Source organism: Arthrobacter sp. 10T425, from assembly GCF_056393985.1.
Map to the genome: position 1 here is coordinate 228630 of NZ_JBFTGZ010000004.1, position 56060 is coordinate 284689.

The following is a 56060-nucleotide window of genomic DNA, read 5'->3' on the forward strand; positions in this document are numbered from 1 at the left end:
CATCAGGAAGGCGGCCGCCAGGCCCAGCAGGGCAATCAGCAGCCAGGACGCCAGCGCGGCCAGCAGCGCGCGTGCGCCGGTGTGCAGCAGCTGGCCCACCCGGACGGCGGAGCCCAGCCCGAACAGCGCCATGCCGAGCAGCACGTCCTGGACGGCGGCGGCCGCTTCCAGGGCCGCGGGGGAGAGCCATCCGGTGGTGCGCAGGCCCGCCAGGGCCACGAATCCGATGACGAACAGCGGGACCACCGGGGGGCGCTTGGCGCCGTCGGCTGCGGTGCCCAGCCGGTGATGGAAGCCCGCGGCGGCGACCATCGGTGCCAGCAGGATCACCCGGGTGAGTTTAACGACGACGGCGACGGCCAGCGCCGCGGTGCCGGCGGTCTGGGCGGTGGCGACCACCTGCCCGACGTCGTGGACGGAGGCGCCGGTCCACGCCCCGAAGATCTCCGGACCCAGGCCCAGCAGCCGCGCGAGCAGCGGCAGCACACCGATCGCCAGCGTGCCGCACAGGGTCACGAGCGCCACCGGCAGCACGGTTTCCTCCTGCCGGATTCGGCGCACGGCGGCCATCGCCCCGATCGCGGACGCCCCGCAGATGGCGAATCCCGTGGCCACCAGCAGCGCCACGCGGGGCGGCAGCCGGAAGAGTCTGCTGATTCCGTACGTCCCGGCGAAAGCGGCCAGCACGACGGCGGTCACGAGCAGGAGCGCAGCCCAGCCCAGGCCCAGCACGTCGCCGAGGCTGACTTTCAGCCCCAGCAGCACGATCCCGGCCCGCATGAGGTGCTTGCCGGCGAAGTCCAGCCCGGGCCGCGCCGGCCCGGCGGTCCAGCCAGACACGCCCGGCAGGTTGGCCGCCAGCAGCCCGAGGAGCACGGCCATTGTCATCGCCGGCAGCGCGGGAAGAAGCAGGTGGGCGGCGACGGCGACGGCGACGGCCGCCGCGGCGCCGGCCAGGCCTGGCGCGGCCTCTCTCAGGCCTGAGGCGGTGGCGGATCTCTTAGGGGGCACGCCCCTACATTGCCGTACCCGGCCGGAAAAGCCGTAACCGCGGCCGTCCCGGCAGGCGGCCCGGACTGCGCGGCCAGCACTGAGCGCCGCGCCGCGGGCCGCCGAAATGATTTCGCAACAAAAAAGTGGTTGGCTAGTGACCATGTCTGACCTATTCCAGGAATACTCCGAGGCCGCCGGCCGCACCGGCGCCTACGACGAGATGTTTGCCCCCGGCCAGCAGGCCCGGAGATCTTACGGGCAGGTGGCCCTGGCCCTGCGCGAACTCTCGTTGGCTGACGTCAGCGCCCGCGCCGATTCCATGGCCCGGACCTTCCTGGACCGCGGCGTGACCTTCGACTTCGCGGGTGAGGAACGGCCCTTCCCCCTGGACATCGTCCCCCGCGTGATCCCCGCCGATGAGTGGAGCGTCCTGGAACGCGGTGTGGCCCAGCGCGTCCGCGCCCTTGAAGCCTTCCTCAATGACGTCTACGACAAGATGACCGTGGTGTCCGACGGCGTCATCCCGCGCCAGCTCGTCACGACGAGCGCGCACTTCCACCGCCAGGTGCACGGCTTTGAGCCGGCCGGCGGCGTCCGGGTCCACATTTCCGGAATCGACGTCGTCCGCGACGCCGAGGGCACGTTCCGGGTCCTGGAGGACAATGTGCGCGTACCCTCGGGCGTCAGCTACGTCCTCGAGAACCGCCGGGCCATGGCCAAGGGCCTGCCCGAGGCTTTCGGCCAGCAGCTCATCCGCCCGGTCGAGGAGTACCCCCGCCGGCTCCTGTCCGCCCTGCGGAAGACGGCGCCCTCCGGCGTCGACGATCCCACCGTGGTGGTCCTGACCCCCGGCGTGTTCAACAGCGCCTACTTCGAGCACACCCTGCTCGCCGGACTCATGGGTGTCGAACTCGTCGAGGGCCGCGACCTCATCTGCCGCGGCAACCGGGTCTACATGCGCACCACCGCGGGCGAGCAGCGCGTGGACGTCATCTACAAACGCATCGACGACGAATTCCTGGACCCGCTGCAGTTCCGTGCCGACTCCATGCTCGGCTGCCCCGGCCTGGTCAACGCCGCCCGCGCCGGCGGCGTCACGATCGCCAACGCCGTGGGCAACGGCGTCGCCGATGACAAGCTGGTCTACAGCTACGTGCCCGACCTCATCCGGTACTACCTCAACGAGGAGCCCGTGATCGCCAACGTGGACACGTTCCGGCTCGAAGAGAAGGAGGCCCGGGAACACGTCCTGGACCGCCTGGACGAGCTCGTGGTCAAACCGGTGGACGGCTCGGGCGGCAAGGGCCTCGTGATCGGCCCGGACGCGTCCAGGGACGAACTCGACGCCCTGCGCAAGCGGATCATCGCCGACCCCCGCGGATGGATCGCCCAGCCGGTCCTGCAGCTGTCCACGGTGCCGACGCTCAGCGGCGACAAGTTCGGCCCCCGGCACGTGGACCTGCGCCCCTTCGCCGTCAACGACGGTGAGGACGTCTGGGTTCTCCCCGGCGGACTGACCCGGGTGGCGCTCAAGGAGGGATCGCTGATCGTCAATTCCAGCCAGGGCGGCGGTTCCAAGGACACGTGGGTCCTGGCCGATTCCCCGCAGGTCCCCGTCGAAGTGATCCCGCGGCCCACCATCGCAGTCCGCGAGCGGGTTTCGGTCTGGCCGGTGGAGAGCAACTGGCGCGACAGCCAGAAAGAGCAGCAACAGCAGCAGCAGCAGATTTCTGACGCGCAGGAGGTAACCGCGAATGCTTAGCCGTATTGCCGAGTCACTGTTTTGGATCGGCCGCTACGTGGAACGGGCCGACGGCACCGCCCGGATCCTCGACGTCCACCTCGAACGGCTCAACCATCTGCCCATGGAGGAACAGCGCAGCGTGGCGCAGGAACTCCTCGCCGTCATGGGTGCCCGCGCACAAAGCGACGATTTCGGCCTGCCCGAACTGCTCAACGCCCTCGCCTACGACAAGCAGAGTGCCACCTCCATTGCCGGTTCCCTCGGTGCCGCACGGGAAAACGCCCGCCGAGCCCGCGAGACCGTCTCCTCCGGGCTCTGGGAAAGCCTCAACACGACCTACTACGGGCTCAACCAGCACCGCAAGGACGTGGTGGGCACCTACCGGTTCTGCAACTGGGTCCTGGAGCGCACCGCCATGGTCAGCGGCCTCGCCGACACCACCGTCAGCCACGACGAGAGCTGGCAGTTCCTGGTCCTGGGCCGGTCGCTGGAGCGTGCGGACATGACCGCGCGCATGCTCTCCACCCGCGATGTCCTCTCGGCCGGCATGTCCTGGGTGAACATGCTCCGCTGCGCCGGGGCCTACGAATCCTTCCTGCGGACCCGCCGGGCTGCGTTCGGGGACCAGCACGCGGCCGAATTCCTGCTGCTGGACCGGCTGTTCCCGCGGTCCATCGTCTACGCGCTGCGCGACGCCGACGAGTGCCTGGCAAAGCTCGACCCCTCGGCCCAGCGCGTCGGCTTCATCAACGACGCCCGCCGGATCGTCGGGCAGGCCCGCACCTTCCTGGAGTTCCACCGCACCGATGACCTCATGTCGGAGCTGCCGGAGCACATGGAGCGTGTGCAAAAGGCCGTGTCGCAGGCCTCGGACGCCATTTCCCGTAAGTACTTCAATCAGGCAGACGAACTGGCCTGGGTGGGAGAAGTTTCATGACCCGGCTGAACATCGTCCACAAGACAGCCTACAAGTACAACAAACGCGTGACCCTGTCCTACAACGAGGCCCGGATGACCCCGCTGACGGACCCGCAGCAGGTGGTACTTGAGTCCTCCATGAAGGTTTCGCCCTCACAGGCGGCCCTGAGCAGCTACCGCGACTACTGGGGCACCCGGGTGACCGCCTTCGACATGCAGATGCCGCACGAGCACCTCGAGGTGCTGTCCACCACCACCGTCGAGGTGCACCGGGTCGAGAAGATCGCAACCGAGGCCGACATCGTCGGCTGGGACGTCCTGGCCGCACCGGAAACCCTGAACCAGTTCAGCGACTGGATTCCCCAGTCCCAGCTGACAGGCCCCGGCTCCGAGGTGCTCGCCATCATTCCCGGCGTCGTCGACGGGAAATCGCCGCACGAGGCCGCCATGGCGGTCTTTGCCTGGATGCGCGGTGAAATGACCTACATGAAGGGCTCCACCGGCGTCACCACCAACGCCGAACAGGCGTGGAACCAGCGGCAGGGCGTCTGCCAGGACCTGGCGCACCTCGCCATCGGGTCACTGCGCAGCTGCGGTATCCCGGCCCGCTACGTGTCCGGTTACCTTCACCCGCGTTCGACGGCGGAGCTCGGCGAGACAGTCGCCGGCCAGTCGCATGCGTGGCTCGAGTGGTGGGACGGCGAATGGCGCAGCTGGGACCCGACCAACCACAAACCCGCGGGGGACTTCCACGTCACCGTGGCCCGGGGCCGCGACTACCGCGACGTGCCGCCGCTCAAAGGCATCCTGTCCGGCGGCGGGGGATCGGCCCTCAGCGTCAGCGTGGAGATCACCCGCGTCGCCTGACCGCACACCGCGCCCCACGTTGCGCTATCAGATCGGGTTGCCCTGAAGCCCTCAGGGCAGCCCGATCTGACAGCGCAAGATGTGTTTTTTTGGGGGGGGGTGCGGATTATTCGAGGCCGGAGCGCGTGGCGTCGTCCAACGGCGTCCACCACGTCTGGGGCGGCACCACCTTGAACCGCCGGCCTGTGACGGTGTCCGGCGCAATCCGGACGAAATGTTCCTTCTTTCCGGCCTGCCACGGGAACAGCAACAGACCCACCGTGTCCATGACCTCCTGGGGGTTCTGCACTGGCGCGGCCTGGCCCTTGATGACGACGCTCCAGGCGACTCCGGTGTCCGCATTGATGCCGTCGGCCTCCAGCGCCACCGGCGTGCCGCCGGTGGCCGCCTGCAGCTTGGTGCCCTCCGCGGTCCGGAACACCAGCGTGCCGTGGTCCACTTTGTAGTTGATCGGGAAGATATCGGGGTGGTCGTCCACCCAGACCGCCAGCCTGCCGACGGAGACGCTGCGCAACAGCCGCCAGCATTCGTGGTGGTCGAGGTCTTCGACGGCGTGGGTCTGGTCCTTTGGCTCGTGACGGCCCGGGCTCGATTCAGTGCTCATGCCGGCGAGCGTACGCGGCCGGGCTGACGGCGGCTAGGGCAAATGGACCCAGCCGCCGGGTTAATCTGCGAATTCTGAGGCTTTCCTGAGTTGTTCGCGCTATTCTGGCAGAGGGCCGTCAGCGTCTACATTGGCCGGAGCGAACTGGGGGCAATGACATGCAGTCAACGGGTGAGGGCTCAGGCCATACCGTGTCCGAGCCGAATCCCGTAGTTGAGGAACTACTAAAGGGGTTCGGCGCCCGGGCGGAAGAGCTGCTTCAATCCAAGGAACGCATCGCCGGCCTGCTGGAGGCCGTCGTCGCCTTGGCGGAGGACCTGAGCCTGGATGCGGTCCTGGAGCGCGTGGTCGAATCAGCCTGCCGGTTGTTGCACGCCCGGTTCGGCGCCCTGGGCGTGATCGGTGATGACCACGCGCTCAGCCACTTCATCACTGTCGGCATCGATGGCACACTGGCGCGGCAGATCGGTCCGCTGCCGACCGGCCACGGCGTCCTTGGCCTCCTCATTACGGACCCGCGGCCGCTCCGGCTGCATGAACTGAGCAAGCACCCCGAGGCCTACGGATTCCCCGCGCACCACCCTCCCATGCAGTCCTTCCTGGGGGTCCCGGTCCGCGTCCGGGACGTGGTGTTCGGCAACCTCTACCTCACGGAAAAAGAAGGCGGGGACGACTTTTCCGCCGAAGACGAGGCCCTGGCCGTCGCCTTGGCGGCGGCGGCCGGCGTCGCCATCGAAAATGCCCGGCTCTACGACGACGCCCGCCGCCGGGCACGCTGGCTGGAGGCCTGCATGGACGTCTCCGGGCTGATGCTGAGCACGGACCGCGACTACACCTCGGGCGGCCTGGACCCGATCGCCGGCCGGGCGCTCCAGGAGTCAGCGTCCTCACTGGCCCTGCTGGTGGCACCCGCCGCCAACGGCGTGGCCCACGTGGTGATCGGCGTTGCCGGTGAGCACGGCACGGCGTTTTCGGGACGGTCACTGCATTTGGAGTCAAAGCTTCTGGAAGGTGTCCTCGAAGGTGGCGAGCCGGTGCTGTTCGACGACGCATCCGAAGTGTTGGGGGAGGTCGACGGCGCAGTGACCGGCCCGCTGCTGGCAGTGGCGCTGAGTACCCAGGGCGCCCACCATGGCCTCCTGCTGCTGGCACGGGACAAGGAGTCGGTGCGCTACGCCCGGACCGACATCGAAATGGGGGCCGTCTTCGGCTCCCACGTGGCCCTCGCCTTGGAACTGGCCCGGGTGCACCGGCTGCGCGAGGAGCTTCTGGTCTTCACCGACCGCGACAGGATCGCCCGGGACCTGCATGACCTCGTCATCCAACGGCTGTTCGCCGCCGGCCTGAGCGTGCAGAGCCTGACCCGTTTCACCAAGGAGGATCTGGCGCTGGAGCGCATCCGCAACATCACCGGCGAACTCGACGAGGCGATCCGCAGCCTGCGCGACACCATCTACTCGCTCAAGAGCAACACAGGCGAGATCGAACTGCTGAGCGGCCGGATCCGTCGGGTCACGCGCAGTTCGTCGAAGTCCATGCCGTTCCCGCCGCGCCTGACGATTACGGGACCCGTGGATGCCGTGACACCGGACAAGGCCGACAACGTCGTGGCCGTGGTTTCCGAGGGGCTCAGCAACGCCATCCGGCACTCCGGGGCGGATACAATCTCGGTCTCGGTTGCGGTCGTCAGGGGCCGGGTGACGGTGGTGATAAGCGACAACGGCGCCGGATTCGCCCAACCCGAAAAACGCAACGGGCTAAGCAACCTCGAGGACCGGGCGCGCATGCTTGACGGCGAATGCACCATCACGAGCGTGCCCGACTCCGGTACCAGCCTGGAATGGTCGGTGCCCCTGTAACCGGCACGCCCGAAGGTCCGGTTTCAGCGGAGCCTATCCGACGCTGCGGGGCCGGATTACTTCGCCGGTCCTCCCGACGGCGGCCGCCGGAAATGCCGGGCTGGCGATGAAGACGGCGGCCTGCGTGCGGCGTTCGAATCCGAGCTTGGCCAGCAGGGACGACACGTAGTTCTTGACGGTCTTTTCCGCCAGGAACATTTCGGCGGCAATCTGCCGGTTGGTCAGTCCGCCGCCCACCAGCTCCAGGACCTTGCGTTCCTGGGGCGTGAGGGAGGACGTGCGCGGGTCGACCTCTTCGGCCTCCACCAGGCTGTCCACGACGCCGGCGGCGACGCCTTCCTCGAAGAGGGACTCGCCCGCTGCTGCCCGCCGCAGGGCGCCGATCAGGTCCGTGCCGCCGATCTCCTTCAGCACGTATCCGCGTGCCCCGGCCAGGACGGCGCCGCGCAGGGCCTGTTCGTCGTCGAAGCTCGTCAGGATGATGCAGTTCAGGGACGGGTCCACCGACCTCACGTCACGGCAGACCTCGATGCCGGTCCCGTCCGGCAGGCGGGCGTCCAACACACAGACATCAGGATGCAGTGCGGGAATCCGCCGTGTCGCCTCCACCGCGGATCCGGAACTGCCGACGACGGCAAACCCCTCGCCTTCGAGAAGTTCCTGCAGCCCGCGCCTGACGAGTTCGTGGTCATCAAGGATAAAGACTCGGATCACCGCCTGCCCGCCATCAGGTGCAGTGAGACCTGCGTCTGCCCAGGCAATCATGATTCTCCCGTCCGGCCGCTCGCGCGACCGCTCGATACTGTTAGTGACACCATGCTCGTTGTCACGAGATGCTGTCCTTCATCTGCTGACCCCAGCCTCTGCCATTCTTGTGCACCGGGGCGGCGCGGACAAGGGTCATAGTGCCCAACAGGCCGCCTCCGGCCAGTTGCCCGGAGCGTTGTCGGGTGGCCCGCCGGCCGGGCTGCGTGCATGCCCTTTGGCCCTAGGCGTCATGCCGGCCGAAGGAAATCATGGGAGCGTCGCCATCTGGCGCGGGAAGCTCGGCCGGTACGAGGGCAAAGGATTGCGATGAACGAAGTCAGGGACGTCCGGATGATCGTGGTAGGCGTTGACGGCTCGGACGCTTCGGTGTCCGCGTTGCGGCATGCGCAGGCCCTCGCGGTGCCCCTGGCCGCCAAGGTCGTCGCAGTGGCATGCTGGGACTACCCGCCGGTGTACGACGGCTATGTCGCCGTCGGCATCGAGGACTTCGACGTCCGGGCCGGGGAAATCCTGGCCGAGGCGGTGGCGAAGGCCTTCGGCCCGGACACTCCGGACAACGTCGAGGCCCGCCTCATCCAGGGGCACCCCCGCCGCGTGCTGATCGAGGAGAGCAAAGCCGCGGACATGCTCGTGCTGGGCCGCCGCGGCCACGGCGGATTCGGTGGACTGTTGCTGGGATCTGTGAGTTCCGCCTGTGTGGCACATGCGCATTGCCCGGTGCTGGTGGTCCACTCGCCAGAACACGGCTGACGCCGCAATCCTGCCGGGAGGGTGCCCGAGGGTTCTATTCGAAGGTGGCCCGGCGCGGATCCGCGAGCCGGGTGGTCCACACATCGGGCCGGTTGACCTTGAAGCGTCGTCCGGTCAGGGCTTTGGGAGCCACCCGCACGTAGTAGGCCTTCTCGCCGGGCTGCCAGGGCTCCAGGAGCAGGGAGTCAATTTCGTCCTTCTCCTCCTGGCTCTCGATGACCTCGGCTTCCCCGCGCGCCATTACGCTCCAGGCCGTCTCGTCGCGGGCGTCGTAGCCGTCGATCTCGAATGCAACCGGCTTGCCTGTGATCGCGCCCCACAGCTTCGTGCCGCCGGCGGTGCGGAAGGCAATCGCCCGCCGTTCGAGGACGAAATTCACCGGGAAGATCTCCGGATGGTTGTCTACGATCAGCGCTACGCGCCCCACAACTTCGGTGTCGAGCAGCGCCCAGCACTGGTCCATGGTCAGCGAGTATTCCGGCGAGGGCGTGGTTGAGTCCATGTCGAGCCACACTACGGGCCGGCCCGGACCCCGATTAGGGCCATAGGTCCCGCAGCGGACACGTAAGTGACGGATGCCGCGGCCCGCCGGCGCCGGTCACCAGGGACTGGGCTTGTAGTCCTTGAGGAACACGCCGTACTGGTCCTCGCCGGATTCGCCCATCACGATGGGGTCGTACACGCGGGCGGCGCCGTCAACGAGGTCCAGGGGTGCGTGGAAGCCCTCTTCCATGAGGCGGACTTTGGTGTAGTGCGGCCGTTCGTCCGTGATCCAGCCGGTGTCCACGGCCGTCATGAGGATGCCGTCGGCGTCGAGCATTTCCTGGGCGCTGGTTCGCGTCATCATGTTCAGCGCCGCCTTGGCCATGTTCGTGTGCGGGTGCCCGGGGCCCTTGTAGGCGCGGGAGAACTGGCCTTCCATGGCGCTGACATTGACGATGTATTTCCGCCGCGCGGTGGAGCGCTTCATGGCCCCCCGCAGCCGGCTGACCAGAAGGAACGGAGCCGTCACGTTGCACAACTGCACTTCGAGCATCTCCAGCGGGTCCACTTCGTCCAGCACCTGGGTCCAGCTGTTGATGGTGGCGAGGTCCGGGACCAGTCCGCCCGCGTCGATCGCGGTGCCGGAGGCAATCCGCTCCAGCGACGCCGACCCGGTGGACAGGGCCAGGGACGTGATCGCGTCCCCGGCCAGCACGGGATGGTCGAGCACGCTGCTGGCGAGGGCAAGCGGGTGCTTGTCGTGGGCGTGGCCGAACGTGACGAGCTCCGGGCCCCCGTTGGCAGCCTGGAGGGCGGCGGGCAGCGGCTCGTCCTCGGCGTCGACGAGCGGCTTGTAGGCGTTGCCGGAGCGCCGCACGGTCTGGGCCGCGTTGTTGATGATGATGTCCAGCGGTCCGGCGGCATCCAGGGAATCCGTCAGGGCCATCACCTGGGACGGGTCACGGAGGTCGATGCCCACGATCCGGAGCCGGTGCAGCCAGTCGGCGCTGTCCTCCATCGCAGCGAAGCGGCGGGCGGCGTCCTTCGGGAACCGGGTGGTGATGGTGGTGTGCGCACCGTCCCGGAGGAGCCGGAGCGCGATGTACATGCCGATCTTCGCCCGGCCGCCGGTCAGGAGGGCCCTGCGGCCGGTGAGATCGGTGCGGGCGTCGCGCTTGCTGTGGCTGAACAGGGCGCACTCGGGGCACAGCTGGTGGTAGAAGGCATCCACCTGGGTGTAGTGCTGCTTGCAGATGTAGCAGGGCCGGGACCTGATCAGGTGGCCGGCGATTTCCCCGGTGGCGGACGTGGCGAGCTTGTTGCCGCGCGTCTCGTCGTCGATCCTGTCGGGGGCGGCCGTCGCCGTCTGTGCGATCACGGCGCGGTCCGCCTCGGCGATCTCATCGCGCTTGCTGACCCGCCGGTGGCGCTTGACGGCCTTGAACATCTTCCCGGTGGCGCGGCGCACTGAGACGTAGTCCGGGTGCTCCTCGTCATAGGCGTGGATCGTGTTCAGGACCTTCAGGCAGGCCTGGATTTCCTCCGGGGTCAGTCCGGCGAGATCAGACCCGGCAAGACCAGATTCGGCAGAGGGAAAGTCGGAGGACAGATCGGGGGAGCTCATTGCCCTAATTTTACAGGGTACGGGGAGCCCGGCCGGACGTGCCTGCCGGGCCCCCGCCTGCCTATGCCGTGGGTGACTGCTTGACCGGTGCGTCTGTGCCCACAGCGGCGGCCTGCACGTCGGCAACCTTGTCCACGGACTCCCGCAGCTCGGGCCAGTTCTCGGTGGCGGTCCGGACGGCGTCGGGCACCAGGCGCAGGTTGGCCGCGGAGAGCGCCCTTTCCGCGTCGCTGGGGTCCGGGACGTGCTGGCCCTTGGACAGGACCGTGATTCCGGAGTCGGTGACCTTGAACCCGCGGGCTCGGTCCAGTTCGGGGTCGAGCCCGATCGTGGCCCCGGCCGGAATCTTGACGTTCTTGTCGATGATGGCGCGTTTGATCACGGCGCCTTCGCCGACATTGACCTTGTCCATCAAGACCGAGTCCAGGACCCGGCTCGAGGTGCCCACGTAGACGTCGTTGGAGAGCACGGAGCCCTCCACGATGCCGCCGGAGACGACGACGCCGCTGGCCACGATGGAATCCAGTGCCGTGCCCACGGTGTTGGACTTGCCGCGGACAAACTTGGCCGGCGGGGAGATGGTCTGGCGGGTGTAGATCGGCCACTCGGAGTTGTAGAGGTTAAACACCGGGACGGGGGAGATCAGGTCCATGTGGGCGTCGTAGAACGAATCGATGGTGCCGACGTCGCGCCAGTAGGTGCGGTCCCGTTCGGTGGACCCGGGAATGTCGTTGAGGGTGAAGTCGTAGACACCGGCCTCGCCTTGGTTCACGAAGTAGGGAATGATGTCCCCGCCCATGTCGTGCTTGGTATCGAGGCGCTCGGCGTCCACGTGGAGGGCTTCGATCAGGGCATCGGCGTCGAACACGTAATTGCCCATGGAGGCCAGGAACTGGCTGGGGTCGGCCGCGAGGCCGGGAGTCGACGACGGCTTCTCCACGAACGCGGCAATTTTGTCCGGGTTGTCCGCATCGGTTTCGATCACGCCGAACTGGTCCGCCATGTGCAGCGGCTGGCGGACCGCGGCGACCGTGGCCTTGGCCCCGCTCGCGACGTGCTGCGCCACCATCTGGGAGAAGTCCATCCGGTAGACGTGGTCTGCCCCGACCACGACCACGATGTCGGGGTTGGCGTCGTGAATGAGGTTCAGCGACTGATAAATGGCGTTGGCGCTGCCGAGGAACCAGCTCTTGCCGACGCGCTGCTGGGCCGGAACCGAGGCCACATAGTTGCCGAGTTGGGTGGACATCCGCCACGTTTCGGAAATGTGCCGGTCAAGGCTGTGGGACTTGTATTGCGTCAACACCACAATTTGCAGATAGCGGGAATTCACAAGATTTGAAAGGGCAAAGTCAATGAGCCGGTAGCTTCCGGCAAACGGGACACCAGGCTTGGCCCGGTCCGCCGTCAACGGCATGAGCCGGTTTCCCTCGCCACCTGCGAGGACAATTGCCAAAACTCTCTTTTGATGCGGCATGGTGATAGCTCCTGAACGCCTTCGTTACTCCCCAATACAGTCCGGCATGCCCGAACGTCTTCACACTAGATCAGTTCCACCGTAACGACTACCTTGGTGCATGTGCGAATAGATATTGTGACCAAAGAATTCCCGCCGGAAATTTACGGCGGCGCCGGGGTCCACGTGGCCGAGCTCAGCCGAGTGCTGGCCCAACGCGTGGACCTTCAGGTGCGTGCCTTCGGCGCGCCCCGCGAGCCCGGGTATCACGGAGCGACCGTCACGTCGTATCCCGTGCCCGAAGACCTGGGCTCTGCAAACGCCGCCATCCAGACCCTCGGGGTGGACCTGAGGATCGTTCCGGACATCGCCGGCGCGGACCTGGTCCACTCCCACACTTGGTATGCCAACATGGCCGGACACATCGCGTCGCTGCTCCACGGCATCCCGCATGTCCTCAGCGCGCACAGCCTGGAGCCGCTGCGCCCGTGGAAGGCCGAGCAGCTCGGTGGCGGCTACGCGGTGTCCTCCTGGGTGGAAAAGACCGCCTACGAGGCCGCGGCCGCCATCATCGCGGTCTCGGAAGGGATGCGCCAGGACATCCTGCGCAGCTATCCGGACGTTGACCCGGCCAAGGTCAAGGTGGTCCACAACGGCATCGATGTCAGCCAGTGGAACCGGGACGAGGCTGATGACATCATCCGTCCGCTCGGAATCGATCCGGAGCGCCCCAGCGTTGTTTTTGTGGGCCGGAACACCCGGCAGAAGGGCGTGCCGTACCTGTTGCGGGCCGCCGCCAAGCTCCCGGCCGACGTCCAGCTGGTGTTGTGCCTCGGTGCCGCGGACACCCCGGAACTGGCGGCCGAGACGGCACGCCTGATCGAGGAGCTGCAGAGCCAGCGCAGCGGCGTGATCCTGATCGAGCGGATGCTGCCCCGCAACGAGGTCATCCAGGTGCTCAGCCACGCGACCGCGTTCGCGTGCCCGTCCATCTACGAACCGCTGGGCATCGTCAACCTTGAGGCGATGGCGTGCGGTGCCGCTGTGGTGGCCAGCGCCACCGGCGGTATCCCGGAGGTCGTCGAGCACGGCAAGACCGGACTGCTTGTTCCGATCGAGCAGGTCACGGACGGCACCGGAATCCCTCTGGACCCGGAGAAGTTCGTCACCGACTTTGCCGAGGCCCTCATCGAAGTGGTGTCCGATCCTGCCCGGGCCCGCGCCATGGGCGAAGCCGGCCGGCGCCGGGCCGAGGAGCACTTCTCCTGGGAATCCATCACGGAGACCACGCTCGAGGTCTACCGCTCGGTGCTCCAGCAGGGCTCCTGACCCCGCGACGGAACAGCACCACAGCGTCACCGCAGCGCGGAGTCACTGCACTACAGAGTCACAGCACTACGACGACGACGCCGCCCCGGCTGAGGGGGCGGCGCCGCCGTCGCATTTCGACTGGGTCAGCCGCGGGTCTTGGTGCCCTGGGCCTTGGTGCCGTGAGCTTTTGTGCCGTGAACGGCGCGGGCAAGCAGGATCTTTTCGTCCAGTGGCGCCTGGCCGCTGGCCCGCTGCTTGCGGAAGTAGTCCCGGGCCTCGTCCTGGCGGACCTTCTCCGCGCCGGTGGAGATCTCAGCGCGGAGGTGCTCCGGGCCGTACCCGAACGCGTCCACCAGGTCCAAGGCGTGCGGACGGATCTTCACGAGCAGGCGGTTGATGTATTCGCCCACAGTGCGTCCGCGCTGCATCGACAGCCTGCCGTTCATGAGGTACCAGGACAGGTTCTTCTCGATCAGGGACAGGCCGAAGAGATCGCGCAGCCACGTCAGGACTTTGTGCGTGCCCGGGTCTGTCACCTTGCCGAGGGCCTCGGTAAAGGCTTCCCACTGCAGCAGCTCCGCATGGGCCTGGGCGGCCTCGATGAGTTCGTGCTGGTGGGCGTTGAACAAGGCGGCGCCCTGCTGCTGCGGGAGCTTGTTCGCGCCCTTGAGGGCCGTGGCCACCTCCGCGACCATGGTCTGGACGCGGTCCGTAAGCAGGGTCCGCTGGCTTGCTTCGTCCTTGATCGCCAGCGCCGCCTTCTGCACTGATCCGGTGTCGGCCACGAACTGGGCGACGCCGCGTAGTCCGGTGCGGTGGATCGCCGCACCGGTGGCCTGGCCCACGACGTAGCGGGCCAGCACGCCGACGTTGACGGTGCGGAATTCCTTGGCGTAGTCCGCCAGCAGGCGCTTGGCGACCAGCTGCAGCAGGACGGTGTTGTCGCCTTCGAACGTGGCGTAGACGTCGAGGTCGGCGCGGAGCGAGGCGAACCGGTTCTCAATCAGGAATCCGGCACCACCGCAGGCCTCGCGGCATTCCTGCAGCGTATCCAGGGCGTGCCAGGTGCTCAGCGGCTTCAGGGCCGCGGCCAGGGTTTCGAGGTCCTGGCGGTCCTGGTCGGTGTCGTGGCGGCCGGAGAAGACATCGTCGAATTTCTGCAGCAGTTGCTCGCTGGCGAAGCTGGCGGCGTACGTGGTGGCCAGCCGGGTGAAGAGCCGGCGCTGGTGCCGCTGGTAGTCCAGCAGCACTTCCTCGTCGGTCTGGGAGGAGGCATTGAACTGCCGGCGTTCGGTGGCGTACTGGATGGCGGTTTTCAGGGCCAGCTTCGACGCCGTCACGGCGGCGCCGTCGAGGGAGACCCGGCCCTGGACCAGCGTGCCGAGCATGGTGAAGAAGCGGCGGCCCGGGCTGGCGATGGGGGACGTGTAGTTGCCCTCGGGGTCGACGTCGCCGTAGCGGTTCAGGAGGTTGGTGCGGGGGATCCGGACGTTGGTGAAGTGAAGCCGGCCGTTGTCGATGCCGTTCAGGCCGCCCTTGACCCCATCGTCCTCGCCCCCGATGCCCGGCAGGAACTCCTTGGTCCCGGGGTCCCGGAGGTCCATGTAGAACGCGTGCACGCCGTGGTTGACGCCCTTTGTCACCAGTTGGGCGAACACGACGGCGGCCAGGCCATCGGTGGCGGCGTTGCCGATGTAGTCCTTCCACGCTGCCCGGAACGGCGTGTGGACCACGAACTCCCCGGCTGCGGGGTCGTAGGTGGCGGTGGTGGCAATGCTGGCCACGTCGGAGCCGTGCCCGGTCTCGGTCATGGCGAAGCAACCCGGGATCTCCAGGCTCATGATGCCGGGCAGCCATTTCTCGTGGTGTTCCGCGGTGCCGAGGTGGTTCACTGCGGAGCCGAACAGGCCCCACTGCACGCCGGCCTTGATCTGCAGCGACGGGTCGGCGATGACCAGTTCCTGGAAGCCGGCCACGTTGCCGCCGTGGTCATCGGAGCCGCCCACGGACTCCGGGAAGGCGCGGTGGACGGCCCCGTTGTCCACCAGGATCCTGAGCTGCCCGAAGACGCGCCGGCGGTGTTCTGTGTGGGTCTGGCCCTCGATCTTGTGCAGTTCCGGGCGGCCGGCGAGGCCCCTGGACTTCAGCCGGATGTCGGCCCACTTGCCGAGCAGCTGTTCGCCAAGGGCCGCGACGTCGACGGCGGGCGCCTCAGGGGTACCGGGCTGGCCGGAACGGCCGGTTGCCGTGGTTGCCGCCGGCTGTTGTGGTTGCGGCCGGCGCCGGGGTGCGTTGCCGGTGGTGCGGTCGGCTAGTTCAGTCATGTCGCTTCCTTCTGTGGTTCTGACAATCTTTAGTGCTGACAGTTCAGGTCGCGGGCGGGGACCGGTGTGCCGCTGCTACGGCGCGCCCTGGCCTGCCGGGTCTGTTCGTTCCGTTTGTGCTGCTTCTGCGGGAGGAGGTGCCTGCAGCTCGGGGGCGATGCCGAAGCAGAGCCAATCCGTGATCTGCCGCGCCATGGCCTCCTGGCCGGGCTTGGCCGGCCCGGGCGGGCTGGCGAGCCACTGTTCGCCGGCATTCCGGACCAGGCCGATCGCGGCGTTGGGCCAATAGCCGATCACGGCTTCCTTGTCCTGGCCGCCGCCCAGATGGCTGCGCATCGGCCGGGCAATCATGTCGCTGATGGCGGCGAAGAAGTGGCTCAAGGCTCCCGCCGTGGACATGGACGGGCCGGCCGTTTCGGCCTCGCCGGAAGCATGGCGCGTCACGAACGTGTAGACATTCGGGCTGGTCTCGGCCATTTGCAGGTACGCGGACACCATTGCGAACAGGCCTTCGCGGGGCGTCTGGGCGCTCTGGGCCGCCTCCTGGATGCGCCGCTGCATCTGGCTCAGGACCACCTCGCCCACGGCCTGCTGGAGTCCGGCTTTGTCGCCGAAATAGCGGTAGAACACGGACTTCGACGTTCCCGCGGCTGCGGCAATGTCCTCCATGGATGCGTCGCTGCCGAGGGCATGCACCGCCTTCCGGGCGGACTTGATCAGCTCCCGCCGCCGTTCCTCGCGGTGGGACTGCCAGCGGGAAGCGCGGCCGTCGACGGCGGCCTGCCCGGCGGGCACGGCGGCTTTGGGGATGTTCACGATACCCAGCGTATCAGGTACGCTGGGTATCGGTAATCGCTTTGATCGAAGGAGACAGCCCATGTCCGTCAACGGACAGTCAGTGCCCCGCCCCCAGCCAGCCGCCGCACCCGCCGCCGGGAAGACACAGCACGCCAGCGCGGGCCCGGCGCAACTCCGCAAGGCCGTGGTCGTGGGTGGCAACCGCATCCCGTTCGCCCGGACCGGAGGCGCGTACACGAAGTCCTCCAACCAGGACATGCTCACGGCCGCCCTGGATGGCCTGATCGCCCGCTTCGGCCTGCAGGACGAGCGGATCGGGGAAGTGGCTGCGGGGGCGGTCCTCAAGCACTCGCGGGATTTCAACCTCACCCGGGAAGCGGTGCTCGGCTCGGCACTCTCCGCCGAGACCCCGGCCTATGACCTCCAGCAGGCCTGCGCCACCGGCCTGGAAACGGTGCTTGGCCTGGCGAACAAGATCAAGCTGGGCCAGATCGATTCCGCGATCGCCGGCGGCGTCGACTCGGCCTCTGACGCCCCCATCGCCGTCAGCGAGGGACTCCGCGAGGTGCTCCTTGACCTCAACCGCGCCAAGACGATGTCCCGGAAACTGCAGGTCCTCAGCCGGCTCCGTCCCAAGGATCTGGCGCCCGATGCCCCGAACACGGGGGAGCCGCGCACCGGCCTGTCGATGGGCGAGCACCAGGCGCTGACCACGGCGCAGTGGAAGATCACCCGCGAGGCCCAGGACGAGCTGGCCTTCAACAGCCACCGGAACCTGGCCGCGGCCTACGACGCCGGCTTCTTCGATGACCTCCTGACCCCCTACCGGGGACTGAGCCGCGACTCCAACCTGCGCGCCGACACGAGCCCGGAGAAACTGGCCACCCTCAAGCCCGTTTTCGGCAAGAACCTGGGCGCCGAGGCGACCATGACGGCCGGCAATTCCACCCCGCTGACAGATGGCGCCTCCACCGTTCTGCTGGCGTCCGAGGAATGGGCCGACGCCCACGACCTCCCCAAGCTCGCCGCGGTGATCGACGGCGAGGCTGCCGCCGTCGACTTTGTCCACGGCAAAGACGGGCTGCTCATGGCCCCGGCCTTCGCGGTGCCCCGGCTCCTCGCACGCCACAATCTCAGCCTCGCGGACATCGATTTCTTTGAGATCCACGAGGCTTTCGCCGGCACGGTGCTGAGCACCCTCGCTGCGTGGGAGGACGACGAATTCGGCCGCACCCGCCTGGGCCTGGACGGCGCCTTCGGCAGCATCGACCGGGCCAAGTTGAACGTCAATGGCTCCTCGCTGGCCGCCGGACACCCGTTTGCGGCCACGGGTGGCAGGATCGTGGCCTCGCTGGCGAAAATGCTGCACGAAAAGGGCGACGTCAACGGGCGTCCGGCCCGCGGCCTCGTGTCCATTTGCGCCGCCGGCGGCCAGGGCGTCGTCGCAATCCTCGAAGCACTCTAGGGAGAACCGGATGAGCGACAAGTACACCCGGCTGGTCAGCCACGGACTCGGCAAAGACCTCGCCAAGCGTCTCGGCCTCCCGCAGCCAGTGGTCCTCCGGCGGCACGAGCCCGGCCGCCGCCTCATCGACGGACCGGTCCTGGTCCAGGGATCAACCGGCGGCGCCGACGAGCTCGCCGCCACCCTGCTGGACTGGAACCTCGATGTCCGTCGCCACGCGATACCCAAGGAGAAGCTCGGCGCCATCATCCTGGTGCTGGACGAGCTGGCCCACCCCGGCGACTTTGAGAAACCGGTCCTCACCGCCGCCGCGTCGCTGCGTGACCTCGCCCCGAACGCCCGCATCATCACCGTGTCCCGCACGGCGGGCTCGGCCACGGAACCGGCAACGGCGGCTGCCAGGCAGGGCGTGGACGGTCTCCTGCGGTCTTTGGCGAAGGAACTCCGTGCCGGCGCCACCGGCAACGGCATCCTGCTCGCCGACGGCGCCCGGACCACGAGCCCGGCAACACTGGGGGCTGTAAGGTTCTTCCTCTCGGGCCGCTCGGCGTTCGTGGACGGGCAGTTCCTGACCGTCAGCTCCGGCGCCGGCCAGCTGCCCGACGACGTCGAGAAGCCGCTGGCCGGCAAGGTGGCCGTCGTGACCGGCGCCGCGCGCGGCATTGGGGCCGCGATTGCCCGCACCCTCTACCGCGACGGCGCCACACTCATCCTCGTCGACATTCCGGCTGCGGGAGAGCATCTGGCGGCAGTGGCCAACGAGGTCCATGGGACGGCCCTGCAGCTGGACATCAGCCGCGACGACGCCGGCCAGCGGATCATCGGCCACGCCGCGGCACGGCACGGCCGGCTGGACATCATGATCCACAACGCAGGGATCACCCGGGACAAGCTCCTGGCCAACATGGACGCTGGCCGCTGGAACTCCGTGCTCGCCGTCAACATCGCCGCGCAGCTGCGGATCAATGAGGCCCTCCTGGCCTCGGAGCACTTCCAGGACTCGCCCCGGATCGTGTCCGTGGCCTCCACCAGCGGGATCGCCGGAAACCGCGGCCAGACCAACTATGCCGCGTCCAAGGCCGGCGTGATCGGCATGGTCCGCGCCACGGCGCCTCTCATCGGCGAGCGCGGCGGCTCCATCAACGCCGTGGCTCCGGGGTTCATTGAAACCGAGATGACTGCCAAGATCCCGTTCGCCACTCGCGAAGTGGCGCGCCGGCTCAACTCCCTGCAGCAGGGCGGCCGGCCGGGCGACGTCGCCGAGGCCATCGCGTTCCTGGCCAGCGACGCCGCGGGCGGGATTTCCGGGGAGGTGCTGCGCGTCTGCGGGCAGAACCTGGTCGGCGCATGAACGGTTTCCAGACCGTCATCCTGGGCGAGATGCCCGCCCTGTCCAAGCTCTACGTGAACGCGGCCGCCGCCGCGGCACGGCGCCGGGTCCTGGGCACCCACGGCGGCACCGAACTGCCCGCCTACATCCACGAGGTCCGTGGCATGCGGGCCGACGTCGCCAATCTGACGGCGTATCAGCACCTGATCGGCGAGACCGCGAGCGATATCCTGCCTGCGGGCTTCATTCATGCCCTGGCCTTTCCGCTGGCCATGAGAGTGATGAACCGGGACGATTTCCCGCTGCCCCTGCTGGGCATGATCCACCTGACGAACAGGGTGGTGCAGTCCGGGCCGGTCCTGTTCACGGAGGCCCTGGACATCCGGACCCGCGTGGAGAACCTGCGGGGGCACCGCGCCGGTACGCAGCTCGATGTCGTCGCGGAGGTGCGCGCCGCCGGGCAGGAAGAGGTCCTCTGGCGCGGGGTTTCGACCTACCTGGCCAAGGGGGTGTTCCTCCCGGGGATCGACAAGGCCTCGGTGGCCGTGCCGCCGTCGCCGTTCTCCGTGCCGGATCCCACGGCCCTGTGGCAGCTGGGCGTCGATACCGGGCGTGCCTACGCGGCTGTCTCCGGAGACTTCAACCCCATCCACCTGAGCGTCCTGACCGCCAAGGCCCTCGGGCAGCGGCGGTCCCTTGCCCACGGCATGTACCTCGCGTCGCGGGCACTGGCCGACGTCGGTGCCGTCAAAGGCGACGCGTTCAGCTGGGAGGTGGCCTTCGAGGCGCCCGTGTTCCTGCCCGCCCGGGTGGCGCTGGACATCAGCACCGTCCAGACCGAGGGCGGCGGCTGGCGGCGTTCGGACTACGTGGCGTGGAACCCGCTGTCCGGTCGCCGGCACTTCAGCGGATCGGTCGCCGCCCTGGACTAACCGGTACTGCCATAGCCGGGCAGGACAGACAGTCCGACGGCGGCATCCGCTGTGGGGTTACCCCGGCGGGAGCCGCCGTCGTTGTGCCTGCCGGTTGCTTAGGTTGCGGACGGGGTTTCGGACGGGTCCGCCGGTTGCTCTTCCGGCCGGCCGGGCTTCGCCACCCGCAGCATGCGGTGCATGCTCAAGAGAATGGATTCCACCGCGCTGGGGGCGTCGTGGGTGTGCGGCACCGAGCCAAGCCTGGCGGTGAGCTCGTTGATCGCCGCGTCGGCGGTGCGGGCCAGCTCGGCCTGGCGATCCGGGTTGTCCTCCTCCGTGGCTCGCAGCACGTCGCCGACGGCGGACATGGCGTCACCGAGGGGTGCCGCGTATTCGTCCGGAATCACGAACGGGGTGTCCTCGGCCCAGATGACGTCGGAGAGCACCTGGGTGACGTCCTGGACGTGGAATGTGAGCCGCTCCAGATCCCGCAGGTTGCGGTAGTCGAGGGTGATGTCGCGCGGATGCAGCCGGCGGCGGGGATTGGCCCGGCGGCTGGCGTCAGCTTTCTCGACGGCGAGCCGCACTGAGCGGGCGTGCGCCGCGAGCGCTTCCGAGCGGCGGGACCAGTCAACATGCTCCGGCGGCCAGCTCTCCTTGAGCGCCTTGCCCATGTCCCAGAGCTGCTGGGCGAGCGCCTGGCGCAATTCCACGATGCTCAGGGCCGCCGCCCGGAAATGCAGCGGCGGGAAGACCAACAGATTCACGACGATGCCCACCGTGACGCCGACCGCCATCTGGAAAAGGTACCCGAACGAGAACGAGTCCGGGTTGTGGCCGCCCACCAGCAGTACCAGCAGGGCCGCCGTCGGGATCCAGTCCCGGCCCGAACCGATCTTGGGCAGGCCGGCGAGGATAACGCCCAGTCCCATGACCACCGCGACCGTCCACGGCGACGGCGAGCCGAGGCTGAAAAGCATGAACGCCAGTCCCACCCCGATCGCCAGACCGACCAGCGCCTGCAGGCCCTGGCGCATGGAACCGGCAACGTTCTCGTACATGGCCACCAGGGCGCCGAGCGGGGCGTAGTAGGGGTAGTCAGCGGCGGAGCCCGGCATGAAGGGCGCGATCGCGAAAGCAATGCCCGCTGCCAGCGCCGCCTTCAGAGCCAGCTGGAGCCGCGGCCACACGAGCGCCGCCGCGACGCCGCTGGCCGCGCCATGGGCCCGTATGCGCAGCCAGGAGGGCGGCTTGTCTGTTGTCTTTTCTGGAGTGACCATCCCGGCTCACCCTAGGGCCGCGTGGTTGCTGCTACAAATGGACGAACCTGCTGCGGCGCCGCAGGAGCCTGCAGGGGGCCGGTCAGGACGCGGCGCGGGCGGCCCGCCGCACTGCCGCGGACAACCGCTGGGCCCGGCCGCTGGTCCGGCCTTCTTCGCTGCGGCGCGGCACGTACCCGAATCCGAGCCCGTAACCGGGATCCGCGAAGCCGAGGGCCGCGTTGGCGCCCTCGTGTCCGAAGGCCAGGTGGCTGCCGAAGTTCCGCCCCGGCTGGGGTTTCATGAACACGACGGCAAAGGCGTTGTCCTGCCCGGAGCACCGGTCCAGTCCCCACACCTGCTCAGCGGCCATGAGTTCGATGGTGGCCGGGCTCAGGAACGCGGGACCGCCGTCCACCCCGGTCGTGGCGGCGGCGTAGAGTCTGGCCAGTCCGTCGGCCGAGCCCACGCCGCCGGCGCTGCTCATTCCCGCGGCACGGACGACGCGGTGGTTGGGCAGTTCCATGATGGTGCTGACCGGCGCGTTGCTGTTCAGGCCGTCGAGGCTGAGCGGGTCCAGCCACGGCTGGGCCGGGTCAGGGTCGTAGAGCACCTCGCGGTACCGCGGTTCCTGGTCCTCGGGCAGGCCCAGGAAGAAGTCGATGCCCCGCGGGCGGCGGATACGCTCGTCGTAGAGCCGCTGGAGCGGCACTCCGGCGGTGCGGCGGCAGAGTTCCTCCATGAGGATCCCGATGGTCAGGGCGTGATAGCCGAAAGCCGTGCCCGGCGGCCACAGCGGCGCTGAGGCCGCGAGACAGCGGGCCGCCTCGGGTTCGGTGAAGTCGGCCAGGGCGAACCCGCCGGCGACGCCGGGCAGCCCGGCCTGGTGGGACAGCGCCTGCCGGACGGTGAGCAGATCCTTGCCGTGGACGCCGAACTCCGGCCAATAGGACGCGACGGTCCGGTCCAGATCGAGAAGGTTGTCCTGGACGAGGACGGCGATGACCATGGCGGCGGCGCCCTTGGAACACGAGTACGTGCCCGTGATGTCGCCGGCAGCGAACCCCGGGCCGCCGCGGAGGTCCACCACCTTCGTTCCCAAACGGTAGACGGCCAATTGCGCGCTGTAGTCCTGGTCCTCGGAAAGGAAGGAGTCGAAGAGCTCACGCACCTCGGCGAACTCCCGGGTGGCAAAGCCGGCCGAGAGGGACTGCGCTGCGTGTTCCATGGACCCCATATTCATGACCAACACCCTAACGGCCGTCCCGGGCGCCGGCGGCTTCAGGCTGCGCCGTGTCCCGGGGCAACCTCTTCGCCGGCCCGGACCGGTCCCGGGGGTGTGCCGTCGCCGAACGGCCGGCCGCCGAGTTCTTCGCGGCCGTGCCCGGTGAGCCAGCTGCCCAGTTCCGGCCCGCGCGGGACGATTCCGGTGGGGTTGATGTCCTCATGCACGATGTAGTAGTGCTGCTTGATCTGCACAAAGTCGGTGGTGTCGCCGAAGCCGGGGGTCTGGAAGAGGTCCCGTGCATAGGCCCACAGCACCGGCATTTCGCTGAGCTTTTGCCGGTTGCACTTGAAGTGCCCGTGGTAGACGGCGTCGAAGCGGGCCAGTGTGGTGAAGAGCCGGACGTCGGCCTCCGTGATCGTGTCGCCGACCAGGTACCGCTGGCCCGCCAGGCGTTCCTCGAGCCAGTCCAGGGCCGTCCAGAGCCGATCGTAGGCGGCGTTGTAGGCCTCCTGGGAACCGGCAAAGCCGCAGCGGTAGACGCCGTTGTTCACCTCGGTGAAGACACGCTTGTTGACGGCGTCTATTTCTTCCCTCAGGTGCTCCGGGTACAGCTCCGGCGCGCCGGCGCGGTGGTACTGGGTCCACTCCGTGGAAAAGTCGAGCGTGATCTGGGGGAAATTGTTGGTGACTACCTGCCCGCTGGGGACGTCCACGATCGCCGGGACGGTGATCCCGCGGGGGTAGTCGGGGAAGCGGCGGAAGTAGGCGTCCTGGATGCGTTCGATTCCGAGGACGGGATCCCTGCCGTCCGGGTCGAGGTCGAAGGTCCAGGACCGGGCGTCGTGGGTGGGGCCGGGTTGGCCGAGCGAGATGACCGCCTCCAGGCCGAGGAGCCGGCGCACGATCACCGTGCGGTTGGCCCAGGGGCAGGCGCGCGCTGCGATGAGGCGGTAGCGGCCAGGTTCCACGGGCCAGCCGGGTTCGCCGTGGGCGCCCGTGGCACCGTCCCGGGTGATCCGGTCCTCAATGTAGTTGGTATCCCGGGTGAATTCCTCGCCGCCGGTCACATACGCGCCCTTGGTGCTGAATCCCGGATCGTCGGTGTGGGTACTCAGGCTCATGGTCCCAGCCTAAGGCCGGGAAGGGAACGGCCCGAACGCGGCCGTGAACACGGGCGCCATCGGCTGCCAGGCAAACCACCATGCCCCGGCCACAACCACGGCGAAGAGGGCAATCCACACCGCGGCGGGGATGGAGGTGGCCCGGGCCAGCAGATAGGCGTCCGACGTCGGGAGCCTGTCCCGGTGCCGCAAATGGACGTTGGCCAGTTTGCCGAGGTCCCTGACGGCAGCGACCAGTAGCGCCAGGCCCAGCACGATCATCACGTGGCCGTTGAATACCGGCGGCACGAACAGCACCAGGAGCGCCGAGGCCAGTACGGCGGCGGCGGTGATGAGGAGGCCCACGCCGTTGCGGAGGAACAGGAAGGATGCCAGGAGGATGAGCGTGCCCACCGACATCGCGGCCGGCCCCCAGCCGTTGAAACCGCACCAGACCATCGCCGCCCCGACGACGGCCGGCACGGGGTAGCCCCAGAACGTCGACCAGGCGGCGGAGAGGCGGCTCCTGCTGTACGTCGTGGTGGTGCCGGAGTGGTCCAGGCCCAGCCGGATGCCTCCGAGCCGCTGGCCGGTGGTAAGGGCGGCAAACGCGTGGCCGAGTTCGTGGGTCACGGTGGCGAGCAGGCCAAAGTAGCGCCAGGACAGGCGGGGCAGGGAGACGGCCACTGCCAGCAGGACCACCGCAACGAGCTCAATACTGCTCACATGCGGGCTGGGGGCGTGGGTGAATCCGGCAACGATCCGCTCCCACCATGTCAGGGCCAGGTTCGGTTCCCCCAGCAGGCCGGGCGGGGTCATGCCCTGCCCGAGGCATGCGCGATGCAGTACGCGGTCCAGGGCCTGGCCTCCAGCCGGTCCTCGGGGATCGGGGTGGCGCATACAGCGCAGATTCCGTAGGTGCCCTCGTCCATCCGCGCGAGAGCGGCATCGATCTGCAGCAGGGAAGCCCTGCTCTGTTCCAGGAGCGCGGAGGCCTGGGATAGTTCGAAGGCGATCGTTGTGCCCTCGGGGTCGTGTTCGTCGTCGACGTTGGAGTCGAGGCGGGCGGCATTGACCGAGGTGATGTCCCGGCGGAGGGCGGGCAGGAGGGCAAGCTTCCGGTCACGTTCCTCGCGCAGGAGGATCCGGAACCGTTCGACGTCAACCATAGGCTTCAAGGCTAGCGCGGCCGCTGCGGGGGCGCCTAAACGGGCCGAAGGAGCCGTCCGCGCCGGGAGCCGGCCAAGGACTCAACGAACTGGTAGATGATTCCCACATCCACGGAAAGAGCGCGGGCGGTGGGGGCAGCGTCTAGAGTGGGCGCATGGTGGACCAGACGCACCCCGAGACCCCCGCAAACCCCGAGGACCGTCCAAACCCCGATCATCCTGCAGACGCCGGCAACGCCGCGGCCCCCGGGAGTCCCGGGCAGACCGGGGACGCTGATACGGCCGACGCGCTCCTGCGCGAACTCGCCGCAGCCTATGGCGTCGACACCAGCTACTGGGGCTGGGACGGAGTGCAGCGTTCCGTGGCCGCCGGGACCCTGCAGGACGTGCTGGCGGCCCTCGGAGTCCCCGCCAACGGGCCCCAGGAACAGCAACGCTCCCTGGCCGAGTCCCGGCTGGCACCCTGGCGGCGCATCCTGCCCCCGGTCCTTGTAGTGAGGGAGGGACAGGAGTCCCACGTCGAGGTCCACGTCCCGCACGGAAGCGAGGTCCGCGTCTGGATCGACGCCGAGGACGGAAGCAGCTATGAGGCCGCCCAGCGGGAGAACTGGGACCAGCCGGTCGACGTCGACGGCGTTCTCACGGGACGTGCCACGTTCGCCATACCCGGCGGCCTCGGTCTCGGCTGGCACACCTTGAGAGCCGACGCCGCGGGCACGGCGGCGCAGTGTCCGCTGGTTGTTACGCCAGACCGGCTCCGTGCCTCGGCCCTGCTCAAGGAACGCCGCACCTGGGGACTGACGGCCCAGCTGTACTCCGTGCGGTCCTCCCGGTCCTGGGGGATTGGCGATTTCGCCGATCTCGGGGACCTCGCCGAGGTTGCCGGAGAGCAGGGGGCCGGCTTTGTGCTGGTCAATCCGCTGCATGCCGCCGAACCAGTGCCGCCGGTCGAGGACTCCCCGTACCTGCCCACCACGCGGCGCTTTTTCAACCCGCTCTACCTGCGGGTGGAGGAAATCCCGGAATACGGTTACCTGGACGCAGCCGGCCGGGCCGAGGTGGCACGCCTGGCCGAAGGCCTGCAGGCGGCCAACCGTTCCAGGGACCTCCTGGACCGCAACGCCAGCTACGCGGCAAAGCTCGCGGCCCTGGAACGCGTGTTTGCGGTCCGCCGCGGGCCGGCCCGCACCCGGCAGTTCGCCGACTTCTGCGCAGAGCAGGGGCAGGGGCTCGAGGACTTTGCGCTGTGGTCTGCGCTCGCCGAAGAGCTGCCGCCGTCGGCGCCGGAATGGGCCGGAGCGGCGGCATCCCCGGCGTCGCCCTACTGTGTCGAGCAGCGGCCGAGGCTGGCAGCCCGGATCGAATTCCACTGCTGGCTGCAGTGGCTCTGCGACCAGCAGCTCGAGGCGGCCCAGCGTTCGGCACGCCAGGCGGGGATGGGGATCGGCGTCGTCCATGACCTGGCTGTCGGGGTAAAACCCGGCGGTGCCGACGCCTGGACCCTCTCCGGCGTTCTTGCCCGGGGCGTGAGCGTTGGTGCGCCTCCGGACATGTTCAACCAGCTGGGCCAGAACTGGTCGCAGCCGCCATGGCATCCGGGCCGGCTCGCCGAATCCGGCTATGCCGCCTACCGGGACATGCTCCGTACCGTGCTGCGGCACGCCGGCGGCATCCGGGTGGACCATATCCTCGGCCTGTTCCGGTTGTGGTGGATCCCCGAGGGCGGGGGGCCGGAGAGCGGCACGTATGTGCACTACGACCACGAGGCGCTCATCGGTATCCTTGCCCTCGAGGCGCAACGGGCCGGGGCGATCGTGATTGGCGAAGACCTCGGGGTGTTCGAGCCGTGGGTCCGCGGCTACCTGGCCGAGCGGGGGATATTCGGCACGTCGATCCTCTGGTTCGAACACGACGCCGATGGCCCGATTCCGCCGGAACACTACCGCGAGCAGTGCCTGACCAGCGTCAACACCCACGATCTGCCCCCGACGGCGGGCTACCTCGCCGGTGAACACGTCACCTTGCGCGAATCGCTCGGGCTGTTGCGGCGGCCAGTGGCGGAAGAACGCGCCGAGGCCGCGGCCGAGCAGGAGGCCGTGCTGGCCCGGGTCCGGGCACGCGGCCTGCTGGCGGAAAACGGCACGGACGTCCGGACCACGGTGGAGGCGCTGTACGCCTACACGGCGCTGGCCCCGTCAGCGCTGCTGGGGGTGGCACTGGTCGACGCCGTGGGGGAGACCCGGACCCAGAACCAGCCGGGCACCAGCACCGAATACCCGAACTGGCGCATTCCGCTGGCCGCTCCCGAGGGTGTGGTGCTGATAGACGACCTGCCGGACAACGAGCGGTTCCTGTCCCTGCTGGGCACCGTCCGCGGCGCGCTGCATCCCGGAGGGTGACCGGACACGGGGGAGCCGGGCCGTGGACCGGGCGCGGGCACCTTCTTGACCTGAGCCTGGCCTGAGGCCGGGAATGCAGACAGCATTGGCCGCACCAATACCGGCCGCTAGCATGGACCGATGACGCGGATCGGCCGACTCTCCCTGGCCGGCGGATGGGCGCTGGCGATGCTGCTGGCGGGGTGCACGTCGGTGCAGCCCCTCCAGGCCGGCCCGCCTTCGCAGTCCCCATCTGCCGAGTCCCCACCGGCCGGGTCCCTGCCTGCCGGGTCCCTGCCTGCCGGGCCGGCGGGGACCGAATCGCCGCCCACGTCCCCCGGCCAGGACACGCCCGCCGCGACCCCACCACCATCCCCGTATTTCGCGCAGCCGGCCCCGCACCCCGCTCCGGGCGGGCAGGCCAGCGGCGGAATCGCGCACATTGTGGTCATCGTCCAGGAGAACAAGGCGGCCTCGCAGATCATGGGCGCCAGCGAAGCGGGCTACTTCAACAAGCTTGCAGCGGAATTCTCCGTGGCCGCCAACTACCGGGCCATCACCCACCCGAGCCTGCCCAACTATCTCGCCCTCACGAGCGGAACCAGCGCGGGGATCACCAGCGACTGCAAGCCGGACTCGTGCACCGCCGATGTGCGCTCGATCGCCGATGAGATCACCCAATCCGGACGGACCTGGAAAATGTACGCCGAGGGCATGCCCGCGCCCTGCGCCGCGCATGACTCCCGCCGGTATGCGGTGAAGCATAATCCGTTCATGTATTACCCTGCCGTGACGGACGACGTGGCCTCCTGCTCGGACCATGTTGTTCCGTATGACCGGCTGGGGCAGGACCTGCAGTCGCCGTCGACCCTGCCGGACTACTCTTTCATCAGCCCGGACATGTGCAACGACACCCACGACTGCTCCATCGGCACCGGAGACGACTGGCTCGCCCGCGAAGTGCCGAGGATCCTGGGATCCCCGGCCTTCACGACGCAGAACTCCCTGCTGGTGATCACGTGGGATGAAGGCAGCAAAGACGACAACCGGGTGGCTACGGTTTTTGCCGGCCCGGCAGCGCGGAAGCACTTCACATCCAATGCCGCCTACTCGCACTATTCCTTGCTGCACACCATCGAGGACGTGTGGGGGCTGAGCCCCCTGACCGATGATGTCCGCAATGCGCCGCTCATGGGTGAATTGCTGAACCACTAGCGGTCAGCCTATTCCCGGCCAATACACAGGAACCACTGCCCATAATGGACCCGAAGCTCCGGTCAACCGCTATTTGACCGGAGCTTCGCCACATCCGCCTGCACCGCCGGCGGTGTCCGCCCGGGTGAAGCTAGGGCTTGGCCTCGACGAGGAAGACCAGGGTCTCGGGCAGTACGCCGTCGTAGGCCATCGCCTCGCCCATTACGTCATTTTGCATCGCGGCCATGAGGGCATCCACGTCGGGGACATCCATCATCACTGCGACTTGCGTCGGATTCTCGGGGTTGACGAACGTACGAATGTTGGTGATCCCCAGTGGGCCGAACACCTCTTCGCGCTTCGGCGAGGCAAGCCAATGATCCTTGTCCTTGACATCGTGGTGGCCGATTATGGTTGGCATGGCGGTCCTCTCGCAGGGGGCCAGCGGTCCGCCGGCCCACTGCTCCGAAAGTTACTCGCCGCCGCATGCCCGGGCAAGTCATTTTTCCAGCCTCATACCGCCGCGTCTGTGTGCCTTACGGAGGGCCGCGGCCCTGAACTGGACGGCCGCCCGTCCCCAGCGCCCGGTTCCCGTGACATTCTCCTCCGATAGGGGCCTTTGGGCACACGCCCGGCGCGTGCGGGAGTTCCTAAAATGAAGCATGGCCGCCGACGCGATCGAGGTGGAACGCAAGTACAGCCCTTCGGAATCCGACGCCCTCCCGCCACTGGCATCAATCCCAGGGGTAGATCGCGCCGGGCAGCCCGTCAACGAAATGCTGGACGCCGTCTACTTTGATACCAAAGCACTGGCATTGGCCAGGCAACGGATCACGCTGTGCCGGCGGTCAGGCGGTCCGGATGCAGGATGGCATCTCAAACTGCCGGTCGCCGTGGGGGAGCGCCGGGCGATAGGGGAGCCGCTTGGCGGCGATCAGGATGCCGTGCCGGAAAATTTGCGGCAGCTGGTGCTCGTCCACACCCGCTGCCACGCGCTGATGCCGGTTGCACACATCCGGACCAGCCGGAGGGTCACGCCGTTGTACGCCGCCGACGGCGCAATCCTTGCCAACTTCAGTGACGACCGTGTCGAGGCCCAATCCCTGCTAACCCGCGCGGGACCGTCGCGGTGGCGGGAATGGGAACTGGAACTCGCCGGCGGCCCCCGTCGGCTGCTGCAGGACGCCGACGCTCTGTGCGCCGCAGAGGGAGTCACCATCGCCACCCACCCGTCCAAGCTCGCCCGGGCGCTCGGACCGGACTATCCGGAGAATCCGGGCACGGTTCCGAAACCGAGCCCGAGCGGGCCGGCCTCGGACGTCATGCTCTCGTACGTATCCCAACAGATACGCGCCGTGAAGCTGAATGATCCTCGCGTCCGGGTCAATGCGCCCGATGCCGTGCATCAATTCCGGGTGGCCGCCCGCCGGTTGCGGTCGGCACTGGCAACCTTTCGAACGCTCACAGATACGACGTCGGCCAGGTTCCTTAGGGGCGAGCTCCAGTGGCTCGCCGGCAACGTGGGCCAGGCCAGGGACGCCGAGGTCATCCGTGCCCGGCTGACGCAAATGATCAGTGCCGAACCTCCGGAGCTGTTGATCGGGCCAGTCGCGCAGCAGATCCAGGAGCACCTCGGCACTGTCCAGCAACAGGGCCTTGCCGCCGGACTGGCGGCGCTGGACAGCGCCCGCTACTTCCGCCTCCTCGATGCCCTCGATGCCTTCCTTGCGGTACCTCCGCTGAGCGGCGGGGCAGGCAATGATGCGCCGGGGACGGTTGGCCGGCTCGTCTCCGCGGAACGAAAACGCCTCAAGGCGGCGGTCCGGTCCCTTGACGGCGGCACAGGCGGGACACCGCAGGATGCCGCATTGCATGAAGTTCGGAAGGCTGCCAAGCGGCTGCGCTATGCCGCAGAGGCGGCTACCCCCATTTTCGGCACTCAAGCAACGAACGTTGCCCGGGCCGCGGAGGGCATCCAGGAGATCCTCGGAGACTTCCAGGACAGCGTCGTCACCCGGGAATCCCTACTGGTGCTGGCGGGGCAGGCCGCGGATGCCCCCGGCAGCGGATTTACCTTCGGGCGCCTGCACGCCCTCGAGCAGCAGCGCGGCAACGAAGCCCGCTTGCGGTTCTACGATGCGTGGCAACAGTCCAGGCCGAAGCCCCTGCGCTGGGCCTAGCCACCGCGTCCGAACGCCGGGAGAACCCCTATGATCGAACCCCGCAACGCAATGCCGGCCATCTGGTCGGACGGACTGGGCCGCGCCAGCATCCGCTCCGTGCAGGTCCTCGCCGTGTCCGCCCTCGCGTGGGCAATCATCTGGGCCGCCAGCCGCATCCCGCTCGTCATCATCCCCGTCCTCATCGCCGTTATCCTGGCCGCAGCGATCTCCCCGCTGGTCCGCTGGCTCACCGGGCACGCCTGGCCGCGGGCCCTCGCGGTGGTTGCCTCGTTCGTGGCCATTCTCGCCGTTTTCGGCAGCGTCATCGCCGGCATCGTCATTCTGGTCTCCAACCAGTGGGGCGAGCTCACGGCCCGGGCCGCTGCGGGGGTCGAGCAACTGCACTCATTCCTGAACCACGGACCTGTCCCTGTCAGCGACCAACAGATCACCGCCGTCATGGACTCGGTGCGGGAGTTCTTCACCTCGAGCACGTTCAGTGCAGAAGCCCTCACCGGTGCCCGCACCGCGGTGGAAATCTTCACCGGCGCGGTGCTGATGGCCGTCACCCTGTTCTTCTTCCTCAAGGACGGTCCCGAAATCCGGGCCTTTCTCATTGGCATGCTGCCGGCCGACCACCGCGCCAGGGCACGGCTGGCGGCGGATCGCAGTACCGTCGTCCTGGGCGGGTATGTCCGCGGCACGGCCATGGTGGCCGCGGTTGACGGTCTCGTCGTCGGGATCACCCTCGCCATCATGGGAGTGCCGCTGGCCCTGCCGCTGGGAGTGTTCATCTTCATCGGCGGATTCATCCCGATCGTCGGCGCTACCGTCGCAGGAACCCTCGCCATTGTCGTCGCGCTGGTCTCCAACGGGCTGGTCCAGGCGCTCATTGTTGTGGCCGTGGTCATCGGCGTGAACCAGCTCGAACACCACTTCCTGCAGCCGGTCCTGATGGGCAGGGTCCTCAGCATTCACGGCCTGGCGATACTGCTCGTCCTGGCGGCGGGCACCATACTGGCCGGCATTGTCGGCGCGCTGCTGGCCGTGCCCATCACCGCCGTCACGTGGACGGTCGTGACGACATGGACCGGCAAGGACCCGCTGCCCGGACTTGAGCCGCCCGGGCCGGAGCTGGCCGGACCTGAGCTGGCCGGACCAGAGCTGGCCGGGCCAGAGCTGGCCGGACCTGAGCTGGCCGGGCCAGAGCTGCCCGGACCAGAGCCGCGGTAGGCCCGCCGTTCCGGACGCTGCCTGAAGCTGACCGCGGCAACGGGGACCCGGCACTACAATTGACCGGTTCCCAGGACTTGCTCCTGCCCGGCACACGCCCGGCCACCAACAGAAAGATCCGATGCAGACCACTTCTGACCACGCCGTCCCGGCGCAAGTTGACCTGAGGCAGGCCGACCGCCCGGACCACAAGCCCCTGGTCCGCTGGCTACTGGCCAACCAGGTCGCACCCGCCGGCCCCGAAGCCGAGGAAGATCACAAGCCCAACGCCTGGTGGAAAGTCATGTGCCTGACCGGCGTCGACTATTTCTCCACCCTGTCATACCTTCCCGGTATCGCCGCCCTGGCCGCCGGTGCCCTGTCGCCGCTGGCCACCCTGCTCATTGTGGCCCTGACCCTGCTGGGCATGCTCCCCATGTACCGCCGGGTCGCGCAGGAGAGCCCGCACGGGCAGGGCTCGGTTGCCATGCTGGAGAAGCTGCTCCCGTTCTGGCGCGGCAAGTTCTTCGTCCTGCTGCTGCTCGGGTTCGTTGCGACCTCGTGGATCATCACCATCACCCTCTCCGGAGCCGACGCGACGGTGCACCTGCTCGAAAACCCGATCGTGCCTGCGGGATTGAAAGGCAGTGCCGTGATCATCACGGTGATCCTGCTGCTGATCCTGGGTGGGGTGTTCCTGCTCGGCTTCAACGAGGCCGTCGGCGTCGCCATTCCGCTTGTGGCCGTCTACCTGCTCCTGAACGCCGCGGTGGTCGCCGCAGGATTCGCCCATGTTCTCTCCGAACCGTCCCTGATCGCCGGCTGGACCGACCGGCTGCTCGCCAGCGCCGGCGGCGGCCCCATGGACCTGATCGGGCCCGCCGTCATCGCCTTCCCCCTGCTGGTCCTGGGCCTGTCCGGGTTCGAGACAGGCGTCTCGATGATGCCGCTGATCAAGGCCACCGGCGACAGCCCCGAGCAGGTCATGGCGTCCCGGGTCAGGAACACCCGCAAGCTGCTCACCACGGCGGCGGCCATCATGAGCGTCTACCTGATGTCCACCAGCTTCCTCACCACGGTCATGATCCCGGCCAAGGAGTTCGAGGAGGGCGGACAGGCCAACGGCCGCGCCCTGGCGTTCCTCGCCCACGACCTGTTCGGCGCCGGGTTCGGCACCGTTTACGACATTTCCAGCGCCCTGATCCTTTGGTTCGCCGGAGCCTCCGCCATGGCCGGACTCATCAACATCGTGCCCCGGTACCTGCCGGCCTACGGCATGGCGCCGGAATGGGGCCGGGCCGTCCGCCCGGTCGTCATCGTCTACACCGTGCTGAGCGTCGGCATCACCATCGCCTTCAACGCCGACGTCAACGCCCAGGCAGGTGCCTACGCCACCGGCATCCTGGCCATGATGGTATCCGGAGCCGTCGCCGTGACCGTCTCCGCGATCCGCCGGCACAGCCGCGCCGGAACCATCGGCTTCGGTGCGCTGACCCTGGTCCTGCTGTACGCGCTGGGCGCCAATGTCATCGAAAAGCCCGACGGCATCGCGATCTCGGCGTTCTTCATCGCCGGCATCATCGTCGTCTCGCTCATCTCCCGGGTCCAGCGCACCACCGAACTGCGGCTGGAAACCATCGAGTTCGACGAGGCAGCCCGGCAGTTCATCACCGATTCGATTGCCTTCGACGGGCAACTGAACGTCATCGCCAACAAGCGCCAAGCCGGTGACAAGGCTGAGTACGCGGACAAAGAGTACGAACAGCGCGGGCTGAACCCCGTCCCGGGCCCGGCGGATGTCATCTTCCTGGAAGTGGAAATCTCCGATCCTTCGGCGTTCAGCCACACGCTCCGGGTCGAAGGCGTCGAAGTGGACGGCTACCGGGTCCTGCGGGTGGAGTCCCCGGCCGTGCCGAACGCGATCGCGGCCGTCCTGCTGGCCATGCGCGACTCGACCGGCACGAAGCCCCAGTGCTACTTCGAGTGGTCCGAGGGCAACCCCGTCGGCCACCTCATGCGGTACCTGTTCCTGGGCGAGGGCGACACCGCGCCGCTGGTGCGCGAAATCCTCCGCGAGACCGAACCCGACCAGGCACTCCGGCCCGCCATCCACGTGGGCTAGGCAGAGCGCACTCTGACCACAACGAACAGCCCCGCCGGGATTTGAGCAGTCCAGATTCCGGCGGGGCTGTTCGCGCGTAGTCGGAGTCCGCGTCGTCTTCGGTCAGCACGCAGGCCCGTCACGTGTGCGTCGGGTCGACCCCAGGGTCGACGGCGGTAAGCAGCCCGGGCCTCAGACGTTGGCTGATTTCCCCCAAGGGCCGATCTGGTCCAGGGTGTATCCGTCCGGGTATGCCACGACGTTCATCCTTCCCGGCACAAATATGGGCTCGGTCGGCAAGGGACGCAACCTGGCCTTGAGGGAGCGGAACCGCAACACCGCGTTGAACGGTACGCGCAGCACTGCCGGGGCAGGTTTCAGGCCCAGGGCAAGAGCGACCTGGGGTTTGTCCATCATCAGCGCCAGGATGGTCGGGGTGAACCGGCGAAGCAGGGCGGGGATACGGCTGGCGAAGGCCGCGACGGTCGCATTGAACAGCATCGAGCCCTCGGGGCTCGGGCCCATGTTCCGGTCCTCGTATTCGTCCAGGAACCGTTCCGCCTCCGCGAAGGTGGCCGGGATACCCTCGAGCCCCATCTGCCGGCCCAGTTCGGCGTAGAAATCCGTGGCGGCCCGCTTCTCCAACTCCGTCAGCCGGCGCCAGCCGTGACGTTCGGTCCAGCGCAGCGGCAGGACAAGCAAGGTCATGAGGACGTAGACGAAGTCGTCCGGGGTGCCGGGCACCCCGTTGTGGACCCGGCGGAGCAGTTTGATCATGGCCTGGCTGCGTTCGTGCTCGAACCCGTTGGCGATGATCTCGTGGAGTACGATGCCGGTGTCGTAGGAGCGCTTCATCGGCCGGGATTTCATCTCTCCGGTCGCCGCCAGGGTCCTCGCTGTGGAGGGGATGGCGAAGTTGCGGTAATAGGCGACGAAGAAGCCCGAATGGATTTCAGTCTTGAAATCGAAGAGGACCATGTTCCGGTAGATCCCGTACATGTCCGTACCGCTCGGGCGTGTTCGGCGGGTCGGGTGCGTGAGGAGTTGCATGGCGGCTTTCTGTAGCTGTCGCAGGCTATGCCGGGGCGGGGGAGTTATGGAGCTTTGCTTCAACGGAGAGCAGGTAGCTGCGCTCCTCCGCGGTCAGGAAGGTCGCCGAAGTGCCCGCAGCAAGTTCAGCGTCCCGGATTTCGACAACCATCCGGTGCAGCCTGTCCTGTACCGGTGCCTGGGGGTCGGCCTCAAGGGTCCGGTCAAGCGACGTGCTCTTCAGCGCCTTGGACCAGATGGCCTCGACGCGTGCGAGGGTTTCGGTGTTCCGGCGGTGCAGGTTTTTGCGGGCAGCCCTGCCGGCAACCGCCGGGATCGTGAGCCCGGCGCCGGCCAGGACGGTCGCAACCAGTTCCAGCTGATGGTACGGGAAGCCAGGCCTGACCAGTACGGCCAGGAATGTCAGGTGCCGGGCCAACAGGGACAGACACATCTCGGCCATCACCAGGAAGCCCATGATGCAGCCGGCGCCCAGCATGGAGAAACCGACGCGGAACGGGCGGCTCATCCGCGGGACGTAGCGGAAGCAGATCACGGCAATTTCCGCGCTCATCGAACAGATGAAGAGGGTGAGCATCAGTGAGAACAGGAGAGCCGGGAAACGGTCCTCGTAGATGCCCCAGGCGGTGGTCGTGACGGTGGGTCCTGTGAGGAGGAAGAACGCGGTCTGCAGGCTCAGCGTGAGCGTCAAAGGCAGTGTCCGTGTCCACCAGGTCCGGCGGCCGCCGGCTTCCGGGGCGATGGCGGCGTATGCGGCGAGGCGCAGATACCAGAGAGAGATAATCATCAGGGAGTTCAGGACCAGTTTGACCAGGTTCATGCCGCCCAGGGCCGTATCGACGGGGACGTAGACAATCGGGGACATGAGCAAAGAGCCCACGCCTCCGTACACGGCACAGGAGAACACCAGGTCGCTCCGGCTGCGAAGCAGGGCGGGAATGCGGGCCCCGGCCAACAGGAACAGTGCCGCGGCCATGAGGAACTGCATCATCCGAAGACCGCCCCGAAGTTGCCCGGCTCCGCGTCCGGCTGCTGGTAGGAGCGGCGGATGCGGGCGGCAAGCCGGTCGGCAAGGAGTTCGGCCGTTACCTCGAGCTCGTCGGCGAAGTCGGTGCGTTTCAGGGCCGAGACGACGCGCTCCGGGTCGAGGTCCGGGAAGAAGACCTGGGCGTAGTCGTGCGAGAGGACTTCCTGCTCGTGGCGGAGGATCATGTGGGCGAACTCGTGCAGGACGATCTGCTGGCGGTGCACCTCTGACGCCGACTTGGCGTGGAGGATGAGGTCCAGGCCGTCCAGGCCGAACCACAGGCCACAGACCTTGTCGGTGGGGGTGCTGTCGATCGGCTTGATGACAATTGGACGCCCGCTCGCGGTCTCCAGGTGGCTCTGGATGGAACGCATGGAGACCGGCTCCTGCAGCCGCAGGCCTTCTTCCGCAGTCCGGGCCCGCGCTCGGGCGACGCTGTAGTCCATGGCGCTGATCCTTGGGATGGTCCGATAGGGGGCCGGAGTCCCTCCGACTCCAAGGAGGAGCGTATCAGCCCTGTTCAGAGGCCTTTCCGGCACCCGGCGTGTCGGAAGAAGTGACGTTCGTCTCCGCCAGCTGCTCGTCGATGAGGTCCCGGATCTGAAGGAGCGTCTCGGGTGACAGGCCGCCGAGTTGCCGGGCAGCGAAATTGCGGACCTTGTTGGCCCGCATGCTGGCCAGGAGGTCCAGCTGGGCTTCGACTTTCCGGGGCAGTTCGTCCTGGTCGTGCAGCAGGTAGTCGCGGTTCACGCCGAAAAACTTTGCGAGGTTCTGCAGGAGCTCGGTCTTCTTCACCTCGGGCCCGGACCCGGTGCGCATGTAGTGCCAGCGGGCGCGGGAGATCGGGGTGCCGGCCGTCTTCATGGCGGCGCTGACGTCGTTGAAGGTGATCTTATTCCCGGCGGCTTCCGAGGAATCCAGGAGAAGGTTCAGCTTCCTTGCGAGTGCCGCGCCCGGCCTGGAATCGACTGACGCGTCGTTCATCGCGCGGCTCCTTTTCTGCGGTCGAAGGGTGGATCCAGAAGACAATATCATCCGATTGGACATGTCCAATAATTTTGCATTACCCTCTGAAAACAGAATTGGACATGTCTATTTCTGCATCGGGGGGTACCGGGCCACGCCTCCGGTAACGCCTCCATAGTGGAGGCACGCAGCCTAAGGGTTGCCCGTCAGGGGAGCCACGCTCCGGCTGACGCCACGACGGCCGCATTCCTGCAGGAGCTTTTGGGGGGCCGGCAGGGATGCGGTCTTTTGGTTGGCCCGGCCGCGGCGGCTCAGCACCCTTGTACCGGCAAGCGCACAGCGGCTCAGCGGGTCGTTAGTCCTTGGACTTCCGGCCTCGGGCCCGTCGAGCTGCCCAAACCACGAAGACGACGATGAACGCGACGGGCAACAGCACCAGCGGGTTCCAGCCTCTAACTGTCATTTGTCATCCCTCGATCTGCTTGCAAGTCTCTTGCGCAGACTCTACGCCGGCGGCCACGGGGCGAGAACGCTGCGCGGCCATCCTCTGGCGGGCACGTCCGGTGGGCTCCGGGCCGGGGCAGCGGGTATTGGTATTCAGCGGCAGCGGGGGCGAAGCCGCGGCCCGTCGGCGGGGAAGCAGAAAAAAACCCCTGGAATCCGTGGATTCCAGGGGTTTTCCCTTGTGCGCGGAGGGGGACTTGAACCCCCACCCCCTTTCGAGGACTAGCACCTCAAGCTAGCGCGTCTGCCATTCCGCCACCCGCGCAGGTGGTAATTCCGAGTTCGTTTCGCCTTTCAGCGTTTTGCTTTTCTCGGAAGCAGCGAGAAAGACTCTAGCACGACTTTTCCGGAAACAAATAATCGGGGTCCGCGGGGGTGGTGTGGGTAGGCTGAAGCAAGCAATTGAGCCACCCGCCACGAGGAGCCGCTATGACTGACACCCGGACCGAAACCAGGCCAGAGGATGAGGTCGTCAGGATCTGCCAGGAGCTGATCCGGATCGACACGTCCAACTACGGCGACGGCTCCGGCCCCGGTGAACGCGCGGCCGCCGAATACACCGCCGGGCTCATGGCCGAAGTCGGGCTGGACGCCGAAATCTTCGAGGCAGCCCCCGGCCGCGCCAGCGTGGTCACCCGGCTGGCGGGGGAGGACCCCTCCGCCAGCGCACTGGTGGTCCACGGCCACCTGGACGTCGTCCCGGCCCTGCGCGAACAGTGGTCGGTTGACCCCTTCGGCGCCGAACTGAAGGACGGCCTGATCTGGGGACGCGGCGCCGTGGACATGAAGGACATGGACGCCATGATCCTGTCCGTGCTGCGCAACTTCGCCCGCACGGGGCGCAAACCCAAGCGCGACCTCATCTTCGCGTTCTTCGCCGACGAGGAAGCCGGCGGCACCTACGGCGCCCGCTACGCCGTCGAGAAGCGGCCCGAACTCTTTAAGGGCGCCACGGAGGCGATCTCCGAAGTCGGCGGCTTCTCCGCCACCATCGGCGGCCAGCGCACCTATCTGCTCCAGACGGCGGAAAAGGGCCTCTCCTGGCTCCGCCTGGTGGCCCACGGCCGCGCGGGCCACGGCTCCCAGATCAACACCGACAACGCCGTGACCAGGCTTGCCGGCGCGGTATCCCGGATTGGTGCCTATAACTGGCCGATCGAGCTCACGCCGACCACGCGGCAGTTCCTCGACGGCGTTACCGAACTCACCGGGGTCGAATTCGATCCCGACGATCCGGAGAAGATCCTCAAGGAACTCGGCACGGTGGCCCGCTTTGTCGGCGCCACACTGCAGAACACCACCAACCCCACCCTGCTCAAAGGCGGCTACAAGCACAACGTCATTCCGGAATCGGCCGAGGCCCTCATCGACTGCCGGACCCTGCCCGGGCAGGAACAGCAGGTGCTGGAAATCGTGCGCGAACTCGCCGGCACCGGAGTGGACATCAGCTACGTGCACAACGACGTCTCGCTGGAGGTGCCGTTCGCCGGCAACCTCGTCGATTCGATGATCGATGCCCTGCATTCCGAGGATCCGGGCGCCAAGGTGCTGCCGTACACGCTCTCCGGCGGGACCGACAACAAGTCCCTGAGCCGGCTCGGCATCACCGGCTATGGCTTCGCCCCGTTGATGCTGCCGGACGAGCTCGACTTCACCGGCATGTTCCACGGCGTCGACGAACGGGTCCCGGCGGATTCCCTGAAATTCGGCGCACGGGTGCTGGACACCCTGCTCACCAACTACTGAGCGGACACCGCCTGCCATGACGCCCGAGGACATCCTGAGTGGTCCGCTGCTGGAACGGATCCGCGGCCGCGCCGCCGGCTACGACCGCGACAACGCCTTCTTCCACGAGGACCTCGCGGATCTCACGGCGGCCGGCTACCTGAAAATTTTCGTCCCGGTGATCGACGGCGGACTCGGACTCGGGCTTGCGGAAGCGGCGCAGCTGCAACGCCGGCTGGCGACCGCGGCGCCGGCCACGGCGCTGGCCGTCAACATGCACCTGGTGTGGACCGGCGTCGCCCACGTCCTTGCCGCCCGCGGTGACTCCTCGCTGGATTTCATCCTCCACGAGGCGGCACAGGGTGAGGTCTTCGCCTTCGGCAATTCGGAGGCAGGCAACGACTCCGTGCTGTTCGATTCCCGCACGGAGGCCGTCCCGCTGCCCGGCGGCGGCTACAGCTTCACGGGCCGCAAGATCTTCACCAGCCTGTCACCGGCGTGGACCCGTCTGGGCATCTTCGGGAAGGACGCCAACGCCGCGGACGGCGCCGGAGAACTGGTCCACGGGTTCATCACCCGGGAAACCCCCGGCTACGAGATTTTGCCCGACTGGGACACGCTCGGCATGCGGGCCAGCCAGTCCAACACGACCCTCCTGGAGGGCGCCGTCGTCCCGGCCGGACGGATTTTCCGGAAACTGCCGGTGGGCCCAAACGCCGACCCCCTGATCTTCGCGATCTTCGCCTGCTTCGAGACGCTCCTCGCCGCGGTGTACACCGGAATCGGCGAACGGGCCCTCACGCTCGGGGTGGAAGCGGTGCAGCGCCGGACATCGTTCAAGAACGGCGGCCGCAGCTACGCCCAGGACCCGGACATCCGCTGGAAGGTGGCGGAGGCGGCGATGGCCATGGATGCGCTCTACCCGCAGCTGTCCTCCGTAGCGGCCGACGTCGACGCCCTCGCGGACCACGGCAGCCAATGGTTCCCCCGGCTCGTGGGGCTCAAGGTCCGGGCCACGGAGACGGCGCGCACCGTGGTGGACCTCGCCATCCGGGTATCCGGCGGCTCCAGCTACTTCCGCGGCTCCGAGCTGGAGCGGCTGTACCGGGACGTGCTCGCCGGCATGTTCCACCCATCAGATGACGAGTCGGCGCACAATACCGTGGCGAACGCCTGGCTGGGCCCGCTGGAGACACCCTAGAGGGCCCAGGACTCCCCGTGGCGTTCGTGGCTGCCGATACCGGCCGATGCGCGGCCGGGATCCGTGTGCGGCCTAGACGGTGCGCTGGACCTGGATGACTTTCCGGCGCAGCCAGAAACGCCGCCCGCCGCCCACGTAGAGGCGGCTGCGTTCCAGTTCCCATTTGCCGTACTCGGAATGCTCCACGAGCCGGCGGCGGGCCTCGGGGAGCGAATCCTCAGGACCGACCGTCAGAACGAGGTACTCGTACTGCTTGACATAGTCCCGTTCCCGCCGGACCGAGCTGCTCAGAAAATGTTCTTTCATTGCTCTCCATTTTCGTCTTTTTCCGACTAACGTGAAGTCATGAGCATCGATCCGCGTGTCGCGCTTCAGTCCCTGACCTCTGCACTGGAAGAACACCTGGCGGCGGCCTCCGCCCGCAGAAGTGACGGGGATCCCGCGGTCGAGGCGGCGTTCTTCGCCGTTGCCGATGCCTTTGAAGTCTACGACGACGCCCTGTATGAGGCGTATGGGGAAGTGACACCGCTCGAAGTGATCGACGGCGACGAAGACGGCGACGAAGACGGCGACGAAGACGATGTCGACGACGAAGAGGACCTCGAGATCCTCGAGAATTCGGAGAACTAGGGGGACCTGCGGATCTCCGCGGCCTCAGCCGGGGTCGGACACGTCTTCGAGCGCCTGCGCGATCTCCGGCGGCAGCGGCGCGAGCGCCGAATCCAGGATCTCCTTGAGCTGAACCGGTGTCCGGGGGCCGACGACGGCGGTTGCCACCCCCTGTTGGGACAACAGCCAGCTCAGCGACACGTCCAGGGCAGTCCGGCCGAGCCCCTTCGCCGCCATGGCGACGGCTTCCACCACGCTGGACGCCCGTCCCTCGAGATAGGGTTCCACGTACGTCGCCAACCGCTGGTTGGCGGCCCGGGAATCAGCCGGGATGTGGCCGCGGTATTTGCCGCTCAGGACGCCGCGTCCCATCGGAGCCCAGGCCATCAGGCCCAGCCCCGCGTCCTCGATGGCCGGAATGAGTTCAATCTCCGCGTTGCGCTGCAGGAGCGAGTATTCGGACTGGTTGGCCACGAGGGGGAAGCCCGCGATTGCGGCGGCCTTTGCAGTCTGCCAGCCGTTGAAATTGGAGACACCGGCGTAACGCGCCCGGCCGGACCGCACCGCATGGTCCAGCGCTGACAGGGTTTCCTCCAGCGGAACATTCGGATCCCACGCGTGCGCGAACCAGAGATCCACGTAATCGGTTCCCATCCGGGCCAGGCTCGCGTCCAGCCCGGAGAGCATCCCGTTGCGGGAGGTGTCGACGCTGCGGCGCCCGTCCGCCGTCGTCAGTCCGGCCTTCGTGGAGATCACCACTTCGGAGCGCGCCACGACGTCGCCCAGTATTCCGCCGAGCATCGCCTCGGCCTGCCCGTCGGCGTAGGACGCCGCCGTATCGATCAGGGTTCCGCCGGCATCGACGAAGGAGCGCACCAGGGCGGCGGCATCCTGTTCCTCGGTTTCCCTGGCCCAGGACATGGTGCCGAGGGATAGGGCGGACACGCGCAACCCACTGTTGCCGACATAACGCTGCTGCATGTCAGCTAGCTTACGGGGTCGGGCTGCTTCGTAACGTAGGGTCTATAAACGTGAACTGGATACAAGCGGCTCTGTTGGGCCTGGTACAGGGGCTGACCGAGTTCCTCCCGATTTCCTCGAGCGCCCATCTGCGGATTGTCGGCGCCTTCCTCCCGGAAGCGTCCGATCCCGGCGCCGCCTTCACGGCCATCACGCAGCTGGGCACCGAGACGGCGGTGATCGTCTATTTCTGGCGCGACATCCTGCGGATCATCCGTGCCTGGGCCGGTTCGCTGACCGGCAAAGTGTCCCGGCGGGACCCGGATGCGCGCATGGGCTGGCTGGTGATCCTGGGCAGCATCCCGATCATCGTCCTGGGCCTGCTGTTCCAGGACCAGATCGAATCGGTACTCCGCAGCCTGTGGGGCGTCGCGACCATGCTGATTATCTTCGGCATGGTCCTCGCGGTGGCCGACACCATCGGCCGGCAGGACCGTGAACTGACGCAGCTGACCTACAAACATGGGCTCTATTACGGACTGGCGCAGGCCCTGGCCCTTTTCCCCGGTGTGTCCCGCTCCGGCGGCACGATCAGCGCCGGGCTCCTGATGGGTTACACCCGTGAGGCGGCGGCCCGCTACTCCTTCCTGCTGGCAATCCCTGCCGTTTTCGGCAGCGGCCTGTACCAGCTGTACAAGGTGGTCTCCAAGGAAGGCATCACCGGCCCGTACGGTCTCCCGGAAACCGCCCTGGCCACCGTGATCGCCTTCATTGTGGGTTACGTCATCATCGGCTGGTTCCTGAAATACGTCTCCACCCGCGGCTACCGGCTCTTCGTCTGGTACCGGATCATCCTGGGAATGTCCCTGTTCCTGCTGCTCGGTTTCAATGTCATCAGTGCCTAGCACTAGGCTTGGTCTGTGAAATCTTGGACCTCCCGCCCTGTTGCCCAGCTCCCCGGCAGCATGCCCGCCCTGAGCCTCTTCGATACCGCCAAGGGCGGAATTGTGACCCTGGAGGCCACGGGTGAGCAGTCCATGTATGTCTGCGGCATCACCCCTTATGACGCCACGCACATGGGCCACGCGGCCAGCTATGTCGCCTTCGACCTCCTCAACCGCGCGTGGCGGGACGGCGGCCAGCACGTCGCCTACGTCCAGAACGTGACCGACGTCGACGATCCCCTCCTGGAGCGCGCCACGGCCACAGGCGTCGACTGGCGCGACCTCGCCGCGAGCCAAATCGAGCTGTTCCAGACCGACATGGAGGCCCTGAACGTCCTCGCCCCGGACCACTACATCGGTGCCGTTGAGGCCGTTCCCCTGATCGTTCCCGCCATCGAGCGCCTGCTGCGCAACGGACTCGCGTACCGCGTCCCCGGCGCCGGCGGCGAGCCCGACGGCGACGTCTACTACGACGTCGAAGCCGCCGGGAAGCACTCGACGGACGACGTCGACGCCTGGACCCTGGGATCCATTTCCGGACTCTCCGACGCCGAAATGCTGGAACTCTTCGCCGAACGCGGCGGCGACCCTGGCCGGGCCGGGAAGCGCCAGGCGCTGGATCCGCTGCTCTGGCGGGTTGCCCGCGAGGGCGAGCCCAGCTGGCCCGGTGGCGAACTGGGGGAGGGCCGGCCCGGCTGGCACGTCGAATGCACCGTGATCGCCCAGGAGTACCTGCCCAAGCCGTTTACCGTCCAGGGCGGCGGCTCGGACCTTATTTTCCCGCACCACGAAATGGGCGCCGGCCACGCGTACTCGCTGGCGGGCGTGCCGCTGGCCCGCCACTTCGCGCACGCGGGCATGGTGGGCCTCGACGGGGAGAAGATGAGCAAGTCCAAGGGCAATCTTGTCCTGGTTTCCAGGCTCCGGGCTGACGGGGAAGAACCTGCCGCGATCCGCCTCGCGATCCTGGCCCACCACTACCGCACGGACTGGTCCTGGACCGCCGCCGGATTCGCCGAGGCCAAAGACCGGCTCCGCACCTGGCGCGAGGCCCTCGCCGTGGCGCCGGAAGGCTCCGCCGCGGCCCTGCTTGGCAGGCTGCGGACCGAACTGGCCAACGACCTGAACGCGCCCGGCGCACTCGCCGCTGTCGATGCCTGGGCCAAGACCGCCCTGGCAGCCCCGGGGGAGGCCTCGGCCACGGACGCCGCGCTGGTGAGCGACGCCGTCAACGCCCTGCTCGGCGTCGAACTCTAACCGGTTTTCGGTCGGCCCGGAGGAAGATCCCAAAACCCAGCGGCCGTCTCCACGGTGGCTGCGTCGGCCGGTCAGGACGAAGCGGCTTCGATGATCTTCTCGTCGCCCTCGTTCACGGCTTTGACGACGGCGTCGTAGTCACCACTGTCGACAGCCTTGCTGACCTTCTTGGTGGCCTTGCTGATCGCCTTGTCGACGCGGTCGAGGTAGAGGTCATCGACGATGGCAACGATCGCCGAGGAGCCCGGCGGCAGAAACTCCTCCGCGTTGACGCCGATGGACTTCTCCTCGTGCCGCTTCCTGATGGCACCCACACCGGCGCCGATCCCGGCACCGATCACGCCGGACAGCAGCAGTGGCGGAGCGAACAGTCCGACCACCAGCCCGCCGACTGCGCCGGCCTTGGTGCCCCCGGCGACCAGTCCGCCGCCGTGCTCCTTGACCTCGGTCTTGCCCGAGGAGTCACGCGACAGGACGACGGCAGCCGCGACGGCCGCGTCGTCCAAGCCCTTGATCGCCTTGAAATCCTCTGCCGCCGAGCCCTCGTCGGCGTACGACGACACGAACAAGATGTAGTTGTGATCTGTCATGGTGTGCCCTCCACTCGGTGTTGGCCGGCGTCGCGGCCAGGTCCAACTCTCGCCGCGACAGGCGGCCGCCGGCAGGGTCATAAGACTCTGGTCCGGGGGAAGACCCCCATAGGGGAAGTGCGCGGGAAAGGTGGGAGGGGGAAGGGGGAGGGAAACGCGGGACGCGGGCTAGGGCTTGTCCTTGCCCCGGCGCTTGAGGTAGCGCTCAAATTCGCGGGCTATCGATTCACCGCTGGCCTCCGGAAGGTCGGCGGTGTCCTTGGCCTCCTCCAGCTGGCGCACATACGCCGCAATTTCCGGATCCTCTGTAGCGAGCTCGTCCACGCCGCGTTCCCACGCGTCGGCCTCCTCCACGAGTTCCGTGGTGTCCAGCGGGACCTGGAGCAGCTCTTCGACCCGGTGCAGCAGGGCCAGCTGCGCCTTCGGCGACGGGGCCTGGGCTACATAGTGCGGCACGGCCGCCCAGAGCGACACGGTCGGGAGCCCGGCCAGCAGGGCCACCTCGCCGAGCACGCCCACAATCCCTACCGGGCCCTCGTACTGCGAGGCCTCCAGGTCCATCCGCTCACGCAGGGCGGCGTCGTCCGTGGAGGTGCTGACCGGAATGGGCCGGCTGTGCGGCACGTCAGCCAGCAGCGCACCGACCAGGATGACGTAGTCGACATGCAGCGCCTCGGCATGTACCAGCAGTTCGGCGGTGTAGGCACGCCACTTGTAGGACGGCTCGGTGCCCTGGACGAAGATGGCGTCCACATTCGAGTCGGGGACGCTGGCCTTGAAGATCCGCGTGGACGGCCACTTGATCTTCCGCTCACCGGCCGCTGTCCGCCGGATCGTGGGCCGGGTGAACTGGAAGTCGTAGTACTCGTCGGCGTCGATCGCCCCGACCTTCTTGCCGCCCCAGAGCTTGTTCAGGTAGCGCAGGGCATCGCTGGCGGCCTCTCCGGCGTCGTTCCAGCCTTCGAAGGCCGCGAGCATGACGGTGATGCGCCGGCCCTCGGGGACTGGCTGCAGCAGCCGCTCCGGCTCGGAGACGGCGCCTGGTTCGGTGGGGTCTGCCTCGAAGCTGTTCATGCCATCACCCTACGTCCAAGAACCCGCCGCGCGCAGGCAATCGCGCGCCAAGGAACCGCAATTTCCGCCCGAAATCCCAGGGTCAGGCGCGCGGAATTCGCCGTAGGCGTAGCGCGGGCGCCCGGCCGCGGGCTTCCCCGTAGACTGGAAGGCATGCGATCCTCAGCTTCCCGGCCCCTCCTTAAAGCAGCGCTCTGGGACATGGATGGCACCATTGTCGACACCGAGCCCTACTGGATCGCAGCCGAACACGCACTCGTCGAAGCCCACGGCGGACAATGGTCCCACGAACAGGCCATGCAGCTCGTGGGACAGTCCCTGATGTTTTCCGCGGGAATCCTGCAGGAAGCCGGCGTGGCCCTGGAACGGCGCGAGATCATCGACACCCTCACGGGCCACGTGATCAGCCAGGTCCGGAGCTCCATTCCCTGGCGGCCCGGGGCCCGCGAACTGCTCGACGAACTCTACAACGCCGGCGTCCGTTGCGCCCTTGTCACCATGTCCGAGGCCCCGCTGGCCCGGGAGATCGTTGCGAGCCTGCCCGCGCCCTACTTCGAGTTCCTCGTCACGGGAGACACTGTGACCCAGGGCAAGCCGCACCCGGAGGCTTACCTCACGGCCGTTGAGCTCCTGCAGCAGCAGGATCCCGAGCTCGGCCTGCACCACTGCGTGGCCCTGGAAGATTCCGTGCCGGGTGTCGCCGCCGCCGTGGCCTCCGGCGTCGTCACGGTCGCCATCCCGCACATCCTGCCCCTCCCGCACGATCCCCGCCGCGCCACCTGGAACACCCTGGAGGGCAGGACAGTCGCTGACCTGGAGGAGCTCGTGGCCCTGCGGCACGCCTTCCCGGACGCTACCTTCGGCGCCGCCGCGGACCCAACCGGCCACTTAAGCACGGTCTCGACTACGGTCTCGACCACACTCTCGACCGCGGGCCACGCCCGTGGCTGACACCGGCAGCCAGGGGCAACCCGGCAGGACTCCCGCGAACCGCCGGGAAGGGATCCCGCTGGGCCGGATCGCTGGCATTCCGGTATTTCTGGCGTATTCCTGGTTCATCATCGCGGCCTTCACGGTGATCGCCTACGGGCCGGTCCTGCAGAGCAACAATCCGCGCCTCGGCGTCACCGCTTTCTTCGTCGCCTTCGCCTACGCGCTGCTGCTCCTGATTTCCGTGCTGGCCCATGAACTCGCGCACGCGCTGACCGCGAAGCTGTTCCACTGGCCCACGGAGAAAATTGTCCTCAACCTCTGGGGCGGCCACACCCAGTTCCAGAGCTTCACGGCCTCACCCGGCCGCTCCGTCCTGGTGGCGATGGCCGGCCCGGCCGCGAACTTCGTCCTTGCCGGCGCAGCCTGGCTCCCGCTTGCGTACGGCAACCTGAACGGCGTGGCCGACATCCTGGCCAACATCTTCGTCTGGGCCAACCTGCTGATCGGCATCTTCAACGTCCTTCCCGGCCTTCCGCTGGACGGCGGCCGGCTGGTCGAATCCGCCGTGTGGAAAGCCACCGGCAGCCAGGAGAAGGGCACAATTGCGGCAGGCTGGGCGGGCCGGATCATCGTGATCGCCCTCGCCCTGTGGTTCATAGTCCTGCCGCTGGTCAGCGGCGCACGTCCGGATATTTCCTTCACCCTCATCACCGCCCTGGTGGGCAGCTTCCTGTGGATGGGGGCGTCGGCCGCGATCCAGCAGGCCCGCCTGCGGGGCCGGCTGCACCTCGTCGACGCCGCGGCCCTCGCCGAACCCGCCCTCGGCCTTCCGGAAACCGCCACGGTCGCGGACCTCCTGGACCGGGCGCCGGCAGGAAAGCCCGCCGTGGTGCTGTGCGACCGGGACGGCCGTCCCGTGGCCATCGTCGACGCCGGCGCCGCAGCCAGTGTGCCTGCCGGACTGGCCGCAGCGACCGCCCTGACCGCGGTCTCCTACCCCCTTGGCGCGGGCGCCTATGTCCCCGAATGGTCCAAGGGCCAGGAGCTCGTCCAGTACCTGGCCCAGCTCGAGGGCCAGGAGTACGCGGTGGTGAACCGCGAGGGCGCCGTCACCGGGCTGCTGCGCCAGTCCGCCGTCGTCCGGGCCATAACGGGCAAGTACCGGAACGAACGCCAGAACCAGGGGCAGAACCGGTAGAGTTACTGGGCGGTCGTGAATTTCCGGCCCCCACGCGCAAGGACCGGTGCCCGCCGGCATGTCCGCGGCCACACAGCTTTACAGGAGCGAGGAACATCTTCATGAGCAGCGACACCGCCGCAGGCACTAACACTGCCAACACCACCGCCGCCGCCGCAGGCACCGACACTCCCGCCGCCGGGGGCAGCACTGCCGCCAGCGCTAATGGTGCCACCGGCGCCGCGCGCCGCCGCGGACCCTTCCGCGAAGGCGAACGCGTCCAGCTCACGGACGAGCGCGGCCGCATGAACACGATCACCCTCGAAGTCGGCGGGGCCTTCCACACCCACCGGGGCTTCCTGAACCATGACGAGATCATCGGCAAGCCCGACGGCTCAGTGGTGGTCAACAACGTCGGACAGCAGTACCAGACGCTGCGTCCGCTGCTCTCGGACTTCGTGCTCTCGATGCCCCGCGGCGCGGCCGTCGTCTACCCCAAGGACGCCGGCCAGATCGTGACCATGGCGGACATCTTCCCGGGCGCACGCGTTGTCGAAGCCGGTGTCGGCTCGGGCGCCCTGTCCATCTCCCTGCTGCGCGCGGTGGGGGACAACGGCTACCTGCATTCCTTCGAACGCCGCCAGGAGTTCGCGGACATCGCCCGCGGCAACGTCGAGACCATCTTCGGCGGACCGCACCCGGCCTGGAAGATCTCCCTTGGCGACTTCCAGGAGGAAGTGGTGCGCACCGAGGAACCCGGCTCCGTGGACCGCGTGGTCCTGGACATGCTCGCGCCGTGGGAATGCCTCGACGCCGTCGCCACCGTCCTGGCCCCCGGCGGCGTGTGGATCAATTATGTCGCGACTGTGACGCAGCTTTCGCGGACAGCCGAAGCCATCCGCGCGGACGGACGCTTCACCGAACCCGACGCGTGGGAATCCATGGTCCGCGGCTGGCATCTCGAAGGCCTGGCCGTCCGCCCGGACCACCGCATGGTCGCCCACACGGGTTTCCTGCTGGTAACCCGCCGCCTCGCCGACGGCGTCACGGGCATTTCGGTAAAGCGCCGCCCCTCCAAGACCGACTTTAACGAAGAAGACGTCAACGCCTGGACCCCGGGCGCTGTGGGCGAGCGTGCGGTCTCGGACAAAAAGCTGCGCCGCGCCGCCCGCGACGCAATCGCCGGAACGAACGTCGTCGACGCCCCGGAGATAACGAACTAGGCAGCATATTTCGGATGTCTCCAGCGGCACCCGCCTTCTTAGGGCTATGGTCTTAACAGAAGAGCAGGAAGGGGCTGATGCACGATGGAGACTCCGAATACTGACCCGGGCCGCACACCGGCCGAGGACGCAGCGGATGCTGCCGCCCGCACGGATGCGGCCCGCGCCGCAGCCGGCGAGGGTGACCGGTATGCCGCCAATGAACTGTCCGTCGCCGAGCGGCAGGTCAACATCCTCCGGGACAAGCTCCGCCACATTGACCGCCAGCTCGCCGCCGCGACGCAGAACAACTCCAAACTGGTCAGCATGCTGGAAACGGCCAAGGCCGAGATCCTTCGGCTGAAAAACGCCCTCGACCAGGAGGGACAGCCGCCGTACAGCTTCGGCACCATCCTCCAGCTCAACCCCAAACGGCAGCCGACAGCCGGGAACAGCGGCCAGGCGGCCACGGAGGAATCCGTGGATATCTTCAACGCCGGCCGCAAGATGCGGGTTGGGATCAGCCCGCTGGTCAACATCAGCCAGCTCGCCGTCGGGCAGGAAGTCCTGCTCAACGAGGCCCTGATGGTGGTCGCCGGACTCGGCTACGAGCGGGCCGGGGACCTCGTCACGCTCAAGGAAATGCTGGGGCCTGACCGTGCGCTGGTGGTGGGCCGCGCCGACGAGGAGCGGGTCATCCGGCTCTCCGGTGCCCTGCTCGCCCAGCGGCTCCGGGTCGGCGACGCGCTCTCGATTGATTCCCGGACCGGGTACGCGCTGGAAAAGATCCCGCGCTCGGAAGTGGAGAACCTCGTGCTCGAGGAAGTCCCGGACATCACCTACCAGGACATCGGCGGACTGGGCCCGCAGATCGAACAGATCCGCGACGCCGTCGAACTGCCCTTCCTGCACCCGGACCTGTACCGGGAGCACGGGCTGAAGGCGCCCAAGGGCATCCTGCTGTACGGCCCGCCCGGCTGCGGCAAGACCCTGATCGCCAAGGCCGTGGCCAACTCGCTGGCCGCCCGGGCCGCCGAGCGCGCCGGCAAGACGGACATGAAGAGCTACTTCCTGAACATCAAGGGACCCGAGCTGCTCGATAAGTACGTCGGCGAGACCGAACGCCACATCCGCCTGATCTTCGCGCGCGCCCGGGAAAAGGCGTCCGAGGGCAGCCCGGTGGTGGTGTTCTTCGACGAAATGGACTCGCTGTTCCGCACCCGTGGCACCGGCATTTCCTCCGACGTCGAAACCACCATCGTCCCGCAGCTCCTCAGCGAGATCGACGGCGTCGAACGGCTGGACAACGTGATCGTGATCGGCGCCTCGAACCGGGAAGACATGATCGATCCGGCGATCCTGCGCCCGGGCCGGCTGGACGTGAAGGTGAAGATCCAGCGCCCCGACGCCGAGGCCGCGGCCGACATCTTCAACAAGTACATCACCACGGACCTGCCCTTCCACGAGTCCGACCTCGGCGAGCACAACGGCGACGTGCAGGCGACCGTGGACGCCATGGTCCAGCGCACCGTCGAGGCGATGTACTCCACCGAGAAGTCCAACGAATACCTCGAGGTCACCTACGCCAACGGCGACACCGAAATGCTCTACTTCAAGGACTTCAACTCCGGCGCCGTGGTGCAGAACGTCGTGGACCGGGCCAAGAAGTACGCCATCAAGGACCTGTTGACCATCGGCCAGAAGGGCCTTCGGATCGACCACCTGCTCCGGGCGGTCGTGGACGAGTTCCGTGAACACGAGGACATGCCCAACACCACCAACCCGGACGATTGGGCACGCATCTCCGGCAAGAAGGGCGAGCGCATCACGTACATCCGCACCATCGTCCAGGGCAAGGCCGGCCAGGAGCCCGGGAAGTCCATCGAGACGATGCCCAGCACAGGCCAGTACCTGTGACGGCTGTTGTCCCCGGCAAGCCCGCCGACACCGCGGGCGGGCTGCCGGTCGGCGGGGCGATGCGGGTCATGGGATCGGAGACCGAATACGGCATCCACGCGCCCTCGGCCCCGGGAGCCAACGCCACGATGATGTCAGCCCGGGTCATTCAGGCGTACGCGCAGGTGACCCGGCAGCGGGCCGCCGGCGGCGCCGAGACCCGGTGGGACTACACGGACGAGGAACCGCTGCACGACGCCCGCGGCTGGACCTTGGAGCGCAGCAGCGCGGACCCGGAACAACTCACCGACCAGCCTCCCGTCCTCGACGCCGAGGCGATCGCCCTCGCCTACGGGCGGCAGGAACTCGAGGCCGACGGCGAGGACGAGTCCGGCACGCTGCTGATGAACATGGTGCTGGGCAACGGCGCACGGTTGTACGTGGACCACGCCCACCCGGAGTATTCCAGCCCCGAGGTGACCAACCCCCGCGCCGCCGTCACGTGGGACGCCGCCGGCGACCTCGTGGCACTGGCCGCGGTCCGGCGCCTCGCTGCGGATCCCGAACTGCCGCCCATCAACCTGTACAAGAACAACACGGACAACAAGTCGGTCTCCTACGGCTCGCACGAGAACTACCTGATGCCCCGCTCGGTGCCGTTCGGCGAAATCGTGCGCGGCCTCACACCGTTTTTCGTCACCCGGCAGATCATTTGCGGTGCCGGACGGGTGGGCCTCGGGCAGGACAGCGCCCGGGCCGGCTACCAGATCAGCCAGCGCGCTGACTTCTTCGAAACCGAAGTGGGCCTGGAAACCACCATCCGCCGCCCCATCATCAACACCCGGGACGAGCCCCACGCCACCGCGGACAAATACCGCAGGCTGCACGTCATCATCGGCGACGCCAACCTCAGCCAGGCCTCCAACTTCCTCAAGTTCGGCACCACCGCGATGGTCCTGAGCCTGATCGAGGCCGGGCTGGCGCCGCGGATCGAAGTTCATGAGCCCGTCGCCGCGCTGCAGGCCGTCAGCCACGACACCTCGCTCACCGGGTTGCTGCGCCTGGGCGACGGCCGGCGGATCAGCGCCCTGGACCTCCAGTGGATCTATTTCGAGGCCGCCTCCAAGCACGCGCAGGACACCGGCGTCGCGGACGCCGTGGACGGTGACGGCCACACCCACGAGGTCCTGGAGCGGTGGTCCGCCACGCTGAGCGAACTCGGCGGTGACCGGGCGGCGGCCGCATCCTCAGTCGAGTGGCTCGCCAAACTGTCCCTGCTCGAGGGCTACCGCCAGCGTGACGGCCTGGGCTGGGACAACGCACGGCTGGGCCTCGTGGATCTGCAGTGGGCCGACATCCGCCCCGAAAAAGGGCTCTACTACCGGCTGCTGGCGCGCGACCGGATGCACCGAATCGTCGACGACGCCGCGATTGCCCGTGCGGTGACCGAACCGCCGTCGGACACGCGGGCGTACTTCCGCGGGCGCTGCGTCAGCAGGTTCGGTGCAGACCTCGCGGGGGCCAGCTGGGACTCGGTGATCTTCGATGTCCCCGGCCGAGGCAGGCTCCAGCGGGTCCCTACCCGCGAGCCGCTGCGCGGGACCGAAGCCCTCACCGGCGGCCTGTTTGCCCGGCACCGGGAGGCCGGGACGTTCCTGGCGGAACTGCTCGGGCTCAGCCCCGGTTCCTGAAAACAAAGCCCCCCGCGGGCGCCCCGGGCGTGGCACTATTGCTACAGGATGTCCCTTAGGAGAAAAGGGACGGACATGAAGGAGAAAACAATGGCAGGCCAGGAGCAGCAGCAGCCGCAGTCGCGGGACACCGAGGTTGACGAGGACGTCCCCGCCGCGCCGCCGGCCCCGGCGGACGCCCAGGCGTCGGCAGCCACCCAGGGCGTCGATGATCTCCTCGATGAGATCGACGGCGTGCTGGAGTCCAACGCCGAGGAGTTCGTCCGCGCATTCGTCCAAAAGGGCGGCCAATAGGAGCGCCGCCGGCCGCCGGATGAGGGCGGCGGGAGGGGCTAAGAGCCGGAAGAGTCGTTGATCCACCACGTTGAGGGAGAGCGTTAGTGCAGGAAACAACAGCCAACCGAGTAGCAGCCAACGCGACGTCCTCATTCACCGAGCATCTGCAGCGCGAACGGCCCGATTTGATGCCCTTCGGCCAAGTGCCTTTCAACCAGTTGCCTGCCGGCGGGCCGGGAGCACCGCTGCAGGCCCCGCACGGGACGACGATCGTGGCGATGACCTATGCCGGGGGAGTGCTGATGGCCGGGGACCGCCGCGCCACCATGGGCAACGTGATCGCGAGCCGGCACATCGAGAAGGTCTTTCCCGCCGACCAGTATTCAGTGCTGGGCATTGCCGGGACCGCCGGCATCGCCCTGGACATCACCAGGCTGTTTCAGGTTGAACTCGAACACTACGAGAAGATCGAGGGCACGCTCCTGAGCCTGGACGGCAAGGCGAACCGGCTCGGCGCCATGGTCCGCGGCAACCTGCCCATGGCCATGCAGGGCCTCGCCGTCGTGCCCCTGTTCGCAGGATTCGACCGGCCCGCAGGTTTCGGCCGGCTCTTCTCCTACGACGTCACCGGCGGCCGCTACGAGGAACAGGAGCACCACGCGGTGGGATCCGGCTCGATGTTCGCCCGCGGCGCGCTGAAGAAACTCTGGCGTCCCGGCCTCTCGGAGCAGGACGCCGTGGCGGTCGCCGTCGAGGCCCTGTACGACGCCGCCGACGACGACTCCGCCACCGGCGGCCCGGACCCCGTCCGGCAGCTATGGCCGGTGGTGTACATCGTGAACCGGACAGGTGCCTTCCGGGTACCGGACCGCGACCTTGCCGCCGTGGCCGGCCGCGTCATCGAATCCCGCACCGTCGCCCAGCGGGAGGCCTGAGATGACCCAGCAGTTCTATGTATCTCCCGAACAACTGATGAAGGACCGTGCGGACTTCGCACGGAAGGGCATCGCCCGCGGACGTTCGGTGGTGGTCATCAGTTGCCGGGACGGGATCGCCCTCGTGGCGGAGAACGCGTCCCCGTCGCTGCACAAGATCGGCGAGATCTACGACAAAATCGCGTTCGCGGCCGTCGGGAAGTACAACGAGTTTGAGAGCCTGCGGCAAGCCGGGGTGCGGTATGCCGATGTCCGGGGCTATTCCTACGACCGCGAGGACGTCACGGCCCGCGGCCTCGCCAGCGTCTACGCACAGAGCCTCGGCGCGGTGTTTACGGCCGAACAGAAACCCTTCGAGGTCGAACTGGCCGTGGCCGAAGTCGGTCAGGCCCAGGAGGCGGACCATCTGTACCGGCTGACCTTTGACGGGTCCATCGCCGACGAGCACGGCTTTATTGTGATGGGCGGCCAGGCGGACAAGGTCTCCGAGGCTGTCGCGGCGGGCTGGCAGGGCGAACTCGACTTCGCGGGCGCCATCCGGCTGGCCCTCGCCGGGCTCGTGGCGGACAAGGAAACCACCACCCTGCCCGTATCCGCACTGGAAGTTGCGGTACTGGACCGGGGATCGGAAAGCGGCCGCGGCACCCGCCGGGCGTTCCGCCGGCTTGAGGACCCGGACATCGTGGCATTGCTGGCTGAGGAGAAGTGAGATGGACAAGCGCATATTCGGCATCGAAACCGAATTCGGAATTTCCTATTCAAGCCCGGAGTCCCGGCCGCTGGCACCGGAGGAAGTAGCCCGCTACCTCTTCCGCAAGGTGGTCAGCTGGGGACGGTCCTCCAACGTCTTCCTGACCAACGGCTCGCGCCTTTACCTGGACGTCGGGTCGCACCCGGAATACGCCACCGCCGAGTGCGACGACCTCGCCCAGCTGATCGCCCATGACCGTGCCGGGGAACTGATCCTGTGCGACCTCGTGGACGAAGCCCAGGAACGGCTGGCGGCGGAGGGATTCAACGGCACCGTATACCTGTTCAAGAACAACACGGATTCGGCCGGGAACTCCTACGGCAGCCACGAAAACTACCTCATCCCGCGGCGCGGGGAATTTTCCCGGCTCGCGGAAATCCTCATCCCGTTCCTCGTGACCCGCCAGCTGATCGCCGGGGCCGGCAAGATCCTCAAGACCCCGCACGGGGCGACCTTCGCGTTCTCCCAGCGGGCCGACCACATCTGGGAAGGCGTCTCCTCTGCCACCACCCGCTCCAGGCCCATCATCAACACCCGGGACGAGCCCCACGCGGACGCCGAGTTCTACCGGCGCCTGCACGTGATCGTGGGCGACTCCAACATGTCCGAAACGACGGCGCTGCTCAAAATCGGCACGGTGGACCTGATCCTGCGGATGATCGAGGCCGGGGTGATCATGCGCGACATGCGGATGGAGAACCCGATCCGCAGCATCCGGGAAATCTCCCACGACCTCAGCGGCCGGGCACTGGTCCGGCTCGCCAACGGCCGGCAGCTCACGGCCCTGGAAATCCAGCGCGAATACCTGGGCAAGGTGACCGCGTTCGTGGCCGAACACGGCGCGCACAACCCCCACGTGCCGCTGATCCTGGACCTCTGGGAGCGCACGCTGGACGCCATCGAAAGCGGCGACACGAGCACGATCGATACCGAAGTGGACTGGGCCATCAAGAAAAAGCTCATGGACAACTACCGGGAACGGCACGGGCTGGGCCTTGACGCTCCCAGGATTGCGCAGCTGGACCTGACCTACCACGACATTTCCCGTGGCCGCGGGCTCTTCTACCTGCTCCAGGCCCGCGGGGCTGTGCGCCGGGTGGTGGACGACACCGCGGTCAAGGACGCGGTGGATGCCCCGCCGCAAACCACGCGCGCCAAACTCCGCGGCGACTTCGTCCGGCGCGCCCAGGAACTCGGCCGCGACTACACCGTGGACTGGGTCCATCTGAAGCTGAACGACCGCGCCCACCAGACCATCCTGTGCAAGGATCCCTTCCGGAG

Annotated in this window: 50 protein-coding genes and 1 tRNA gene (2 of these 51 cut by a window edge); 28 read left to right on the top strand and 23 right to left on the bottom strand. The window is 67.7% G+C overall.

The window, feature by feature from the left end:
- Positions 1-1011, bottom strand: the 5' portion of a protein-coding gene (locus AC1DDH_RS06860; RefSeq protein ID WP_476955107.1) for a YeiH family protein. 15 nt of this gene lie to the left of the window's left edge; only the first 1011 of its 1026 coding nucleotides appear in the window; it begins with the start codon at positions 1009-1011; its stop codon lies beyond the left edge, outside the window.
- A gap of 142 nt (positions 1012-1153) precedes the next feature.
- Between AC1DDH_RS06860 and AC1DDH_RS06865 the strand changes: the two genes are divergently transcribed.
- The 3 genes from AC1DDH_RS06865 to AC1DDH_RS06875 are packed head-to-tail and all read left to right on the top strand — an operon-like array spanning position 1154 to position 4522.
- Entirely contained in the window at positions 1154-2755 is a 1602-nt protein-coding gene (locus AC1DDH_RS06865; RefSeq protein ID WP_476849648.1) for a circularly permuted type 2 ATP-grasp protein, read from the top strand.
- Complete coding sequence (locus AC1DDH_RS06870) at positions 2748-3674, top strand: alpha-E domain-containing protein (RefSeq protein ID WP_026266338.1); 927 nt, start codon at positions 2748-2750, stop codon at positions 3672-3674. Before AC1DDH_RS06865 ends, AC1DDH_RS06870 begins: the two co-directional genes overlap by 8 nt.
- A complete protein-coding gene (locus AC1DDH_RS06875) occupies positions 3671-4522 on the top strand; it encodes a transglutaminase family protein (protein WP_476849649.1) in 852 nt (283 codons plus the stop codon). Before AC1DDH_RS06870 ends, AC1DDH_RS06875 begins: the two co-directional genes overlap by 4 nt.
- 106 nt (positions 4523-4628) lie before the next feature.
- On the opposite strand, the gene AC1DDH_RS06880 is transcribed toward AC1DDH_RS06875, so the two are convergent.
- A complete protein-coding gene (locus tag AC1DDH_RS06880; RefSeq protein WP_476850950.1) occupies positions 4629-5126 on the bottom strand; it encodes a pyridoxamine 5'-phosphate oxidase family protein in 498 nt (165 codons plus the stop codon).
- A 158-nt stretch (positions 5127-5284) separates the two neighbouring features.
- Here AC1DDH_RS06880 and AC1DDH_RS06885 point away from each other — a divergent pair, with 158 nt between their 5' ends.
- The gene (locus AC1DDH_RS06885; protein ID WP_476955108.1) at positions 5285-6985 is read left to right on the top strand and encodes a GAF domain-containing sensor histidine kinase; all 1701 of its coding nucleotides are present in this window, start codon (positions 5285-5287) and stop codon (positions 6983-6985) included.
- 33 nt (positions 6986-7018) lie between these two features.
- Here the strand turns inward: AC1DDH_RS06885 and AC1DDH_RS06890 are convergent, their stop codons facing one another.
- Positions 7019-7750 carry a response regulator gene (locus AC1DDH_RS06890; protein ID WP_476955109.1) on the bottom strand — a complete coding sequence of 244 codons (732 nt, stop codon included), beginning with the start codon at positions 7748-7750 and terminating at the stop codon, positions 7019-7021.
- A 309-nt stretch (positions 7751-8059) separates the two neighbouring features.
- On the opposite strand from AC1DDH_RS06890, the gene AC1DDH_RS06895 reads away from it, so the two are divergent.
- Entirely contained in the window at positions 8060-8503 is a 444-nt protein-coding gene (locus AC1DDH_RS06895) for a universal stress protein (RefSeq protein ID WP_476955110.1), read from the top strand.
- Between the two features lie 34 nt (positions 8504-8537).
- Here AC1DDH_RS06895 and AC1DDH_RS06900 read toward each other — a convergent pair whose 3' ends face one another.
- The 3 genes from AC1DDH_RS06900 to glgC all read right to left on the bottom strand — a co-directional run bounded on the left by AC1DDH_RS06900 (position 8538) and on the right by glgC (position 12087).
- The gene (locus AC1DDH_RS06900; RefSeq protein ID WP_079549614.1) at positions 8538-9005 is read right to left on the bottom strand and encodes a pyridoxamine 5'-phosphate oxidase family protein; all 468 of its coding nucleotides are present in this window, start codon (positions 9003-9005) and stop codon (positions 8538-8540) included.
- A 96-nt stretch (positions 9006-9101) separates the two neighbouring features.
- The gene (locus tag AC1DDH_RS06905; RefSeq protein WP_476886559.1) at positions 9102-10610 is read right to left on the bottom strand and encodes an SDR family NAD(P)-dependent oxidoreductase; all 1509 of its coding nucleotides are present in this window, start codon (positions 10608-10610) and stop codon (positions 9102-9104) included.
- Between the two features lie 61 nt (positions 10611-10671).
- On the bottom strand, positions 10672-12087 hold the full coding sequence (glgC, locus tag AC1DDH_RS06910; RefSeq protein WP_476955111.1) for a glucose-1-phosphate adenylyltransferase: 1416 nt from the start codon (positions 12085-12087) through the stop codon (positions 10672-10674).
- A 102-nt stretch (positions 12088-12189) separates the two neighbouring features.
- Here glgC and glgA point away from each other — a divergent pair, with 102 nt between their 5' ends.
- A complete protein-coding gene (gene glgA / locus AC1DDH_RS06915) occupies positions 12190-13395 on the top strand; it encodes a glycogen synthase (RefSeq protein ID WP_476850944.1) in 1206 nt (401 codons plus the stop codon).
- 125 nt (positions 13396-13520) lie between these two features.
- Here the strand turns inward: glgA and AC1DDH_RS06920 are convergent, their stop codons facing one another.
- Both AC1DDH_RS06920 and AC1DDH_RS06925 read right to left on the bottom strand, forming a co-directional pair.
- Positions 13521-15701, bottom strand: a complete 2181-nt coding sequence (locus tag AC1DDH_RS06920; protein ID WP_476955112.1) for an acyl-CoA dehydrogenase family protein — start codon at positions 15699-15701, stop codon at positions 13521-13523.
- A gap of 75 nt (positions 15702-15776) precedes the next feature.
- Positions 15777-16517 (bottom strand): TetR family transcriptional regulator, encoded by a 741-nt coding sequence (locus AC1DDH_RS06925; RefSeq protein WP_476855897.1) that lies wholly within the window; start codon positions 16515-16517, stop codon positions 15777-15779.
- 61 nt (positions 16518-16578) lie between these two features.
- Between AC1DDH_RS06925 and AC1DDH_RS06930 the strand changes: the two genes are divergently transcribed.
- Genes AC1DDH_RS06930 through AC1DDH_RS06940 form a run of 3 tightly spaced genes read left to right on the top strand, consistent with a single transcriptional unit; the run spans position 16579 to position 20226 of the window.
- Entirely contained in the window at positions 16579-17964 is a 1386-nt protein-coding gene (locus AC1DDH_RS06930; RefSeq protein ID WP_476955113.1) for an acetyl-CoA C-acetyltransferase, read from the top strand.
- A gap of 10 nt (positions 17965-17974) precedes the next feature.
- The gene (locus tag AC1DDH_RS06935) at positions 17975-19315 is read left to right on the top strand and encodes a 3-oxoacyl-ACP reductase (RefSeq protein WP_476955114.1); all 1341 of its coding nucleotides are present in this window, start codon (positions 17975-17977) and stop codon (positions 19313-19315) included.
- Positions 19312-20226, top strand: coding sequence for a MaoC family dehydratase (locus AC1DDH_RS06940; RefSeq protein WP_476955115.1), 915 nt, complete (start codon positions 19312-19314; stop codon positions 20224-20226). The genes AC1DDH_RS06935 and AC1DDH_RS06940 overlap by 4 nt, the downstream gene beginning before the upstream one ends.
- A 98-nt stretch (positions 20227-20324) precedes the next feature.
- Here the strand turns inward: AC1DDH_RS06940 and AC1DDH_RS06945 are convergent, their stop codons facing one another.
- The 5 genes from AC1DDH_RS06945 to AC1DDH_RS06965 form a co-directional block, all read right to left on the bottom strand.
- Entirely contained in the window at positions 20325-21488 is a 1164-nt protein-coding gene (locus AC1DDH_RS06945) for an FUSC family protein (RefSeq protein ID WP_476850938.1), read from the bottom strand.
- Between the two features lie 82 nt (positions 21489-21570).
- Positions 21571-22695: a serine hydrolase domain-containing protein gene (locus tag AC1DDH_RS06950; RefSeq protein WP_476955116.1), complete on the bottom strand. Its 1125-nt coding sequence runs from the start codon at positions 22693-22695 to the stop codon at positions 21571-21573.
- Positions 22696-22748: 53 nt separating this feature from the next.
- A complete protein-coding gene (locus tag AC1DDH_RS06955) occupies positions 22749-23816 on the bottom strand; it encodes a glutathione S-transferase family protein (RefSeq protein WP_476850936.1) in 1068 nt (355 codons plus the stop codon).
- Between the two features lie 9 nt (positions 23817-23825).
- Complete coding sequence (locus tag AC1DDH_RS06960) at positions 23826-24614, bottom strand: M50 family metallopeptidase (protein WP_476850935.1); 789 nt, start codon at positions 24612-24614, stop codon at positions 23826-23828.
- Positions 24611-24964, bottom strand: a complete 354-nt coding sequence (locus AC1DDH_RS06965) for a TraR/DksA family transcriptional regulator (RefSeq protein WP_476850934.1) — start codon at positions 24962-24964, stop codon at positions 24611-24613. Before AC1DDH_RS06965 ends, AC1DDH_RS06960 begins: the two co-directional genes overlap by 4 nt.
- A 155-nt stretch (positions 24965-25119) precedes the next feature.
- Between AC1DDH_RS06965 and malQ the strand changes: the two genes are divergently transcribed.
- Entirely contained in the window at positions 25120-27363 is a 2244-nt protein-coding gene (malQ, locus tag AC1DDH_RS06970; protein WP_476955117.1) for a 4-alpha-glucanotransferase, read from the top strand.
- A gap of 120 nt (positions 27364-27483) precedes the next feature.
- Positions 27484-28557, top strand: coding sequence for an alkaline phosphatase family protein (locus tag AC1DDH_RS06975; RefSeq protein WP_476955118.1), 1074 nt, complete (start codon positions 27484-27486; stop codon positions 28555-28557).
- 130 nt (positions 28558-28687) lie between these two features.
- On the opposite strand, the gene AC1DDH_RS06980 is transcribed toward AC1DDH_RS06975, so the two are convergent.
- A complete protein-coding gene (locus tag AC1DDH_RS06980; RefSeq protein ID WP_230011455.1) occupies positions 28688-28957 on the bottom strand; it encodes a hypothetical protein in 270 nt (89 codons plus the stop codon).
- A gap of 241 nt (positions 28958-29198) precedes the next feature.
- On the opposite strand from AC1DDH_RS06980, the gene AC1DDH_RS06985 reads away from it, so the two are divergent.
- From AC1DDH_RS06985 to AC1DDH_RS06995, 3 genes are all read left to right on the top strand, one after another.
- Positions 29199-30716, top strand: a complete 1518-nt coding sequence (locus AC1DDH_RS06985) for a CYTH and CHAD domain-containing protein (protein WP_476955119.1) — start codon at positions 29199-29201, stop codon at positions 30714-30716.
- A 30-nt stretch (positions 30717-30746) separates the two neighbouring features.
- Positions 30747-31931, top strand: coding sequence for an AI-2E family transporter (locus tag AC1DDH_RS06990; protein WP_476955120.1), 1185 nt, complete (start codon positions 30747-30749; stop codon positions 31929-31931).
- A gap of 121 nt (positions 31932-32052) precedes the next feature.
- Positions 32053-34032 (top strand): APC family permease, encoded by a 1980-nt coding sequence (locus AC1DDH_RS06995; RefSeq protein WP_476955121.1) that lies wholly within the window; start codon positions 32053-32055, stop codon positions 34030-34032.
- A 171-nt stretch (positions 34033-34203) separates the two neighbouring features.
- On the opposite strand, the gene AC1DDH_RS07000 is transcribed toward AC1DDH_RS06995, so the two are convergent.
- From AC1DDH_RS07000 to AC1DDH_RS07020, 5 genes are all read right to left on the bottom strand, one after another.
- Positions 34204-35061 (bottom strand): oxygenase MpaB family protein, encoded by an 858-nt coding sequence (locus AC1DDH_RS07000; protein WP_476955122.1) that lies wholly within the window; start codon positions 35059-35061, stop codon positions 34204-34206.
- Between the two features lie 25 nt (positions 35062-35086).
- A complete protein-coding gene (locus tag AC1DDH_RS07005; protein ID WP_476855884.1) occupies positions 35087-36052 on the bottom strand; it encodes a hypothetical protein in 966 nt (321 codons plus the stop codon).
- A complete protein-coding gene (locus AC1DDH_RS07010) occupies positions 36049-36534 on the bottom strand; it encodes a hypothetical protein (protein WP_476955123.1) in 486 nt (161 codons plus the stop codon). Before AC1DDH_RS07010 ends, AC1DDH_RS07005 begins: the two co-directional genes overlap by 4 nt.
- 64 nt (positions 36535-36598) lie before the next feature.
- A complete protein-coding gene (locus AC1DDH_RS07015) occupies positions 36599-37072 on the bottom strand; it encodes a hypothetical protein (protein WP_476955124.1) in 474 nt (157 codons plus the stop codon).
- A gap of 668 nt (positions 37073-37740) precedes the next feature.
- A tRNA-Leu gene (locus AC1DDH_RS07020) sits at positions 37741-37823 on the bottom strand.
- Between the two features lie 164 nt (positions 37824-37987).
- On the opposite strand from AC1DDH_RS07020, the gene AC1DDH_RS07025 reads away from it, so the two are divergent.
- Together AC1DDH_RS07025 and AC1DDH_RS07030 are read left to right on the top strand one after the other, a co-directional pair.
- The gene (locus tag AC1DDH_RS07025) at positions 37988-39304 is read left to right on the top strand and encodes a M20/M25/M40 family metallo-hydrolase (RefSeq protein WP_476955125.1); all 1317 of its coding nucleotides are present in this window, start codon (positions 37988-37990) and stop codon (positions 39302-39304) included.
- 16 nt (positions 39305-39320) lie between these two features.
- Complete coding sequence (locus AC1DDH_RS07030; protein ID WP_476955126.1) at positions 39321-40484, top strand: acyl-CoA dehydrogenase family protein; 1164 nt, start codon at positions 39321-39323, stop codon at positions 40482-40484.
- Positions 40485-40556: 72 nt separating this feature from the next.
- On the opposite strand, the gene AC1DDH_RS07035 is transcribed toward AC1DDH_RS07030, so the two are convergent.
- Positions 40557-40790, bottom strand: coding sequence for a DUF5703 family protein (locus AC1DDH_RS07035; protein WP_018772920.1), 234 nt, complete (start codon positions 40788-40790; stop codon positions 40557-40559).
- 39 nt (positions 40791-40829) lie between these two features.
- Between AC1DDH_RS07035 and AC1DDH_RS07040 the strand changes: the two genes are divergently transcribed.
- Positions 40830-41114: a hypothetical protein gene (locus tag AC1DDH_RS07040; protein ID WP_476955127.1), complete on the top strand. Its 285-nt coding sequence runs from the start codon at positions 40830-40832 to the stop codon at positions 41112-41114.
- Positions 41115-41138: 24 nt separating this feature from the next.
- Here the strand turns inward: AC1DDH_RS07040 and AC1DDH_RS07045 are convergent, their stop codons facing one another.
- Positions 41139-42074 (bottom strand): aldo/keto reductase, encoded by a 936-nt coding sequence (locus AC1DDH_RS07045; RefSeq protein WP_476955128.1) that lies wholly within the window; start codon positions 42072-42074, stop codon positions 41139-41141.
- A gap of 50 nt (positions 42075-42124) precedes the next feature.
- Between AC1DDH_RS07045 and AC1DDH_RS07050 the strand changes: the two genes are divergently transcribed.
- Entirely contained in the window at positions 42125-42958 is an 834-nt protein-coding gene (locus AC1DDH_RS07050; RefSeq protein ID WP_476855881.1) for an undecaprenyl-diphosphate phosphatase, read from the top strand.
- 15 nt (positions 42959-42973) lie between these two features.
- Complete coding sequence (gene mshC, locus AC1DDH_RS07055; RefSeq protein WP_476955129.1) at positions 42974-44254, top strand: cysteine--1-D-myo-inosityl 2-amino-2-deoxy-alpha-D-glucopyranoside ligase; 1281 nt, start codon at positions 42974-42976, stop codon at positions 44252-44254.
- A gap of 71 nt (positions 44255-44325) precedes the next feature.
- On the opposite strand, the gene AC1DDH_RS07060 is transcribed toward mshC, so the two are convergent.
- Positions 44326-44844 carry a DUF1269 domain-containing protein gene (locus AC1DDH_RS07060; protein WP_476931012.1) on the bottom strand — a complete coding sequence of 173 codons (519 nt, stop codon included), beginning with the start codon at positions 44842-44844 and terminating at the stop codon, positions 44326-44328.
- 168 nt (positions 44845-45012) lie between these two features.
- Positions 45013-45918, bottom strand: coding sequence for a PAC2 family protein (locus tag AC1DDH_RS07065; RefSeq protein ID WP_476850918.1), 906 nt, complete (start codon positions 45916-45918; stop codon positions 45013-45015).
- A gap of 153 nt (positions 45919-46071) precedes the next feature.
- On the opposite strand from AC1DDH_RS07065, the gene AC1DDH_RS07070 reads away from it, so the two are divergent.
- From AC1DDH_RS07070 to pafA, 9 genes are all read left to right on the top strand, one after another.
- Positions 46072-46869 carry an HAD family hydrolase gene (locus tag AC1DDH_RS07070; protein WP_476955130.1) on the top strand — a complete coding sequence of 266 codons (798 nt, stop codon included), beginning with the start codon at positions 46072-46074 and terminating at the stop codon, positions 46867-46869.
- Complete coding sequence (locus AC1DDH_RS07075) at positions 46862-48049, top strand: site-2 protease family protein (protein ID WP_476955131.1); 1188 nt, start codon at positions 46862-46864, stop codon at positions 48047-48049. The genes AC1DDH_RS07070 and AC1DDH_RS07075 overlap by 8 nt, the downstream gene beginning before the upstream one ends.
- A gap of 101 nt (positions 48050-48150) precedes the next feature.
- Positions 48151-49251 carry a tRNA (adenine-N1)-methyltransferase gene (locus AC1DDH_RS07080; RefSeq protein ID WP_476955132.1) on the top strand — a complete coding sequence of 367 codons (1101 nt, stop codon included), beginning with the start codon at positions 48151-48153 and terminating at the stop codon, positions 49249-49251.
- Positions 49252-49335: 84 nt separating this feature from the next.
- Entirely contained in the window at positions 49336-51147 is a 1812-nt protein-coding gene (arc, locus tag AC1DDH_RS07085; protein WP_459384756.1) for a proteasome ATPase, read from the top strand.
- Positions 51144-52817 (top strand): depupylase/deamidase Dop, encoded by a 1674-nt coding sequence (gene dop, locus AC1DDH_RS07090; protein ID WP_476850914.1) that lies wholly within the window; start codon positions 51144-51146, stop codon positions 52815-52817. The genes arc and dop overlap by 4 nt, the downstream gene beginning before the upstream one ends.
- A gap of 90 nt (positions 52818-52907) precedes the next feature.
- A complete protein-coding gene (locus AC1DDH_RS07095; RefSeq protein WP_026266331.1) occupies positions 52908-53111 on the top strand; it encodes a ubiquitin-like protein Pup in 204 nt (67 codons plus the stop codon).
- A gap of 86 nt (positions 53112-53197) precedes the next feature.
- Positions 53198-54028 carry a proteasome subunit beta gene (gene prcB / locus AC1DDH_RS07100; RefSeq protein WP_476955133.1) on the top strand — a complete coding sequence of 277 codons (831 nt, stop codon included), beginning with the start codon at positions 53198-53200 and terminating at the stop codon, positions 54026-54028.
- A 1-nt stretch (position 54029) separates the two neighbouring features.
- Positions 54030-54737 carry a proteasome subunit alpha gene (gene prcA / locus AC1DDH_RS07105; RefSeq protein ID WP_028275580.1) on the top strand — a complete coding sequence of 236 codons (708 nt, stop codon included), beginning with the start codon at positions 54030-54032 and terminating at the stop codon, positions 54735-54737.
- Between the two features lies 1 nt (position 54738).
- Positions 54739-56060: the 5' portion of a Pup--protein ligase gene (gene pafA / locus AC1DDH_RS07110; RefSeq protein WP_026538699.1), read on the top strand. Its footprint extends 43 nt past the window's final position; only the first 1322 of its 1365 coding nucleotides appear in the window; it begins with the start codon at positions 54739-54741; its stop codon lies off the right edge, out of view.

Bases quoted from the DNA above. Each gene is read 5' to 3' on its own strand.
- AC1DDH_RS07030 (WP_476955126.1), top strand. From the start codon at position 39,321: ATGACGCCCGAGGACATCCTGAGTGGTCCGCTGCTGGAACGGATCCGC.
- AC1DDH_RS07065 (WP_476850918.1), bottom strand. From the start codon at position 45,918: ATGAACAGCTTCGAGGCAGACCCCACCGAACCAGGCGCCGTCTCCGAG.
- AC1DDH_RS06985 (WP_476955119.1), top strand. From the start codon at position 29,199: ATGGCCGCCGACGCGATCGAGGTGGAACGCAAGTACAGCCCTTCGGAA.
- AC1DDH_RS06920 (WP_476955112.1), bottom strand. From the start codon at position 15,701: ATGACTGAACTAGCCGACCGCACCACCGGCAACGCACCCCGGCGCCGG.
- prcA (WP_028275580.1), top strand. From the start codon at position 54,030: ATGACCCAGCAGTTCTATGTATCTCCCGAACAACTGATGAAGGACCGT.
- AC1DDH_RS07080 (WP_476955132.1), top strand. From the start codon at position 48,151: ATGAGCAGCGACACCGCCGCAGGCACTAACACTGCCAACACCACCGCC.
- AC1DDH_RS06885 (WP_476955108.1), top strand. From the start codon at position 5,285: ATGCAGTCAACGGGTGAGGGCTCAGGCCATACCGTGTCCGAGCCGAAT.
- AC1DDH_RS06960 (WP_476850935.1), bottom strand. From the start codon at position 24,614: ATGACCCCGCCCGGCCTGCTGGGGGAACCGAACCTGGCCCTGACATGG.
- AC1DDH_RS07015 (WP_476955124.1), bottom strand. From the start codon at position 37,072: ATGAACGACGCGTCAGTCGATTCCAGGCCGGGCGCGGCACTCGCAAGG.
- AC1DDH_RS06900 (WP_079549614.1), bottom strand. From the start codon at position 9,005: ATGGACTCAACCACGCCCTCGCCGGAATACTCGCTGACCATGGACCAG.
- AC1DDH_RS06975 (WP_476955118.1), top strand. From the start codon at position 27,484: ATGACGCGGATCGGCCGACTCTCCCTGGCCGGCGGATGGGCGCTGGCG.
- AC1DDH_RS07000 (WP_476955122.1), bottom strand. From the start codon at position 35,061: ATGCAACTCCTCACGCACCCGACCCGCCGAACACGCCCGAGCGGTACG.
- AC1DDH_RS07045 (WP_476955128.1), bottom strand. From the start codon at position 42,074: ATGCAGCAGCGTTATGTCGGCAACAGTGGGTTGCGCGTGTCCGCCCTA.
- AC1DDH_RS06945 (WP_476850938.1), bottom strand. From the start codon at position 21,488: ATGGTCACTCCAGAAAAGACAACAGACAAGCCGCCCTCCTGGCTGCGC.
- AC1DDH_RS07005 (WP_476855884.1), bottom strand. From the start codon at position 36,052: ATGATGCAGTTCCTCATGGCCGCGGCACTGTTCCTGTTGGCCGGGGCC.
- AC1DDH_RS06955 (WP_476850936.1), bottom strand. From the start codon at position 23,816: ATGAGCCTGAGTACCCACACCGACGATCCGGGATTCAGCACCAAGGGC.
- AC1DDH_RS06880 (WP_476850950.1), bottom strand. From the start codon at position 5,126: ATGAGCACTGAATCGAGCCCGGGCCGTCACGAGCCAAAGGACCAGACC.
- AC1DDH_RS07025 (WP_476955125.1), top strand. From the start codon at position 37,988: ATGACTGACACCCGGACCGAAACCAGGCCAGAGGATGAGGTCGTCAGG.
- AC1DDH_RS06995 (WP_476955121.1), top strand. From the start codon at position 32,053: ATGCAGACCACTTCTGACCACGCCGTCCCGGCGCAAGTTGACCTGAGG.
- glgC (WP_476955111.1), bottom strand. From the start codon at position 12,087: ATGCCGCATCAAAAGAGAGTTTTGGCAATTGTCCTCGCAGGTGGCGAG.
- AC1DDH_RS06940 (WP_476955115.1), top strand. From the start codon at position 19,312: ATGAACGGTTTCCAGACCGTCATCCTGGGCGAGATGCCCGCCCTGTCC.
- AC1DDH_RS07040 (WP_476955127.1), top strand. From the start codon at position 40,830: ATGAGCATCGATCCGCGTGTCGCGCTTCAGTCCCTGACCTCTGCACTG.
- AC1DDH_RS06865 (WP_476849648.1), top strand. From the start codon at position 1,154: ATGTCTGACCTATTCCAGGAATACTCCGAGGCCGCCGGCCGCACCGGC.
- malQ (WP_476955117.1), top strand. From the start codon at position 25,120: ATGGTGGACCAGACGCACCCCGAGACCCCCGCAAACCCCGAGGACCGT.
- AC1DDH_RS07035 (WP_018772920.1), bottom strand. From the start codon at position 40,790: ATGAAAGAACATTTTCTGAGCAGCTCGGTCCGGCGGGAACGGGACTAT.
- AC1DDH_RS06990 (WP_476955120.1), top strand. From the start codon at position 30,747: ATGATCGAACCCCGCAACGCAATGCCGGCCATCTGGTCGGACGGACTG.
- AC1DDH_RS06895 (WP_476955110.1), top strand. From the start codon at position 8,060: ATGAACGAAGTCAGGGACGTCCGGATGATCGTGGTAGGCGTTGACGGC.
- AC1DDH_RS06950 (WP_476955116.1), bottom strand. From the start codon at position 22,695: ATGGAACACGCAGCGCAGTCCCTCTCGGCCGGCTTTGCCACCCGGGAG.
- AC1DDH_RS06890 (WP_476955109.1), bottom strand. From the start codon at position 7,750: ATGATTGCCTGGGCAGACGCAGGTCTCACTGCACCTGATGGCGGGCAG.
- AC1DDH_RS07095 (WP_026266331.1), top strand. From the start codon at position 52,908: ATGGCAGGCCAGGAGCAGCAGCAGCCGCAGTCGCGGGACACCGAGGTT.
- AC1DDH_RS06965 (WP_476850934.1), bottom strand. From the start codon at position 24,964: ATGGTTGACGTCGAACGGTTCCGGATCCTCCTGCGCGAGGAACGTGAC.
- AC1DDH_RS06935 (WP_476955114.1), top strand. From the start codon at position 17,975: ATGAGCGACAAGTACACCCGGCTGGTCAGCCACGGACTCGGCAAAGAC.
- AC1DDH_RS06930 (WP_476955113.1), top strand. From the start codon at position 16,579: ATGTCCGTCAACGGACAGTCAGTGCCCCGCCCCCAGCCAGCCGCCGCA.
- AC1DDH_RS06875 (WP_476849649.1), top strand. From the start codon at position 3,671: ATGACCCGGCTGAACATCGTCCACAAGACAGCCTACAAGTACAACAAA.
- AC1DDH_RS06905 (WP_476886559.1), bottom strand. From the start codon at position 10,610: ATGAGCTCCCCCGATCTGTCCTCCGACTTTCCCTCTGCCGAATCTGGT.
- AC1DDH_RS07070 (WP_476955130.1), top strand. From the start codon at position 46,072: ATGCGATCCTCAGCTTCCCGGCCCCTCCTTAAAGCAGCGCTCTGGGAC.
- AC1DDH_RS07060 (WP_476931012.1), bottom strand. From the start codon at position 44,844: ATGACAGATCACAACTACATCTTGTTCGTGTCGTCGTACGCCGACGAG.
- AC1DDH_RS06870 (WP_026266338.1), top strand. From the start codon at position 2,748: ATGCTTAGCCGTATTGCCGAGTCACTGTTTTGGATCGGCCGCTACGTG.
- AC1DDH_RS07010 (WP_476955123.1), bottom strand. From the start codon at position 36,534: ATGGACTACAGCGTCGCCCGAGCGCGGGCCCGGACTGCGGAAGAAGGC.
- arc (WP_459384756.1), top strand. From the start codon at position 49,336: ATGGAGACTCCGAATACTGACCCGGGCCGCACACCGGCCGAGGACGCA.
- AC1DDH_RS06980 (WP_230011455.1), bottom strand. From the start codon at position 28,957: ATGCCAACCATAATCGGCCACCACGATGTCAAGGACAAGGATCATTGG.